This is a genomic window from Pseudomonas sp. CFBP13528 (assembly GCF_005233615.1).
GTDB lineage: Bacteria > Pseudomonadota > Gammaproteobacteria > Pseudomonadales > Pseudomonadaceae > Aquipseudomonas > Aquipseudomonas fluorescens_AM.
This window is the reverse complement of record NZ_QGAJ01000002.1, coordinates 111794-169343: the sequence shown is the minus strand read 5'-3', so window position 1 is coordinate 169343 and position 57550 is coordinate 111794. Positions and strand designations below refer to the sequence as shown.

Annotated in this window: 49 protein-coding genes, 1 tRNA gene and 2 pseudogenes (2 of these 52 cut by a window edge); 26 read left to right on the top strand and 26 right to left on the bottom strand. The window is 60.6% G+C overall.

Annotated elements, in window-relative coordinates; all coding sequences use genetic code 11:
- Positions 1-29, bottom strand: partial view of a 30S ribosomal protein S9 gene (rpsI, locus tag PspCFBP13528_RS04305; RefSeq protein WP_002555064.1) — the 5' portion only. 364 nt of this gene lie to the left of the window's left edge; the window shows 29 of its 393 coding nt (coding positions 1-29); the start codon lies at positions 27-29; its stop codon lies off the left edge, out of view.
- Between the two features lie 14 nt (positions 30-43).
- Positions 44-472, bottom strand: a complete 429-nt coding sequence (rplM, locus tag PspCFBP13528_RS04300; RefSeq protein ID WP_003171742.1) for a 50S ribosomal protein L13 — start codon at positions 470-472, stop codon at positions 44-46.
- A 249-nt stretch (positions 473-721) separates the two neighbouring features.
- Here rplM and PspCFBP13528_RS04295 point away from each other — a divergent pair, with 249 nt between their 5' ends.
- Positions 722-1762, top strand: a complete 1041-nt coding sequence (locus PspCFBP13528_RS04295) for an NADP(H)-dependent aldo-keto reductase (protein ID WP_137199700.1) — start codon at positions 722-724, stop codon at positions 1760-1762.
- 113 nt (positions 1763-1875) lie between these two features.
- On the opposite strand, the gene PspCFBP13528_RS04290 is transcribed toward PspCFBP13528_RS04295, so the two are convergent.
- Entirely contained in the window at positions 1876-3012 is a 1137-nt protein-coding gene (locus tag PspCFBP13528_RS04290) for an acyl-CoA dehydrogenase family protein (protein WP_137199699.1), read from the bottom strand.
- 220 nt (positions 3013-3232) lie between these two features.
- On the opposite strand from PspCFBP13528_RS04290, the gene PspCFBP13528_RS04285 reads away from it, so the two are divergent.
- Both PspCFBP13528_RS04285 and PspCFBP13528_RS04280 read left to right on the top strand, forming a co-directional pair.
- Positions 3233-4153, top strand: a complete 921-nt coding sequence (locus PspCFBP13528_RS04285) for a GlxA family transcriptional regulator (RefSeq protein WP_178084419.1) — start codon at positions 3233-3235, stop codon at positions 4151-4153.
- A 259-nt stretch (positions 4154-4412) separates the two neighbouring features.
- Entirely contained in the window at positions 4413-4622 is a 210-nt protein-coding gene (locus tag PspCFBP13528_RS04280; RefSeq protein WP_065951588.1) for a hypothetical protein, read from the top strand.
- Positions 4623-4688: 66 nt separating this feature from the next.
- Here the strand turns inward: PspCFBP13528_RS04280 and zapE are convergent, their stop codons facing one another.
- The 3 genes from zapE to PspCFBP13528_RS04265 form a co-directional block, all read right to left on the bottom strand.
- A complete protein-coding gene (gene zapE / locus PspCFBP13528_RS04275) occupies positions 4689-5783 on the bottom strand; it encodes a cell division protein ZapE (RefSeq protein WP_101218223.1) in 1095 nt (364 codons plus the stop codon).
- Between the two features lie 79 nt (positions 5784-5862).
- A complete protein-coding gene (locus tag PspCFBP13528_RS04270; protein WP_137199697.1) occupies positions 5863-7218 on the bottom strand; it encodes a tryptophan--tRNA ligase in 1356 nt (451 codons plus the stop codon).
- Between the two features lie 16 nt (positions 7219-7234).
- A complete protein-coding gene (locus PspCFBP13528_RS04265; RefSeq protein WP_065951585.1) occupies positions 7235-7864 on the bottom strand; it encodes an alpha/beta fold hydrolase in 630 nt (209 codons plus the stop codon).
- A gap of 146 nt (positions 7865-8010) precedes the next feature.
- On the opposite strand from PspCFBP13528_RS04265, the gene PspCFBP13528_RS04260 reads away from it, so the two are divergent.
- Positions 8011-8448 (top strand): DUF1043 family protein, encoded by a 438-nt coding sequence (locus PspCFBP13528_RS04260; protein WP_057724532.1) that lies wholly within the window; start codon positions 8011-8013, stop codon positions 8446-8448.
- 193 nt (positions 8449-8641) lie between these two features.
- Here PspCFBP13528_RS04260 and PspCFBP13528_RS04255 read toward each other — a convergent pair whose 3' ends face one another.
- From PspCFBP13528_RS04255 to PspCFBP13528_RS04245, 3 genes are all read right to left on the bottom strand, one after another.
- The gene (locus tag PspCFBP13528_RS04255; RefSeq protein ID WP_137199696.1) at positions 8642-10366 is read right to left on the bottom strand and encodes an ABC transporter ATP-binding protein/permease; all 1725 of its coding nucleotides are present in this window, start codon (positions 10364-10366) and stop codon (positions 8642-8644) included.
- A 99-nt stretch (positions 10367-10465) separates the two neighbouring features.
- A complete protein-coding gene (locus PspCFBP13528_RS04250) occupies positions 10466-11026 on the bottom strand; it encodes a response regulator transcription factor (protein ID WP_010213178.1) in 561 nt (186 codons plus the stop codon).
- A complete protein-coding gene (locus tag PspCFBP13528_RS04245) occupies positions 11019-12281 on the bottom strand; it encodes an ATP-binding protein (protein ID WP_065893639.1) in 1263 nt (420 codons plus the stop codon). Before PspCFBP13528_RS04245 ends, PspCFBP13528_RS04250 begins: the two co-directional genes overlap by 8 nt.
- Before the next feature lie 280 nt (positions 12282-12561).
- Between PspCFBP13528_RS04245 and PspCFBP13528_RS04240 the strand changes: the two genes are divergently transcribed.
- The 10 genes from PspCFBP13528_RS04240 to PspCFBP13528_RS04195 all read left to right on the top strand — a co-directional run bounded on the left by PspCFBP13528_RS04240 (position 12562) and on the right by PspCFBP13528_RS04195 (position 25963).
- Positions 12562-13275 (top strand): SIMPL domain-containing protein, encoded by a 714-nt coding sequence (locus tag PspCFBP13528_RS04240; protein WP_065951583.1) that lies wholly within the window; start codon positions 12562-12564, stop codon positions 13273-13275.
- Between the two features lie 91 nt (positions 13276-13366).
- On the top strand, positions 13367-14968 hold the full coding sequence (locus PspCFBP13528_RS04235; protein WP_101218219.1) for an ABC transporter substrate-binding protein: 1602 nt from the start codon (positions 13367-13369) through the stop codon (positions 14966-14968).
- A gap of 257 nt (positions 14969-15225) precedes the next feature.
- Entirely contained in the window at positions 15226-16854 is a 1629-nt protein-coding gene (locus tag PspCFBP13528_RS04230; RefSeq protein ID WP_065951581.1) for an ABC transporter substrate-binding protein, read from the top strand.
- A gap of 303 nt (positions 16855-17157) precedes the next feature.
- Positions 17158-18762 carry an ABC transporter substrate-binding protein gene (locus PspCFBP13528_RS04225; protein WP_065951580.1) on the top strand — a complete coding sequence of 535 codons (1605 nt, stop codon included), beginning with the start codon at positions 17158-17160 and terminating at the stop codon, positions 18760-18762.
- Between the two features lie 171 nt (positions 18763-18933).
- Complete coding sequence (locus PspCFBP13528_RS04220) at positions 18934-20328, top strand: OprD family outer membrane porin (protein WP_065951579.1); 1395 nt, start codon at positions 18934-18936, stop codon at positions 20326-20328.
- Between the two features lie 80 nt (positions 20329-20408).
- Entirely contained in the window at positions 20409-22004 is a 1596-nt protein-coding gene (locus PspCFBP13528_RS04215) for an ABC transporter substrate-binding protein (RefSeq protein ID WP_065951578.1), read from the top strand.
- A gap of 76 nt (positions 22005-22080) precedes the next feature.
- On the top strand, positions 22081-23091 hold the full coding sequence (locus tag PspCFBP13528_RS04210) for an ABC transporter permease subunit (RefSeq protein ID WP_003171721.1): 1011 nt from the start codon (positions 22081-22083) through the stop codon (positions 23089-23091).
- Positions 23092-23101: 10 nt separating this feature from the next.
- On the top strand, positions 23102-24013 hold the full coding sequence (locus PspCFBP13528_RS04205) for an ABC transporter permease subunit (protein ID WP_005784738.1): 912 nt from the start codon (positions 23102-23104) through the stop codon (positions 24011-24013).
- Positions 24014-24023: 10 nt separating this feature from the next.
- The gene (locus PspCFBP13528_RS04200) at positions 24024-24992 is read left to right on the top strand and encodes an ABC transporter ATP-binding protein (RefSeq protein ID WP_065951577.1); all 969 of its coding nucleotides are present in this window, start codon (positions 24024-24026) and stop codon (positions 24990-24992) included.
- Entirely contained in the window at positions 24992-25963 is a 972-nt protein-coding gene (locus tag PspCFBP13528_RS04195) for a peptide ABC transporter ATP-binding protein (RefSeq protein ID WP_057724522.1), read from the top strand. Before PspCFBP13528_RS04200 ends, PspCFBP13528_RS04195 begins: the two co-directional genes overlap by 1 nt.
- Before the next feature lie 200 nt (positions 25964-26163).
- Here the strand turns inward: PspCFBP13528_RS04195 and PspCFBP13528_RS04190 are convergent, their stop codons facing one another.
- The 3 genes from PspCFBP13528_RS04190 to PspCFBP13528_RS04180 form a co-directional block, all read right to left on the bottom strand.
- On the bottom strand, positions 26164-26409 hold the full coding sequence (locus PspCFBP13528_RS04190; protein ID WP_137199695.1) for a hypothetical protein: 246 nt from the start codon (positions 26407-26409) through the stop codon (positions 26164-26166).
- 313 nt (positions 26410-26722) lie between these two features.
- Positions 26723-27142 carry a hypothetical protein gene (locus PspCFBP13528_RS04185; RefSeq protein ID WP_137199694.1) on the bottom strand — a complete coding sequence of 140 codons (420 nt, stop codon included), beginning with the start codon at positions 27140-27142 and terminating at the stop codon, positions 26723-26725.
- Positions 27143-27437: 295 nt separating this feature from the next.
- Positions 27438-29021, bottom strand: coding sequence for a peptide chain release factor 3 (locus PspCFBP13528_RS04180; RefSeq protein WP_065883636.1), 1584 nt, complete (start codon positions 29019-29021; stop codon positions 27438-27440).
- A 359-nt stretch (positions 29022-29380) separates the two neighbouring features.
- On the opposite strand from PspCFBP13528_RS04180, the gene PspCFBP13528_RS04175 reads away from it, so the two are divergent.
- The 5 genes from PspCFBP13528_RS04175 (at position 29381) to PspCFBP13528_RS04155 (ending at position 34459) form a co-directional block, all read left to right on the top strand.
- On the top strand, positions 29381-30070 hold the full coding sequence (locus tag PspCFBP13528_RS04175; protein WP_170827556.1) for an ABC transporter permease: 690 nt from the start codon (positions 29381-29383) through the stop codon (positions 30068-30070).
- Positions 30071-30107: 37 nt separating this feature from the next.
- Complete coding sequence (locus tag PspCFBP13528_RS04170) at positions 30108-31001, top strand: glycine betaine ABC transporter substrate-binding protein (RefSeq protein WP_137199693.1); 894 nt, start codon at positions 30108-30110, stop codon at positions 30999-31001.
- A 12-nt stretch (positions 31002-31013) separates the two neighbouring features.
- Positions 31014-31667: an ABC transporter permease gene (locus tag PspCFBP13528_RS04165; protein ID WP_057726112.1), complete on the top strand. Its 654-nt coding sequence runs from the start codon at positions 31014-31016 to the stop codon at positions 31665-31667.
- Positions 31664-32821, top strand: coding sequence for an ABC transporter ATP-binding protein (locus PspCFBP13528_RS04160; protein WP_005784718.1), 1158 nt, complete (start codon positions 31664-31666; stop codon positions 32819-32821). The genes PspCFBP13528_RS04165 and PspCFBP13528_RS04160 overlap by 4 nt, the downstream gene beginning before the upstream one ends.
- Before the next feature lie 474 nt (positions 32822-33295).
- Positions 33296-34459: a type III PLP-dependent enzyme gene (locus PspCFBP13528_RS04155; protein WP_003188470.1), complete on the top strand. Its 1164-nt coding sequence runs from the start codon at positions 33296-33298 to the stop codon at positions 34457-34459.
- A 65-nt stretch (positions 34460-34524) separates the two neighbouring features.
- Here PspCFBP13528_RS04155 and PspCFBP13528_RS04150 read toward each other — a convergent pair.
- Together PspCFBP13528_RS04150 and PspCFBP13528_RS27690 are read right to left on the bottom strand one after the other, a co-directional pair.
- A pseudogene (locus tag PspCFBP13528_RS04150) lies at positions 34525-34638 on the bottom strand (type II toxin-antitoxin system RelE/ParE family toxin); the annotation flags it as partial.
- Positions 34638-34724: pseudogene (locus PspCFBP13528_RS27690) on the bottom strand (CopG family transcriptional regulator); the annotation flags it as partial. The pseudogenes PspCFBP13528_RS27690 and PspCFBP13528_RS04150, both read right to left, overlap by 1 nt.
- A gap of 61 nt (positions 34725-34785) precedes the next feature.
- On the opposite strand from PspCFBP13528_RS27690, the gene PspCFBP13528_RS04140 reads away from it, so the two are divergent.
- The gene (locus tag PspCFBP13528_RS04140) at positions 34786-37323 is read left to right on the top strand and encodes a sulfite reductase flavoprotein subunit alpha (RefSeq protein WP_137199692.1); all 2538 of its coding nucleotides are present in this window, start codon (positions 34786-34788) and stop codon (positions 37321-37323) included.
- A gap of 132 nt (positions 37324-37455) precedes the next feature.
- Here PspCFBP13528_RS04140 and PspCFBP13528_RS04135 read toward each other — a convergent pair whose 3' ends face one another.
- From PspCFBP13528_RS04135 to ptsP, 4 genes are all read right to left on the bottom strand, one after another.
- Positions 37456-38997, bottom strand: a complete 1542-nt coding sequence (locus PspCFBP13528_RS04135; RefSeq protein ID WP_065951572.1) for an alkaline phosphatase D family protein — start codon at positions 38995-38997, stop codon at positions 37456-37458.
- A 192-nt stretch (positions 38998-39189) separates the two neighbouring features.
- Positions 39190-40893, bottom strand: coding sequence for a PTS fructose-like transporter subunit IIB (locus PspCFBP13528_RS04130; protein WP_065951571.1), 1704 nt, complete (start codon positions 40891-40893; stop codon positions 39190-39192).
- A gap of 11 nt (positions 40894-40904) precedes the next feature.
- Positions 40905-41825, bottom strand: coding sequence for a 1-phosphofructokinase (pfkB, locus tag PspCFBP13528_RS04125; protein WP_137199691.1), 921 nt, complete (start codon positions 41823-41825; stop codon positions 40905-40907).
- On the bottom strand, positions 41826-44684 hold the full coding sequence (gene ptsP / locus PspCFBP13528_RS04120) for a phosphoenolpyruvate--protein phosphotransferase (protein WP_137199690.1): 2859 nt from the start codon (positions 44682-44684) through the stop codon (positions 41826-41828).
- A gap of 293 nt (positions 44685-44977) precedes the next feature.
- Between ptsP and cra the strand changes: the two genes are divergently transcribed.
- Complete coding sequence (gene cra / locus PspCFBP13528_RS04115) at positions 44978-45973, top strand: catabolite repressor/activator (RefSeq protein ID WP_065950664.1); 996 nt, start codon at positions 44978-44980, stop codon at positions 45971-45973.
- Positions 45974-45975: 2 nt separating this feature from the next.
- Positions 45976-46752, top strand: a complete 777-nt coding sequence (locus PspCFBP13528_RS04110) for a TatD family hydrolase (RefSeq protein WP_065950663.1) — start codon at positions 45976-45978, stop codon at positions 46750-46752.
- On the opposite strand, the gene PspCFBP13528_RS04105 is transcribed toward PspCFBP13528_RS04110, so the two are convergent.
- The 5 genes from PspCFBP13528_RS04105 to PspCFBP13528_RS04085 form a co-directional block, all read right to left on the bottom strand.
- Positions 46699-47127 carry a hypothetical protein gene (locus PspCFBP13528_RS04105; protein ID WP_065950662.1) on the bottom strand — a complete coding sequence of 143 codons (429 nt, stop codon included), beginning with the start codon at positions 47125-47127 and terminating at the stop codon, positions 46699-46701. The two genes, PspCFBP13528_RS04110 and PspCFBP13528_RS04105, sit on opposite strands and share 54 nt — an antisense overlap.
- A gap of 125 nt (positions 47128-47252) precedes the next feature.
- A complete protein-coding gene (locus PspCFBP13528_RS04100; protein ID WP_137199689.1) occupies positions 47253-49283 on the bottom strand; it encodes a methyl-accepting chemotaxis protein in 2031 nt (676 codons plus the stop codon).
- A 143-nt stretch (positions 49284-49426) separates the two neighbouring features.
- Positions 49427-50263, bottom strand: a complete 837-nt coding sequence (ampE, locus tag PspCFBP13528_RS04095) for a regulatory signaling modulator protein AmpE (RefSeq protein WP_137199688.1) — start codon at positions 50261-50263, stop codon at positions 49427-49429.
- Positions 50260-50823, bottom strand: a complete 564-nt coding sequence (gene ampD / locus PspCFBP13528_RS04090) for a 1,6-anhydro-N-acetylmuramyl-L-alanine amidase AmpD (RefSeq protein WP_065950659.1) — start codon at positions 50821-50823, stop codon at positions 50260-50262. Before ampD ends, ampE begins: the two co-directional genes overlap by 4 nt.
- A 61-nt stretch (positions 50824-50884) precedes the next feature.
- Positions 50885-53041 (bottom strand): DUF1631 domain-containing protein, encoded by a 2157-nt coding sequence (locus tag PspCFBP13528_RS04085; protein ID WP_137199687.1) that lies wholly within the window; start codon positions 53039-53041, stop codon positions 50885-50887.
- Between the two features lie 243 nt (positions 53042-53284).
- Here PspCFBP13528_RS04085 and nadC point away from each other — a divergent pair, with 243 nt between their 5' ends.
- Positions 53285-54133, top strand: a complete 849-nt coding sequence (gene nadC, locus PspCFBP13528_RS04080) for a carboxylating nicotinate-nucleotide diphosphorylase (protein WP_065950657.1) — start codon at positions 53285-53287, stop codon at positions 54131-54133.
- 108 nt (positions 54134-54241) lie between these two features.
- Here nadC and PspCFBP13528_RS04075 read toward each other — a convergent pair whose 3' ends face one another.
- The 3 genes from PspCFBP13528_RS04075 to PspCFBP13528_RS04065 form a co-directional block, all read right to left on the bottom strand.
- Positions 54242-54547, bottom strand: a complete 306-nt coding sequence (locus PspCFBP13528_RS04075; RefSeq protein WP_065950656.1) for a DUF6388 family protein — start codon at positions 54545-54547, stop codon at positions 54242-54244.
- Positions 54548-54707: 160 nt separating this feature from the next.
- Positions 54708-54783, bottom strand: a tRNA-Thr gene (locus PspCFBP13528_RS04070).
- A gap of 64 nt (positions 54784-54847) precedes the next feature.
- Positions 54848-55261, bottom strand: coding sequence for a pilin (locus PspCFBP13528_RS04065; RefSeq protein ID WP_065950655.1), 414 nt, complete (start codon positions 55259-55261; stop codon positions 54848-54850).
- A 198-nt stretch (positions 55262-55459) separates the two neighbouring features.
- On the opposite strand from PspCFBP13528_RS04065, the gene PspCFBP13528_RS04060 reads away from it, so the two are divergent.
- The 3 genes in view from PspCFBP13528_RS04060 to coaE are tightly spaced (each overlapping or abutting the next) and all read left to right on the top strand, a layout consistent with a single transcriptional unit that may run on beyond the window.
- A complete protein-coding gene (locus PspCFBP13528_RS04060; RefSeq protein ID WP_137199686.1) occupies positions 55460-56668 on the top strand; it encodes a type II secretion system F family protein in 1209 nt (402 codons plus the stop codon).
- Positions 56665-57531, top strand: a complete 867-nt coding sequence (locus tag PspCFBP13528_RS04055; RefSeq protein ID WP_137199685.1) for an A24 family peptidase — start codon at positions 56665-56667, stop codon at positions 57529-57531. The genes PspCFBP13528_RS04060 and PspCFBP13528_RS04055 overlap by 4 nt, the downstream gene beginning before the upstream one ends.
- Positions 57528-57550, top strand: the start of a protein-coding gene (coaE, locus tag PspCFBP13528_RS04050; RefSeq protein ID WP_137199684.1) for a dephospho-CoA kinase. 601 nt of this gene lie beyond the right edge of the window; the window shows 23 of its 624 coding nt (coding positions 1-23); it begins with the start codon at positions 57528-57530; its stop codon lies beyond the right edge, outside the window. The genes PspCFBP13528_RS04055 and coaE overlap by 4 nt, the downstream gene beginning before the upstream one ends.

Genomic DNA, 57550 nt, shown 5'->3' with positions numbered 1-57550 from the left:
CCAGTGCCGTAATTTTGAGTCGCCGACATAATGAACTATTCCGTTAAAACTTCAGTTCTTGGGGCTGCTGAGCAGCATGAGGGTGTACAGCGCCCGCATAGACTTTCAGCTTGCGAAACATATCGCGACCCAGTGGGCCCTTAGGCAGCATGCCTTTGACCGCGATTTCGATCGGGGCTTCAGGCTTCTTGGAGATCAGGCCTTCAAAGTTGGAAGACTTGATACCGCCTGGGAAACCGGAGTGACGGTAGTACATTTTGTCTTGCGCTTTGTTGCCGGTAACACGTACCTGCTCAGCGTTGATGATGACAATGTAGTCACCGGTATCAACGTGCGGGGTGTATTCAGGCTTGTGCTTGCCACGCAGACGGCTGGCGACTTCAGTGGCCAGACGACCCAGGGTCTGACCAGCGGCGTCGACGACAAACCAGTCGCGCTGAACTGTTTCCGGTTTTGCAGTAAAAGTTGTCATTCTTTAATAGCCTCAGGGGCCGCCCTGTAAATTAGACGGCGGATCTTACTGAATAGTGCGTACTTTGACAAGGTCAAAGGCAGCCGGATACAGACGCTATCGGGGGCTCGGGTCAGCGCGTCCGTTCAACGGCAAGATTCTTCGGCAGGCGGCGCATCACTTCCACTGCAGAAAGAGGTGGGCAATTATGCAGATTGCGAAAAAAAATTCAACCTGCTTTTATGATTGTTTTCCCTGAAGGAGTACCCGATGGATTATCGACAGCTGGGCCGGACCGATCTGAACGTAAGCGCGATCGCCCTGGGCACCATGACCTGGGGTGAGCAGAACAGCGAGGCAGAGGCCTTCGCCCAGATCGAACGGGCCAAGGCCGCGGGCATCAACTTCCTCGATACGGCGGAAATGTACCCGGTACCGCCCAAGGCCGACACCTATGCCACGACCGAGCGGTATATCGGCAATTACTTCAAGAGCCGTGGTGACCGCGCCGACTGGATCCTCGCCAGCAAGATCGCCGGCCCCGGCAACACCATCGATTACATCCGCGACGGCCACCTGCGTCACAACCGCAAGCACATCATCGAGGCACTGGATGCCAGTCTCAAACGCTTGCAAACCGACTGGATCGACCTTTACCAGCTGCACTGGCCGGAGCGCAGCACCAATTTCTTCGGCCAACTGAGCTACACGCACAAGGACGAAAACGACCTCACGCCACTGGAAGAAACCCTCGAAGCGCTGGATGAGCAGGTCAAGGCCGGCAAGATCCGCCACATCGGCCTGTCCAACGAAACGCCGTGGGGCACCATGAAATTCCTGGCCCTGGCCCAAGCCCGTGGCTGGACCCGCGCGGTGTCGATCCAGAACCCCTACAACCTGCTCAACCGCAGCTTTGAAGTGGGCCTGGCGGAGATCGCGATTCGCGAACAATGCGGCTTGCTGGCCTACTCGCCGCTGGCGTTCGGCATGCTCAGCGGCAAGTACGAGGGCGGCGCGCGCCCGGCCAAGGCGCGCCTGACGGAGTACAGCCGCTTCAGTCGCTACTTCAATCCGCAGTCGGAAGCGGCGTGCAGCCGTTATGTGGCACTGGCGCGGGAACATGGCCTGGACCCGGCGCAGATGGCATTGGCGTTTGTGACGCAACAGCCGTTTGTGACCAGCAATATCATCGGCGCAACCAGCCTGGAGCAACTGGACAGCAACATTGCCAGTGCCGAGCTGAAACTGTCGAAAGAAGTGCTGGAAGGGATTGAGGCGATTCAGAAGGATCATCCGAATCCGGCGCCCTGATTGACCTTCAGGCCGCCATCGGGGGCAAGCCCCCTCCCACATTTTGATCTGTGAACACGGTCAAGTGTGGGAGGGGGCTTGCCCCCGATGAGGCCATCAGCCACACCACAAGATCAAAGCGCCCGCGCAATGATCTCCTTCATGATCTCATTGGTCCCCGCATAAATGCGCTGCACCCGCGCATCCGCCCATGCCCGGGCAATCGGGTATTCCCACATGAAGCCGTAGCCGCCGTGCAGTTGCACGCACTCATCGAGCACCTTGCATTGCAGGTCCGTCGCCCAATATTTGGCCATTGCCGCCGTGGGCACATCCAGCTTGCCTTCCAGGTGCAGTGCCAGGCATTTATCCACGAACACGCGGCCGATCTGAATCTCGGTGGCCATCTCCGCCAGCTTGAACCGGGTGTTCTGAAAGTCGGCAATCGCCTTGCCGAACGCCTTGCGTTCGCGGGTGTATTCCAGCGTCCACTGCAAAGCGGCCTCAGCAGATGACAAGGCACCAATCGCCACGGTCAATCGCTCCTGAGGCAACTCCTGCATCAGGTACGCAAAGCCCATGCCCGCCTGGCCCAGCAGGTTTTCCCTGGGCACTCGCACATCCTGGAAGAACAGCTCAGAGGTGTCCTGGGCCTTCATGCCGACTTTCTCCAGGCGCTTGCCCTTGGCGAAGCCCGGCGTGTCGGCTTCCACCAGGAACAGGCTGGTGCCCTTGGCACCGGCCTTGGGGTCGGTCTTGGCCACCACGATGACCAAGTCGGCCAGGTAGCCATTGGTGATAAACGTCTTGGAGCCGTTGATCACATAGTCATCACCGTCCAGCACCGCCGTGGTCTTCACCCCTTGCAGGTCGGAACCCGCCCCCGGTTCGGTCATGGCAATGGCCGTGACCATCTCGCCGGAGATCAATTTCGGCAGGTATTTGTGCTTCAGCGCCTCACTGCCGTAATGCAGGATGTACGGCGCCACAATGTCCGAGTGCAGGGAAAAACCGATACCGGTGAGACCCAGCCGGCTGATCTCCTCGATCACCACCGCGCTGTACAAAAAGTCCGCGCCCAGCCCGCCGTATTCCTCCGGCAGATGAGAACACAGCATCCCTGCCTCCCCCGCCTTGTTCCAGAGACTGCGGTCGATATAGCCCTGTTTCTCCCATTGCCCATGGAATGGCGCCGCGTCCTTTTCAAGAAAGGTGCGCACGCTCTCGCGAAAGAGTTCGTGCTCCGGGCTGAACAAGGTTCTGGCTATCATGGGTCACCTGCGTGGATTGTCGGACAAAAACGCTGCCACAGAGCCTATGCCGCGAAGGCATCACGGGACACTGGACACATGCGACAAAAAATAAGACGATCCAGCCGTCTGGTGACCACTTTCCCCTATAAGAATAAATGAAATTATGTCTAACCAAATCTCCACGCCGTTGCGGCGCGTCAGCATTTTGGCCATTGATCGGGTATTTGCTTCAACCCTCATGCAAGCCAAGGATTTCTTCCATCTCGCCAGCCTGCGTTACGGCAAGCAGCTCGGCCAGGGCCTGACCCCTGGGTTTGAGACACGCCTGGTCAGCCCCGACGGGCAATCAGTGCGAAGCTTCAGCGATGTGATCATGCCGGTGGACGGTGGCCTGGAAGACGCCGAAATCATCGTGCTGCCGGCCTTCTGGGACGACTTCGACGCCATGTGCACCCGCTACCCCCAGGTGCTGCCGTGGTTGCGCGAACAACACGCACGCGGCGCCGTGCTGTGCGGCGAAGCCACCGGGGTATTCTGGCTGGCCGAAGCCGGCCTGCTCGATGGCAAGGAAGCGACCACTTACTGGCGCTTCTTCACTGTATTCAGCGAACGCTTCCCCCAGGTGCAGCTCAACCAGGACAAGCACCTGACCGACGCCGACAACCTGTACTGCGCCGGCGGCACCACCTCAGCCTGCGACCTCTACATTTATCTGATCGAACGCTTCTGCGGCGCCAACATCGCCCAGGCCGTGGCCCGCGACATTCTGTATGAAGTGCAACGCAGCTATTCGCCAGGGCGCATCGGTTTTGGCGGGCAGAAGCTGCACCAGGATGTGATCATCCTGCAGATCCAGCATTGGCTCGAAGAACACTTTGCCGACAAGTTCCGCTTCGAAGACGTCGCCAGGGAGCACGGCATGAGCATCCGCAACTTCATGCGGCGCTTCCAGGCCGCCACCGGCGACAAGCCACTGCATTATCTGCAACGGTTGCGCATCGAGACCGCCAAGGGCCTGCTGTCGGCCAGTCGCAAAAGCATCAAGACCATCAGCTACGAGGTGGGTTACGACGATGCGAGCTTCTTTGCGCGGTTGTTCAGGCAGCACACCGAGTTGTCGCCGAATCAATATCGACAACAGTTCCAGCAAGCGGCGTAGCCACGCCCCACAGGAGTGCGCGAAAGACCCTGCGAACCCGCAATGGCGTGGGGTCCTGCAAAAATCGCTACGATCGCATTCCCTAATTCAGACACAAGATAGTTCGCAGCTCTTACGGCAGAACAGGAAAAAAACGAATCCACTCCAGGCTGTGAGCGTGCACGCTATCCGTTGAAGCGCCCTTAGCCAAGGGCTGCTCTTCCATAATCGCAAAGGCTCTTACAGGCCATTCAGCTCATATTTACACTGGAGCCTCACTATGCTTCCCGTCACAGGCAATAAACCCTACATGCCCATAGAAATGGACCAAACGGCCATGGGTAAAGAAGACAAAATGAAGGAAGAAAACAAGCATGAGGAAAAAAAGGACAAAGGTGAGATTAGGGTTGGCGGCGATGGTGCAACCTATCAGCTCATTAAGGGTAAATGGCAACAGATAGCTCCCCCACCCAAAAAACAATATGATTAGTTTCTGATCAGGACTACCCCACGAAAAAGCCTGCAAATCCGCAGGCTTTTTCACTTACTCACCAGCCTAAGGTTTGTGACCGCGCGACAGAAACTCGTGGGACTGCATCTCAAGCAAACGACTCAGCGTGCGCTGGAATTCAAAGTTCAAACGCCCGCCGGTATACAGGTCCTTGAGTTCGACTTCCGCCGAGATGATCAGCTTCACGTTACGGTCGTAGAACTCATCGACCATGTTGATAAAGCGCCGCGCGATGTCGTCGGTGGTCACGCCCATCTGCTCTACACCGCTCAAGATCACCGCATGGAAAATCTTGCCCAACTCGATGTAGTCATTCTGGCTACGCGGGCCGTCGCAGAGTTGGCGGAATTCGAACCAGGCCACGTCATCGCAGGTACGCAAGGCGATGATTTCGCGGTTCTCGATCATCAGCTTGTCGTTTTCCACCGCCTGGGTGCATTCCGGCGTGAGGGCGCGGAAGCTCTTTCTCAGGCTTTCGTGGGCCGCTTCGTTCAGCGGGAAGTGGAACAGCTCCGCTTGCTCGAGGTGACGCAAACGATAGTCGACGCCGCTGTCGACATTGACGATATCGGTGTTCTGCTTGATCAAGGCAATGGCCGGCAGGAAGCGTGCGCGCTGCAGGCCGTCCTTGTAGAGGCCATCGGGCACGATGTTCGAGGTGGCGACCAGGGTCACGCCGTTCTTGAACAACTCTTCCATCAAGGTGCCGAGGATCATGGCATCAGTGATATCGGAAACGAAGAACTCATCGAAGCAGATCACCCGCGCTTCGTCGGAGAAACGCTTGGCAATGATCGTCAGCGGGTTCTTTTCCCCCGGCAGGGTCTTCATCTCTTCGTGCACACGCTTCATGAAGCGGTGGAAGTGAGTCCGCACCTTTTCCTTGAACGGCAGCGCTTCGAAGAAGGTGTCCACCAGGTAAGTCTTGCCCCGGCCGACGCCACCCCAGAAGTACAGGCCCTTGACCGGCGTGTGGTCTTTTTTGCCAAACAGCTTGCTGAACATCCCCGGCTTGGTTTGCGAGGCCGCGACCAGGTCGTCATACAGGCGCTGCAAATGACGCACCGCATTTTCCTGGGCCGCGTCATGGAAGAAGTCAGGGCGTTTCAGATCAGCTTGATATCGTTCTAGGGGCGTCATAATTTCGTTAGCAAGGCAACAAAAACGGGCCGTCACTGTAACGACGGCCCTGGATAATGGCAATCAACCCTTGGTCGGGTTAATCCTCGGAAGGGGCCAACGCGACGCGCAACGCGGCGATGGCGGCATCGCGGGAGGCGCTGTCGGCGAACTCGGCGCTGTCGGCCACAGCGGCGTCGTCCAGCCATACGCTGAAGCGCTGGGCCTCGGTGCGTACGTCCAGCGCATCGCCGCTTTGCAGTTGCTTGGTCACCGCGCCCGCCGCTTTGCCGTCGGCGAAGTTGCGCGACAGCAGCAGTTGCTCGCCATCGGCCGCCAACAGGCGGAAGCGGAAGCTGCCGTCGTCTTCACGAAAGCTCACGAAGCGCGCAGCCTTCGCTGTTTTCTTCTTGGTTGCGACCGGCGCCGCCGCCTGGTTGACGAACGAGCGCAGGCCCACCGCTTCGCGCAGCTCAGCCAGGAACGGCGCCGCCACGGCTCGGGCTTTTTTCGCGCCGATCAGCAGCAGGTCTTCCATGTCCGAGGGGCGCGACATCAGTTGGTGGTAGCGCTCGCGCGCTTCACCCAGTTGACCGTCCAGCAGCTGGAACAGACGATTCTTCGCCTCACCCCAGCCCAGGCCTTGCAGCAGGTCGCCACGGAATTCTTCCTCCTGGGCCTTGCTCGCAAACGCCTGGTACAGGGTGAACAAGTGGGAATTGTCCGGGTCCTTCGCCTCGCCGGGCGCGCGCGAATCGGTGACGATCCGCGAGATCGCATCCTTCATGTCCTTGGCGCTGGTGAACAACGGGATGGTGTTGTCATAGCTCTTGGACATCTTGCGGCCATCCAGGCCCGGCAAGGTGGCGACGCTTTCTTCGATCAACGCTTCAGGCATGGTGAAGAATTCTTTACCGTTGCCGAACAGGTGGTTGAAACGCTGGCCGATGTCGCGGGCCATTTCCACGTGCTGGATCTGGTCGCGACCGACCGGCACCTTGTGCGCGTTGAACATCAGGATGTCCGCCGCCATCAGCACCGGGTAGCTGTACAGGCCCATGCTGATGCCCGCGTCCGGGTCTTCGCCGCTCTCCACGTTTTTGTCCACCGACGCTTTGTAGGCGTGGGCGCGGTTGAGCAGGCCCTTGGCGGCCACACAGGTCAGCAGCCAGGTCAGTTCGGGGATCTCTGGGATGTCGGACTGGCGATAGAACGTCACTCGGTTCACATCCAGGCCACCGGCCAGCCAGGTCGCGGCGATTTCCATACGCGAGCGCTGGATGCGCTGCGGGTCATCGCATTTGATCAGGGCGTGGTAGTCGGCCAGGAAGTAGAAGGAGTCGGCATTGGCGTCCTGGCTGGCAAGGATCGCCGGGCGGATCGCACCGGCGTAGTTGCCCAGGTGCGGCGTGCCGGTGGTGGTAATGCCGGTGAGGATGCGGGTACGGGTCGTCATGGGTGATCGCTTGTCGTCAATTCGAAAGGCGTGGCAGCACCAGATCCTTGAGATCGGTCAGCTTGCCATGAAAAAAGTGTCCGCATTCTGCCACTTTCAGCAGCTCATGGGGGCGATTCAAGGCGGCGGACCAGTCGTAGACGATTTGCGGGTCGACCACTTCATCGGTTTCCGGCTGGATCAGGGTCAACGGGCAACCTTGTGGCAGCACATCGGTCTCGCGCAGACGCATCACGGCAGCGGCGACCATAAACAGGTGCGCAAGCTTTTCACCCTTGGCTTCCAGGCGGCCACCCAGGCTTGCGGCCACATAGCCACCGAAGGAAAACCCCAGCAGGGTCAGCGGCAACTGCGGGTGTTTTTCCCGCAACCAGGTGGCGGCCGCTTCGGCATCGTCGACTTCACCGCTGGCCATATCGTGGGAACCGGCGCTGGCGCCGACGCCACGATAATTGAAACGCAACGTAATCAAACCGGCATCGCGCGCGGTGCGCTGCAGGGTCGACACCACTTTATTGAGCATGGTCCCGCCCTGCACCGGGTTGGGGTGGCAGATCAGCGCCAGGCCACGTGGTTCGGGGTGATCCAGATACAGGGCTTCCAGTTGACCCACCGGGCCATCGATCAAAACGGGGGTTTCACGCATGAGCAAGGATGAACTCCGTGACCTCTCAAGGGGTCGACTCGTCTAGCTAAAAGTCTGTGCATGGCATCATTGCGAGCTTAATCGCGGTATACAGCGCAGGTTTGAGCCGTTAACGTAAAGCAAAGCCGTTTATAGAGGAAGGACTCGTGGAACACTCGCTCTTAGTTTGGTTGTTGCCGACTCTTGCCCTGGTTGCCGGTGTCGCCATTGGATTCCTGGTTGCTCGCCTGCTGCCGAATGCCGCGCCTAACCGCACGCAACGTCAGCTGGATGACATTCAGGAACGTTTTGACAGTTATCAGAACGAGGTTGTTACCCACTTCAACAGCACCGCGACCCTGGTCAAGAAGCTCACCCAGAGCTACCAGGAAGTACAGGATCATCTCGCCGATGGCGCAAACCGCCTGGCCCTCGACGACATCACCCGCCAGCGCCTGCTGGCCGCGCTGCATTCCGATGCACCGCAAACCCCGCGGGAACGCCTGACCCCGCCCCGGGAAAACCAGGAACCGCCGCGGGACTACGCGCCAAAAACGCCGGACGCTCCAGGTATGCTGGATGAGCATTACGGCTTGAAGAAGTAATACATCTTCAAACCATTGAAAAGCCCGGCTGATCGCTGATCAGCCGGGCTTTTTGTTGGGGCTCGGTTTTCCTGACACTGGAGATTCAATGTGGGAGGGGCTTGCTCCCGATTGCAGTGTGTCAGACCCGAATCAGGTGACTGACAGACCGCCATCGGGGGCAAGCTCCCTCCCACACTGACCGAGTTTGTCCTCAGGCCGGTTGCTGCTCCTGCAACCGCCCACCCTCGATCCGCACATGCCGCCCGTGGAAGCGCTTGAGGCTGCTGCGATGACCGACGCTGACGATGCTCAGCCCCGGCAGCTCATCGATCAGCGCCTGATACAACCTTGCCTCATCCTCTTCATCCATGGCCGAGGTGGCTTCGTCCATGTACAGCCATTGCGGCGCGAACAACAAGGCGCGGGCAAAGGCCAGGCGCTGCTGTTCGCCCGGCGAGAGCATGCGCTGCCAGTGATTGGCTTCATCAAGGCGACCAACCAGATGCGGCAAGCGGCAGGTTTCCAGCACCTGTGCATAACGTTGCGCCGGGTAAGCGTTGTCGTCCTGTGGATAACTCAACACCGCTTTCAACGTGCCAATCGGTAAATACGGCTTCTGCGGCAGAAACAGATAGCGCGTCGCCGGTAGACGAATGCTGCCATGGCCTGCCGGCCACAAGTCGCCCATTGCGCGCAGCAGCGTACTTTTACCGCTGCCGGAACGCCCGCTGAGCATCACGCGCTGGCCGGGTTCCACAGTCATGTCGGCATCGGTGAGCAAGTGACGGCCATCAGCCAGGTCCATGCCCAGATCCCTGATCACCAGACGCTCGCCTTCAGGGCGCACATCAATGGCCGGGGCCCGTTGCTCGTTGTCGCTCATCGCCTGCTGGAAGCTCAACAGACGATCGCTGGTGGCGCGCCAGGTTGCCAGTTCCGAATAGGCGTTGATAAACCAGCTGAAGTTCTCCTGCACGTTGCCGAACGCCGAATTGATTTGCATCAGCTCGCCCAGCTCGATCTTGCCGGTGAAGTAGCGCGGCGCGGCGACGATAAACGGGAAGATGATCGCAATCTGGCTGTAGCCGGAGGTGAAAAAGGTCAGGCGCTTGGACACTTTCATGATGTCCCAGAAGTTGTGCCAGACCTGGCCGAAACGCGTGCTCAGGCGTTGCCTCTCGTTCGGTTCACCGTTGTACAGGGCGATACTCTCGGCATTCTCACGTACCCGCACCATGGAAAAGCGCAAGTCCGCTTCGAAGCGCTGTTGCTGGTTGCTCAGGCCGATCAAGCGGCGGCCGATCAAATGCGTCAGCCAACTGCCCACGGCGGCATACAGCAGCGCGCACCAGAACATGTAGCCGGGAATGGTGAGGCCGAACACCTCGATGCTGCCCGACACGCCCCACAGGATGATCGAGAACGACACCACGCTGACCACGTTGCGCAACAGCCCCAGGCCCAGGCTCAAGGTGCTGGAGGTGAACGTATTGAGGTCTTCGGAAATCCGCTGGTCCGGGTTATCGGTGTAGCCGCCCTGCTCCAGCTGGTAGTAGTTCTTGTGGGCGAGCCAGCGTGCGAAGTGCTGTTCGGTCAGCCAGGCACGCCAGCGGATGGTGAGCATCTGGGTCAGGTACAAGCGGTACACCGCGCCCAGGATCGCCACGGCCGCGATGCCGCCGAAGTAACCGATCAATTGCCAGAAAGCCGCCGTGTCCTTCTTCTCCAGCGCGTTGTAGAAATCCTTGTACCAGTGGTTGATCCACACCGAGATCGCCACGCTGAACAGCGACAACCCAATCACGGCGGCCAGCAGCAACCAGGCCCTGCCCTTCTCTTCACTGCGCCAATACGGCGTGATCATCGCCCAGGTTCGGCGGAAGAATTGCCCGCGCACCGCATCATTGACCGCGGAGTACTCAGCGTTCTGATTCATCGTTCAGGCTCGGTAGGGAAATATGACAGGCGTTTGAACCGATCAGAGGCGATCGGTTCAGGGCTCCGTGCGGCCTGAAGCAGCTTGTTCAGTGTTCGTTCAGCGCCGTACCGGGCGCTTCTGCAATTTACGTTGCAAGGTACGGCGGTGCATGCCCAACGCGCGAGCAGTGGCGGAGATGTTGCCTTCGTGCTCGGTCAGCACGCGCTGGATGTGTTCCCATTGCAGGCGGTCCACCGACATGGGGTTTTCCGGCACCAGGGTATCGAGGTCGGCGTGCTCGGACAGCAGCGCGGCGAGCACGTCATCGGCATCGGCCGGCTTGCACAGATAGTTGCAGGCGCCACGCTTGATGGCTTCGACGGCAGTGGCGATGCTGGAATAGCCGGTGAGGATCACCACGCGCATTTCCGGGTCAAGTTCGAGCAGCTTGGGCAACAGCACCAGGCCCGAGTCGCCGTCCATTTTCAGGTCGAGCGCGGCGTAGTCCGGCAGGTCGGCCTGGGCGATGGTAAAGCCCTCTTCGGCTGAGCCTGCGGTGCTGACGCGAAAGCCGCGACGGCTCATGGCGCGCGCCATCACGCGGGTAAAGGTGGCGTCATCATCTACCAGCAACAGGTGCGGCAGTTCTTCGCCTTCGACTTGGATCTCGTCACTCATCGATATCTCCTCGTGCGACACGGGGCAGGCGCAGCTCGGTGAGCGTGCCGCCTTCCTCATGACTATAGAGCTTCACTGAGCCGCCCGCGCGGGTCACGCTGGCCTTGCTCAAAAACAGGCCGAGGCCGAAACCTTTGCCCTTGGTGGTAAAGAAGGGTTTGCCGATCTGCTCGGCGATGGCCAGCGGCACGCCCGCGCCGTGGTCACGAATGCTGATGGTGACGTTTTCCGCGTCCCAGTCCAGCTGCACGCCGAGGCCTTCAGGGCAGGCATCGGCGGCATTGTTCAACAGGTTGAGCAAGGCCTGGGTGAGATCCGGCGGCGGCGCCATGCGCGGCACACTGCCCTGGCCCAACAGGCTGAAACGGTAACTGGCTTCGGGGCGCATCAAGTGCCAGCGGTTCAGGGCTTCGTCAAGCCACTGGGTGACATCCTGCATCTCTACCGCCAGACGCCGATTGGCTTCGGCGGCGCGTACCAGTTGCTGCAGGGTCAACTTGCACTGCTTGACCTGTTCCTGCAGCACGCTCAGGTCATCCTGCAACGCCGGGTCGTGATGGTCCTGGGTCATTTCCTTGAGCAGCACGCTCATGGTCGCCAGCGGCGTGCCCAGCTCATGGGCGGCACCTGCTGCCTGCGTGGCGACCGCCAGCAATTGCTGGTCGCGCAGGCCTTCTTCGCGGCGAATCGCGCGCAGCTCTTCCTGACGGCGCAACTCTTCGGCCATGCGCGCGGCAAAAAACGTGATGACGGCGGCAGACAAGGCAAAGCTGAGCCACATCCCGTAGATCTGCAGATTTTCCCGAGCGATCGGAAAGGTTTGCAAGGGATAGAATTGCGCCAGCAGCAGCGTGTACAGCGTCAGCGCAATGCCCGACAGCACCACCGAATAGCGCCAAGGCAAGGTCACGGCGGCAATGGTCAGTGGCACCAGGTAATAAGACACAAACGGGTTGGTGGAACCGCCGGAGAAGTACAGCAACACACTGTGGATAAACAGGTCGCAGGCCAATTGCAGCGCGTATTCCAACTCGGTGACCGGCCAGGTGGTACGCAAGCGGATGGCGGTAAACGCACACAGCACGCTGGAGAAGCCGAGGGTCACGGCCAGTTGCAGCCAGGGCAGCGGTAGCAGGTCGAACCAATAGGCAAGCCCGACGGAACCGGCTTGTGCGGCCAATACCAGGGTGCGAATGAACGTCAGGCGCCAGAGGTTCTGGCGGGTGGCGGAAGTCAGTTTTACGGCGGCGAGCATGAGCTCTCCCGATGAGCGCTGCAGGCGGATCGGCACGAGTATAAACGAAGCAGCGCCCCGGCATTGGGTGTGTGGCTCTTTGACGCAGTGGGCGCTGCAGCTATAAGACAGAAGCTGCAAGCTGCAAGCTACAAGCTGCAAGCTGCAAGCTGCAAGTCAACTTCGCTTTCACTTGTAGCTTGTAGCTTGCAGCTTGAAACTTTTTACAAATCCCTAAACCCGAAGAACCCGATCCCACCGTCTACAGTCATACCGAACACGACAATCTCAAGGAGCTTTCATGTCCCGTTTCATTCGCAGTGCCGCTGTCCTCACCCTCGGCGCCAGCGCCCTGGCCAGCCTGCCGGCCATGGCCGCCGATGAACTGCATTACAACCAGATCTCCCTGCGGGCCGAAGTCAGCCAGGAAGTGGCGCGCGACAAGATGATCGTGACCCTCTACACCGAATCGCAGAACGCGGACCCGGCCAAGCTCGCCGCCGAAATCACCACCAGCATCAACACTGCCCTGGGCCAGGCCCGCGAAGTCAAGGCCGTGACCCTGCGCCAAGGCAGCCGCAACAGCTACCCGATCTACGACAGCAAGAACCAGAAAATCACCGGCTGGCGTGAACGCGCCGAACTGCGCCTGGAAAGCGCGGACTTCCCGGCGCTGTCCAAACTCACCGGCGAGCTGTTGAACACTCTGAAAATGGACAGCATGGACTTCGCCATCGCTGACAGCACGCGCAAGGCCAGCGAAGATGCGATGCTCAAAGACGCGGTCGCAGCGTTCAAGGCCCGTGCGCAACTGGCAACCGATGCACTCGGCGGCAAGGGTTACAAAATCGTCAACCTGAATTTCAACACCAACGGCTATCCGATGCCCTACGCACGCGGCGCCATGATGATGAAAGCGGCGATGGCCGATTCAGCGCCCACGCCTGAAGTGGAGGCCGGCACCAGCCAGGTCAACATGAGTGCAGACGGCGTGATTGAAGTGCAGATGCAGTGACCCCTACCTGACAACCCTGAACGGCGGTAACCTCGGTGACCGCCGTTTTCATTTGCGCAGCTTTTACAGGGTTGCGATTTCAGGGGTCTCCATGGACAGAATTGCCTTCAAACCGCTCCTCCTTGCCGCAGGCCTGCTGGCCTTTATGCCGCTGGCTAACGCCTCCACCACCCTGGTGTACTGCTCCGAAGCCAGCCCCGCCGGCTTCGACCCCAGCCAATACACCAGCGGCACCGACTTTGACGCCTCCGCCGAAACCGTGTTCAACCGCCTCACCCAGTTCAAGCGTGGCGGCACCGAAGTCGAGCCCGGCCTCGCCACCCGCTGGGATGTGTCCGAAGACGGCCTCACCTACACCTTCCACTTGCGCGATGGCGTCAAGTTTCACACCACCGACTTCTTCACCCCGACCCGCGACTTCAACGCCGATGATGTGGTGTTTACCTTCACCCGCCTGCTGGATGCCGAGAGCCCGTTTCGCAAGGCCTACCCCTCCGAATCGCCCTACTTCACCGACATGGGCCTGAACACCACGATCAAAAGCGTCGACAAACTCGACGACCACACCGTGCGCTTCAACCTGAACAACGTCGATGCCTCGTTCGTGCAGAACCTGGCCATGAGTTTCGCCTCGGTGCAATCGGCCGAGTACGCCGCCCAGCTCCTCAAGCAAGGCAAGGCCGAGGACATCAATCAGAAACCGGTGGGCACCGGACCGTTCGTGTTCAAGCGCTACCAGAAAGACTCGCAGATCCGCTACGCCGCCAATAAACAGTATTGGAAACCCGAGGATGTGAAACTCGACAACCTGGTATTCGCCATTACCCCGGACGCCGCCGCGCGCCTGCAGAAACTCAAGGCCGGTGAATGCCAGGTCAGCGGCTACCCGCGCCCCGCCGACATCGAGGTGATGAAGCAGGACCCTGACTTGCGAGTGCTCCAGCAGGCTGGATTCAACCTGGGTTTCCTGGCGTACAACGTCACCCATGCGCCGCTGGATCAGCTCAAAGTGCGCCAGGCCCTGGATATGGCCATCGACAAGCCTGCGATCATCAAGGCGGTTTACCAGGGCGCCGGACAATTGGCGCAGAACGCACTGCCACCGGCGCAGTGGTCTTATGACCCGGCCATCAAGGATGCGCCGTACGATCCGACCAAGGCCCGGGCGCTACTAAAAGAAGCAGGGGTTGCACCAGGTACCACCATCAATCTCTGGGCGATGACCGTGCAACGCGCCTCCAACCCGAATGCGCGCATGTCGGCACAAATGATCCAACAGGATTGGGCCAAGGTCGGCATCAAGGCCAATATCGTCAGCTATGAGTGGGGCGAATACATCAAGCGCGCCAAAAATGGTGAACATGACGCGATGATTTATGGCTGGACCGGCGACAACGGCGACCCCGATAACTGGCTCGGCGTGCTCTACAGTTGTGCCGCGGTCAAGGGCAGCAACTACGCCAAGTGGTGTAACCCGGCGTATGACAAGCTGGTGCAGCAGGCCAAGGTCAGCAACGATCGCGAACAGCGCATCAAGTGGTATCAACAGGCGCAAAAAATCCTTAAGGAACAAGTACCTATAACGCCTATTGCGAACTCGACGGTTTTCCAGCCAATGCGCAAGCACGTGCGCGACTTCAAGATCAGCCCGTTCGGGCTGACACCGTTCTATGGTGTGAGTCTAGATAAGTAACAACAACGCCCCAATCGAGTGCACTAGACGCCTCGATTGGGCTTTTCCGGTGCGCCCGACGCACCGAAAAAACCCGTCAAACAGACAAATTATGTCGAAACTTTCATAAATGCGACATTCTTGTACGCCCGTCCCACTGTTTGGCGCTTGCAACCGTTCAACATCTTGCAATGGGTATGGCGCCTGCATAAGTATCCGCAGGCCGACTCACGAGGTCGCCCTCACCACCAAAAATGACAACAAATCATGAGGCCAACATGCTTAAACACGCAGTCCTTCCGTTATTAGTGAGCGCTGGCCTTATGGCCGCAGCCCCATTTGCCCAAGCGGCAACTAACCTGGTGTTCTGCTCCGAAGGGAGCCCGGCCGGTTTTGACCCAGGCCAGTACACCACCGGAACAGACTTCGATGCCTCGGCCGAAACCATGTTCAACCGCCTGAGCCAGTTCGAACGCGGCGGCACCGCCGTGGTGCCTGGCCTTGCCACCAGCTGGGACGTGTCCCCTGACGGCCTGACGTATACCTTCCACCTGCGCGAAGGCGTCAAGTTCCACACCACACCGTACTTCAAGCCGACTCGTGAATTTTCGGCCGACGACGTACTGTTCACGTTTAACCGGATGATCAATAAAGACGATCCATTCCGTAAGGCCTACCCTACCGAGTTCCCGTATTTCACGGACATGGGGATGGACACCAACATCAAGAACATCGAGAAAATCGATGACCACACCGTCAAGTTCACCCTTGGCACCGTGGACGCCGCGTTCATTCAGAACATGGCAATGAGCTTCGCCTCGATCCAATCCGCCGAATACGCCGCGCAATTGTTGAAGGAAGGCAAACCCGCCGACATCAACCAGAAGCCGGTCGGTACGGGTCCGTTCGTGTTCAAGAGCTACCAGAAAGACTCGAACATTCGCTATACCGGCAACAAGGACTACTGGAAACCTGATGACGTGAAGATCGATAACCTGATCTTCGCCATCACCACTGATCCGTCGGTGCGTATCCAGAAGCTCAAGAAAAACGAATGCCAGGTCACCCTGTTCCCACGTCCGGCCGACCTCAAGGCGCTGGGTGAAGACAAAGACCTGAAACTGCCGCACCAGGCCGGTTTCAACCTGGGCTACGTGGCCTACAACGTGATGGACAAGGTCAAGGGCAGCGATCAGCCAAACCCGCTGGCGGACCTGCGCGTACGTCAGGCGCTGGACATGTCGGTGAACAAGCAGCAGATCATCGACTCGGTGTACCAGGGTGCCGGTCAATTGGCCGTCAACGCCATGCCGCCGACCCAATGGTCCTACGACACCACCATCAAGGACGCCGCCTACAATCCTGAAAAAGCCAAGGCGCTGCTCAAGGAAGCCGGCATCAAGGAAGGCACCGAGATCGTGCTGTGGGCCATGCCGGTTCAGCGTCCGTACAACCCGAACGCCAAACTGATGGCCGAGATGCTGCAGAACGACTGGTCCAAGATCGGCTTGAAGGTCAAGATCACCAGCTACGAGTGGGGCGAATACATCAAGCGCTCCAAGGGCGGCGAGAACCAGGCCATGATCATTGGCTGGAGCGGCGACAATGGTGACCCGGACAACTGGCTGAACGTGCTGTTCGGCTGCGACTCGCTGTCGGGCAACAACTTCTCCAAGTGGTGCGACAAGAAATTCGACGGCATCGTGAAAGAAGCCAAGAAAACCTCGGATGTCGCCAAACGCACCGAGCTGTACAAGCAGGCGCAACATGTTCTGAAAGACGCAGTTCCGATGACACCTATCGCGCACTCGACGGTGTATCAACCCATGCGCAACACCGTGCAGGACTTCAAGATCAGCCCGTTTGGCTTGAACTCCTTCTACGGCGTCAGCGTAAGCGGCAAGTAAGGATCAATAACGGCGACGTGTCACAACGTCGCCGTTATTTCATCCGCCTGGACCGTAGGAAACAGACCACATTTTAAGCGCTGCTGTCCTACAGTAATGAACTGCGCTTCATGTCTCCGTTACCTACAAGGTCAATCCGATTTGGCGTATTTACTGTGAAGTCCGCGACCCATAACGTCGTAGGACAGCAGAGGCCCAAATTTGAGAAAGGAACTCGCTGTGTGTGGGATCAGTGATGTCTCCCTGGCTGTGGCCAGTGGGATCGCTCGCTGTTGATAACTACAAACAAGGATCGGGATCGTCATGCGCCATACCACCGTTCTATCCGCACTGTTTGCCACCAGCCTTCTGGCCGTGGCCACCATGGCTCAAGCCGCCGACAAGAAGAGCCTGGTGTTCTGCTCCGAGGGCAGCCCGGCAGGCTTTGACACCGCGCAATACACCACCGCCACCGACAACGATGCCGCAGAGCCGTTGTACAACCGCCTGGTCGAGTTCGAAAAAGGCGCAACTGACGTAGTGCCTGGGCTGGCAACCAAATGGGATATTTCCGAAGACGGGCTGACCTACACGTTTCACCTGCGTGAAGGGGTGAAGTTCCACAGCAACAAGGAATTCAAGCCGACGCGCGACTTCAACGCCGACGACGTGCTGTTCACCTTCAACCGCATGCTTGACCCCGACCATCCGTTTCGCAAGGCCTACCCTACCGAGTTCCCCTACTTCAACGGGATGAGCCTGAACAAGAACATCGCCAAGGTCGAAAAAACCGATCCGCACACCGTGGTGATCACCTTGAACACGGTCGACGCCGCGTTCGTGCAAAACATCGCCATGAGCTTCGCCGCGATCCTCTCCGCCGAGTATGCCGAGCAGTTGCTCAAGGAAGGCAAACCCAGCGATATCAACCAGAAGCCGATCGGCACCGGCCCGTTTGTGTTCCAGCGTTACCAGAAAGACTCGCAGATTCGCTACGTGGCGAACAAACAGTACTGGGACCCGAGCAGGGTCAAGCTCGACCAACTGATCTTCGCCATCAACACCGACGCTTCGGTGCGTGTGCAGAAGCTCAAGGCCGGCGAGTGCCAGGTCACCCTGCACCCGCGCCCTGCCGATGTCGACGCGCTCAAGGCCGACCCGAACCTGCAACTGCTGACCAAGCCGGGCTTCAACCTCGGCTACATCGCCTACAACGTGCGCCACAAGCCATTCGACCAGCTTGAAGTGCGCCAGGCGCTGGACATGGCGGTGAACAAGCAGAGCATCCTCAACGCCGTGTACCAGGGTGCGGGGCAACTGGCAGTGAACGCCATGCCGCCGACCCAGTGGTCCTACGACGACAGCATCAAGGACGCCGCCTACAATCCGGAAAAAGCCAAGGAACTGCTCAAGGCCGCCGGCGTGAAGGAAGGCACCGAGATCACCCTCTGGGCGATGCCGGTACAACGTCCGTACAACCCCAACGCCAAGCTGATGGCTGAAATGCTGCAGAACGATTGGGCCAAGATCGGCCTGAAAGTGAAGATCGTCAGCTACGAATGGGGCGAATACATCAAGCGCACCAAGAACGGTGAGCACGATGTCAGCCTGATCGGCTGGACCGGCGACAACGGTGACCCGGACAACTGGCTGGGCACCCTCTACAGCTGCGACGCCATCGGCGGGAACAACTACTCCATGTGGTGTGACCCGGCGTACGACAAGCTGATCAAGCAAGCCAAGGTCGTCACCGACCGCGAACAAAGGACTGTTCTGTACAAACAGGCGCAGCAACTGCTCAAGCAGCAGGTGCCGATCACGCCAGTCGCCCATTCGACGGTCAACCAGCCGTTGAGCGCCAAAGTCGAAGGTTTCAAAGTGAGCCCCTTCGGCCGCAACGTGTTCTCGGGCGTCAGTATCACCCCATAAAAAAAATAACCGGATTGCGCAGGGCGACGTAGGCCCTGCGGCAAACGTGCAGCCTTTTGTTGGGATTTTTCCTACGGCAAACGTTTGCAATAGCTTGAACGAGTTACACACCCAATAGCCGGTTCACCTAAAAAGACCGGCATAAAAAAGAGAACCAAAGGAGCTTCACCCATGAAACTGAGCAGCAAAGCGCTTCTGGCCCTGGCCATCAGCAGCATCACGGCCACCGCCTACGCTGAAACGCAGAGCCAGGACTTCGTTCCTACCACTCTGGCCGGCACCAGCGCCCAAAGCGAGGCCAAGGGCTTCATCGAAGATTTCAGCCTGGGCGGCACCACGCGTAACTGGTACTCCCATGAAAGCAAATACCGTGGGGGCACCTTCGCTTACCAGAAGCATGGCCAAACCCTGACCGACCGCAACCGTACCAACTGGGTGCAGGGCACCATCCTCAACGCCAGCTCGGGTTTCACCCAGGGCACTGTTGGCGTCAAGACTGAAGTGGCGGTGTACAACGCGCTGGTCCTGGACCGCAGCAAGCGTGATATCAAGGGCGGCTCCAACCGCACCCTGGCCGATTCCAACGGTGACGCCGTCGACCAGTGGAGCAAACTGGGCCTGGCCAACGTGCAGTTCCGCGTGTCCAACACCACACTGACCGCCGGTCGCCAGAATTTCAGCAGCGGCATCGTCGACACCATCGGCAACCGTGCGCTGCCTTCAAGCTTCCAGGGTGTGAGCTTCAACAGCGAAGAGTTCAGCAACCTGTCGTTCCAGGGCGGCGTGTTTGACCGCGTTTCCCCGCGTAGCGAACAGAGCCTGTCGAAATTCCGCAGCGAATACGGCAACGGCGCAGAAACCGACAAAGTCTCTACCCTGGGTGTGAACTACCAGCCGCTGAAAAGCCTGAAGACCAGCTTCTTCGCCGCCAACGTGAAGGACTTCTGGAACCAGTACTACTTCGGCGCCACCCACGAATTGGGCGACGCTCAACAACTGGGCCTGACCACCGGCTTCAACTACTACAAGACGGTCGATGAAGGCAAAAAAGAGATGGGGGAAATCGACAACGATACCTTCTCCCTGTCCCTGGGCCTGACTCACCAGGCCCACAGCCTGACCTTCGGCTACCAGCAAGTGAACGGTAACGAGTACTTCGACTACCTGCACGAAACCAACGGCATCTACCTGGCCAACTCCCTGACGTCTGACTTCAACGGCCCGAACGAGAAATCGCTGCAGATCGCCTATGCCATCAACATGGCCGAATACGGCGTGCCAGGCCTGAAGTTCAACGCCTACTCGGCCCGCGGCTGGGGCATCGACGGTACTCACTACACCGGCAACAACGGTCGCGCCAAGTTCGCCTACGACGGCATTCAGTCCCAGGACGGCGAGAAACACCAGGAATACGGTGTAGGCGCCTCTTACGCCCTGCAAAGCGGCCCACTCAAAGCCACTACCGTGCGCGCAACGTATGTTGAGCACCGTGGCAGCGAGTTCCAGTCCGACGGCAGCATCAAAGAGTTCCGTCTGGTCACCACCATCCCGTTCAACATTCTTTAATTAGCGCCAGGTAAGCGGCGGGCTCAGGACGAGCCCGCCGTCTTCGCGTTTCTGGCTCCATCGATTGCAGAGGGCTCTGAATGAAAATGCTCCCGTTACAAGCTGCCATGGCCGCTGCGCTGCTGAGCGTGGCGATCGGCGTTTCGGCCAAACCGCTGGTGGTCTGCACCGAAGCCAGCCCGGAAGGTTTCGACCCGGTCCTGTACACCACCGCCGTGACCGCTGACGCCGCTGCCGAAACCATGTTCAACCGCCTGGTGGACTTCAAGCCCGGCACCACCGAAGTGGTTCCAGCGCTCGCCAAGTCCTGGGACATCAGTGATGACGGCCTGACCTATACGTTCCACCTGCGCGACGACGTCAAGTTCCACACTACCGATTACTTCAAGCCCACGCGCAACTTGAATGCCGACGATGTGCTGTGGAGCTTCCAGCGCCAGTTGGACCCGAAACACCCGTGGCATAACAAGTCCACCACCGGTTTCCCTTATTTTGAAAGCATGGGTTTCAAGGAACTGCTCAAGAGTGTCGAGAAGGTCGACGACCACACCGTGGTCTTCACCCTGACGCGCCCTGAAGCACCGTTCCTGGCCGATGTCGCAATGCCGTTCACCGCTATCCACTCCGCCGAATACGCCGACAAGCTGCTCGCCGCCGGCAAGACCGACGAACTCAACAGCAAGCCGATCGGCACCGGCCCGTTCATCTTCATCCGCTATCAGAAAGACGCTCAGGTGCGCTTCAAGGCCAACCCGGAATACTTCCGTGGCAAGCCGCCGGCCGACCCGTTGATCCTGGCCATTGCGGTCGACAACAATGTGCGCCTGCAAAAGCTCAAGGCCAACGAATGCCAAATCGCGCTTTATCCCAAGCCGGATGATCTGCCGAGTATCAAGAAAGATCCGAACCTGAAAGTGGATGAGCTGGCGGCCATGACCACCAGCTACACCGCCCTGAACACTACCCACAAGTACATGAGCGACCCACGGGTACGTCACGCGATCAACATTGCCTTCGACAAGGCCGGCTACACCGACGCCTTGTACGGCAAAGGCAACGCAGTCGTCGGCACCGGCCCGTATCCACCGACCTTGCTGGGCTTCAATGACAAGCTCAAGAACCCGCCCCGCGACCTCGACAAAGCCCGCGCCCTGCTCAAGGAAGCCGGCGTACCGGAAGGCACCGAGTTCACGCTGTTCACCCGTAACGGCGGTGGCCCGACCAATCCCAACCCGATGCTCGGCGCGCAGCGCATGCAGGCGGATCTGGCGCAGATTGGCCTGAAGGTCAATATCAAGGTCATGGAATGGGGCGAGATGCTCAAGCGCGCCAAAGCCGGCGAACACGACATGGTTTCCGCCGGCTGGGCCGGGGATAACGGGGACCCGGACAACTTCCTCACCCCAAACCTGAGTTGCGATGCGGCGAAAAACGGCGAAAACTACGCCCGCTGGTGTAACAAAGAATTTCAAGGCTTGATCGACAAGGCCCGCGCCATCGCTGAACCCGCTGAGCGCGCCGCACTCTATGAACAAGCCCTGGATGTGTTTGAAAAGGATCAGCCATGGATTCCAATGGCTTACCCGAAAATGTTTACCGCCATGCGCAAGAACGTCGAGGGTTATACCCAAAGCCCTCTGACGAACAATAACTTCGCCACCACCCAGGTGAAGTAAATAAGAAAAACGCTCGGCGCCGTCGCTATTGACGGCGCCGAACCTGCCTAACCGGCTGATTGAGGTATACACCAAGATGTTTAGTTTTATTGCCCGCCGACTGGGGTTATTGATCCCCACGTTCTTCGGCATCACGTTGCTGACCTTTGCGTTGATTCGCATGATTCCAGGCGACCCCGTAGAAGTCATGATGGGCGAGCGGCGGGTTGACCCCGAAATGCATGCCCAGGCAATGGAACGCCTTGGCTTGAACAAGCCGTTGTATGCGCAATACCTGGACTATGTGGGCAAACTTGCCCAGGGCGACCTCGGCGAATCCCTGCGCACCCGCACCAGCGTGTGGACCGAGTTCACCGCACTCTTTCCGGCGACCCTGGAACTGTCCATGGCCGCCCTGTTGTTCGCCGGTATCCTGGGCCTGCTGGCCGGGGTGATCGCGGCACTCAAGCGAGGGTCCCTGTTCGACCACGGGGTGATGGGCATCTCCCTGGCGGGCTATTCGATGCCGATCTTCTGGTGGGGCCTGATCCTGATCATGTTCTTCTCGGTGAGCCTGGGCTGGACCCCGGTTTCCGGGCGTATCGACCTGCTCTACGACATCGAGCCACGCACCGGTTTCATGCTGATCGACACGTTGCTGGCCGATGAGCCGGACGCGTTCTGGGACGCCTTGCACCACTTGATTCTGCCGGCCATCGTGCTGGGCACCATCCCGCTGGCGGTGATCGCGCGGATGACCCGTTCGTCGATGCTCGAAGTACTGCGTGAGGACTACATACGCACCGCCAAGGCCAAGGGCCTGTCGCCGGCGCGCGTGGTGTTCGTGCACGGCCTGCGCAACGCGCTGATCCCGGTGCTGACCGTGGTCGGCCTGCAAGTCGGCACGCTGCTGGCCGGCGCCGTACTGACCGAAACCATCTTCTCGTGGCCCGGCATCGGCAAATGGCTGATCGAAGCCATTGGCGCGCGGGACTACCCGGTGGTGCAGAACGGCATTCTGTTGATCGCCTGCCTGGTGATCCTGGTGAACTTCGTGGTGGACATCCTCTACGGCTTCGCCAACCCACGCATCCGTCACCAGCGCTGAGATCATGACCATGACTACCTCTACTCCAGTGTCAGCAGTCGATCAGAGCCTGCTGTACCCGTCCCCGTACAAAGAATTCTGGCAAGCCTTCTCCAAGAACAAAGGCGCGGTTGCCGGCCTGCTGTTCATGCTGCTGATCGTGTTCTGCGCAATCTTCGCACCGTGGGTTGCACCGCATAACCCGAGCGAGCAATACCGCGATTTCCTGCTCACCCCGCCCGCGTGGCTGGAAGGCGGGCAGATGCAGTTCCTGCTCGGCACCGACGAACTGGGCCGCGACCTGCTCTCGCGCCTGATCCAGGGTTCGCGCCTGTCGCTGCTGATCGGCTTGTCGTCGGTGGTGATGTCGCTGATTCCGGGCATTCTCCTTGGCCTGTTCGCCGGGTTCTTCCCGCGGCTGCTCGGCCCGACCATCATGCGTTTGATGGACATCATGCTGGCCCTGCCATCGCTGCTGCTGGCTGTGGCGATTGTCGCGATCCTCGGCCCTGGCCTGATCAACACCGTAATTGCTATCGCCATCGTGTCGCTGCCGTCCTACGTGCGCCTGACCCGCGCTGCGGTAATGGGCGAGTTGAACCGCGACTACGTGACTGCCGCGCGCCTGGCCGGTGCCGGCCTGCCACGCCTGATGTTCATCACCGTGCTGCCCAACTGCATGGCACCGCTGATCGTACAAGCGACCCTGAGCTTTTCCTCGGCGATTCTCGATGCCGCGGCCCTGGGCTTCCTTGGCCTTGGCGTCCAACCGCCAACGCCTGAGTGGGGCACCATGCTGGCCTCGGCCCGTGACTACATTGAACGCGCCTGGTGGGTCGTGAGCCTGCCGGGTCTGACCATTTTGCTCAGCGTGCTGGCAATCAACTTGATGGGTGACGGCCTGCGCGACGCGCTGGACCCGAAACTCAAGAACGCCGCCTGAGGAGATTCCCATGTCACTGTTAGAAATCAAGAATCTCAATGTGCGCTTCGGCGACAAGACCGCCGTGCCGGTGGTCGATGGCCTCGACATTTCGGTCGACAAAGGCGAAGTCCTGGCAATCGTTGGCGAGTCGGGCTCGGGTAAATCCGTGACCATGATGGCGCTGATGGGCCTGATCGAGCATCCCGGCATCGTGACGGCCGATGCGCTGAATTTCGACGGCAAGGACATGCTCAAGCTGAGCAACCGCCAGCGCCGCCAGATCGTCGGCAAAGACCTGGCGATGGTGTTCCAGGACCCGATGACCGCGCTGAACCCCAGCTACACCGTGGGTTTCCAGATTGAAGAAGTGCTGCGCCTGCACCTGAAAATGTCTGGCCGGCAAGCGCGCAAACGGGCCATCGAACTGCTGGAAAAAGTTGAAATCCCGGGCGCCGCCAGCCGTATGGATGCCTACCCGCATCAACTCTCCGGCGGTATGAGCCAGCGCGTAGCCATCGCCATGGCGATTGCCGGCGAGCCGAAACTGCTGATCGCCGACGAACCGACCACCGCCCTGGACGTGACCATCCAGGCGCAGATCATGGACCTGCTGCTGGCCCTGCAGAAAGAACAGAACATGGGCCTGGTGCTGATCACCCATGACCTCGCGGTAGTGGCTGAAACCGCCCAGCGCGTATGCGTAATGTATGCGGGCCAGGCCGTGGAAGTTGGCCAGGTGCCGCAACTGTTCGACATCCCGGCGCACCCGTACAGCGAAGCGCTGCTCAAGGCGATTCCGGAACACAGCCTGGGCGCCACGCGGCTGGCCACCCTGCCGGGCATCGTGCCGGGCCGCTATGACCGTCCGCAGGGTTGCCTGCTGTCGCCGCGTTGCCCGTACGTGCAGGAAAACTGCCGCACCCAGCGCCCAAGCCTTGATCCGAAAACCAACAGCCTTGCGCGCTGCTTCTACCCCTTGAACCAGGAGGTGGCGTAATGGCCGTCGTTCTTACCGCCCGCGACCTGACCCGTCACTACGAAGTGTCCCGTGGCCTGTTCAAGGGCCACGCCACGGTGCGTGCCCTTAATGGTGTGTCCTTCGAACTCGAAGCCGGCAAGACCCTCGCCGTAGTGGGCGAATCGGGTTGCGGCAAGTCCACCCTGGCCCGCGCCCTCACGCTGATCGAAGAACCGTCTTCGGGCTCGCTTAAAATCGCTGGCCAGGAAGTCGCCGGTGCCGACAAGGCCCAGCGCAAGCAATTGCGCAAAGACGTGCAGATGGTGTTCCAGAGCCCCTACGCCTCGTTGAACCCACGCCAGAAGGTCGGTGATCAGCTCGGCGAGCCGCTGCTGATCAACACCAACCTGTCCGCCGCCGAACGCCGCGAAAAAGTGCAGGCGATGATGAAGCAAGTGGGCCTGCGCCCCGAGCATTATCAGCGCTACCCGCACATGTTCTCCGGTGGCCAGCGCCAGCGTATCGCCCTGGCCCGGGCGATGATGCTGCAACCCAAGGTGCTGGTGGCGGACGAACCGACCTCGGCGCTGGACGTGTCGATCCAGGCCCAGGTGCTCAACCTGTTCATGGATTTGCAGCAGGAATTCAACACCGCCTACGTGTTCATTTCCCACAACCTGGCGGTGGTGCAGCACGTCGCCGACGACGTGATGGTGATGTACCTCGGCCGCCCGGTGGAAGTGGGCCCCAAGGAAGACATCTACGCCCGTCCCCTGCACCCTTACACCCAGGCGCTGCTGTCGGCCACCCCGACCATTCACCCGGACCCGAACAAGCCGAAGATCAAGATCGTCGGCGAATTGCCCAACCCGCTGAATCCGCCACCTGGCTGCGCGTTCCACAAGCGCTGCCCGTATGCGACGGCGCGCTGCAGCACCGAGGAGCCGCTGTTGCGGCCGTTGGATAATCGGCAGGTGGCTTGCCACTATGCAGAGCAGTTCGTGGCCTGAATCATGTAGGAGCGAGCTTGCTCGCGAAAAACGTCAACAATTACGCGGGCATCTGGTTAATCACAGTGCCCTTGCGTTCTTCGCGAGCAAGCTCGCTCCTACAGGGGTGATGCGGCGTCAGTGAGTTCTACAGCCCTTTCCGTCAGGTTGCGCATCAGCCTGGCGGGAGGGGCTTCTTTTTTTCGGGTTAGCGCGGCGTCTCAGGTTTCGCCGTCGTCGAAGGTCACACTGTCTTCCCCTTCGTTGATCGGGTTTTCCGGATCTTTAACGTCTGTGGGCTGGGGCTGCGGTTTCCAACTGCCGGAATTGACCTCGTTGGCCTTTCTCTTGGTGACAGGGCCGGTGTCCTTCCATTGGGGCGTGCCATCGCCGGCCAGTGCCGGGACGGTTGTCAGCAGTGGGCCTGCCAATAGCATCAGACAAATAACGTATCGAACCTTTCGCACGGTGGACTCCTTCGCAGTCAGTGTGTGAACGCTAGACCCGATGCAGGGTTCTCGCCAATTCCCAGCCTTACAGAGATCAGAATGTGGGAGGGGGCTTGCCCCCGATAGCAGTGGGCCAGGCCGTTACATGTCACTGATACACCGCCATCGGGGGCAAGCCCCCTCCCACAGTTGATTGCATTTCAAATGCCGAAAAAAGGGCGAAGCCATTACAGCTTCGCCCTTCTCTCAACCGCCAAGATCTTAATGGTGCTCACCTTCCATCATCACCTGATTGCCCAATGCTGGAACCAGGCGAGAGAACCTTTCGAGACTATAATACAGTAACGTTCTGCTTCAATATAAAGAACCCTTCGACGCGTGTTGGCGAGCCCTGAACATCCACATGGAGATCAAACTTAAAAAATCCGGATTTCTCTGAGGAATTTATCATTCCAGTCACAGAACCGGACGTAACTTCAGTACGCCCCCCTACTACATAATGATCCACACGGAATCCCTGACCGACAGGAATATCGACACCCCAAAAGTCATACGAGTCGAATGTAAAGGTAAAGCCCGTTTCACGAATACCGTTCTCAGTATCCCGACCTTTGAATATCGGTAGAATCGGTTGCGGCCCCTCTGCAAGATATACGTACTTATACGGCGGGATTACCAGCCCCCCGTTTTCAAAACGATATTCAAAGTATCCAGTGGCATTCTGTATCTGTTCTTCCTCATGACTGACCATGATCCAATCTCCATGCCAGGTAACTGATAGAAAGATCTGTACGTTCAAATCCCAAACCAAAAACATGCTGTTGAACGTCTACTTATAAGCACTGACGGAAGGCCACACGACCTTGCCTGTTCAAGAAGCAGAACCGTTCTTACATTCTTCTCCTGGTCTATCTAACGGCTGAACACGATAAGAATCTACTGTCAAACTTCACAGTTGACTTATAGGCGCTTACGAAGTCAAAAAAAAACCCTAAAGGTAAAATCTTTAGGGTTTTTAATTAGTTGCTCAAGATGAGAGCCCTGAATCAATGGTGCTCGCGGGTCGCGCGGAATTTCACATCCGGCCAACGCTCTTCCATCAGCGCCAGGTTGACCCGCGTCGGGGCCAGGTAGGTCAGGTGACCACCGCCATCCACCGCCAGGTTTTCCACGGCCTTGTTGGAAAACTCTTCCAGTTTTTTCTTATCGCTGCACTCGATCCAGCGCGCCGAATACACGGTAATAGGCTCGTAGGAGCATTCCACCTTGTATTCCTCTTTCAAGCGGCTGGCGACCACATCGAACTGCAGCACACCGACGGCGCCGAGGATGATGTCGTTGCTGCGCTCGGGGAAGAACACCTGGGTGGCGCCCTCTTCCGCCAACTGCTGCAAGCCTTGGCGCAGTTGCTTGGATTTGAGCGGGTCGCGCAGGCGTACGCGGCGGAACAGTTCCGGGGCGAAGTGCGGGATACCGGTGAAGCCCAGCGCTTCGCCTTCGGTGAAGGTGTCGCCGATCTGGATGGTGCCGTGGTTGTGCAAACCGATGATGTCGCCGGCGTAGGCTTCTTCGAGCTGTTCACGCTCGGAGGAGAAGAACGTCAGGGCGTCGCCGATGCGTACGTCCTTGCCGGTGCGCACGTGGCGCATCTTCATGCCCTTTTCGTAGCGGCCGGAGCAGATACGCATGAAGGCGATACGGTCGCGGTGCTTGGGGTCCATGTTCGCCTGGATCTTGAACACGAAGCCGGTGAATTTCTCTTCGACCGGTTCCACGGTGCGCTCGTTGGCGACACGGGCCAAGGGCTTCGGTGCCCAATTCACCACGGCGTCGAGCACGTGGTCGACGCCGAAGTTGCCCAGGGCGGTGCCGAAGAACACCGGAGTCAACTGACCGTCGAGGAATTCCTGCTGGTTGAATTCATGGCAGGCGCCCTGCACCAGTTCCAGCTGGTCGACGAAGCGGTCGTACTCGTCGCCCAGGTGGGCGCGGGCTTCGTCGGAGTCGAGCTTTTCGATGATTTTCACATCGGTGCGCTCATGCCCGTGGCCGGCGGTGTAGACGATGATGTAGTCATCGGCCAGGTGATACACGCCCTTGAAGTCGCGGTAGCAACCAATCGGCCAGGTGATCGGCGCGGCCTTGATCTTCAGGACGGCTTCGATTTCATCCAGCAGCTCGATGGGATCGCGGATATCGCGGTCGAGTTTGTTGATGAAGCTGACAATCGGTGTGTCGCGCAACCGGCACACGTCCATCAACGCGATGGTGCGTGGCTCGACGCCTTTACCGCCGTCGAGCACCATCAGCGCCGAGTCCACTGCCGTCAGGGTGCGGTAGGTGTCTTCGGAGAAATCTTCGTGGCCCGGGGTATCAAGCAGGTTGACCATGTGGTCGCGATACGGAAACTGCATGACCGAGGTGGTAATGGAAATACCCCGTTGCTTTTCCATTTCCATCCAGTCGGATGTCGCATGGCGGTCGGATTTACGCGATTTCACCGTGCCGGCCACCGCAATTGCCTTGCCCATCAGCAACAGCTTTTCGGTGATGGTGGTTTTACCGGCATCGGGGTGGGAAATAATGGCGAAAGTGCGGCGTTTCGCGACTTCGGCGGCCTGGTGGGTCATGGGAAATCGCCTGGCAGGTGAGTCAAAAAAGGGCGGCGAGTATAGCGCAAACGCGAGGGCACGGACCACCGTTGAGCCCATTGGGGGTGGCTAAATGCTCCCAAGTGTGGAACCTTTTAAAAGGTAGAGACGTCCACTCCCCTGCTTACGCACTCGGAACAGGGGCTGGAAAATCAGCAAGTTAGCCTGACGAGGCTGCGCTTATGGCTCGAACTCATGCCGCTTTTGGCGGCATTGGCGAGCTGCATTTCGCGATCACATTTCGCTGACAGCCAGCAATGGCGTGCCACGCGTGAATGTGTTCGTCGACAGAAGAAAAAAGGAGTCCGCCTGTGGCTATTCGCTATGGCAAAGGGCTTATGGGAGCAGCGGTTGTCGTCGCGCTCCTGGCCCTGCTGGTCCACTGGATCGGCATCAACACGATCGAATTGTACCGCGACGATTTATTGTTTTACCTGCAAGCTCATTTGATTCTCGTCCTGGTCTCCATGCTGGCCGCCCTGATTGTGGGGATCCCCGCCGGTATCCTGCTCAGTCGACCGAACATGGTCGGGCGCGCAGAACGCTTCATGCAGATTTTCAACATCGGCAACACCGTCCCTCCCCTGGCCGTACTGGCCATCGCCCTCGGCGTCCTCGGCATCGGCAGCGGCCCGGCCATCTTCGCGTTGTTTCTCGCCTCTCTCCTGCCCATCGTGCGTAACACCTACGAAGGCCTGAAAAATGTGCAGGGCTCACTCAAGGAAGCCGCCACCGGCATCGGCATGACCCCGCGCCAGGTGCTGTTTCGCGTGGAATTGCCCAATGCCGTGCCGATCATCATCGGTGGTGTACGGGTGGCCCTGGCGATCAACGTCGGTACCGCGCCGCTGGCGTTCCTGATCGGTGCCAACAGCCTGGGCAGCCTGATCTTCCCCGGCATTGCCCTGAACAACCAGCCGCAACTGCTGCTCGGCGCCGCCTGCACCGCGCTGCTCGCATTGCTGCTTGATGGTCTGGTGACCATGGCCAGCCGCCTCTGGCTGGAACGCGGGTTACGTCCGTCTTGAGGCTTGGCCACGTTTTAGGCCTGAAACAGGAACTCACATGAAAACACTAAGCTTGATATTAGGCTGCGTCCTGCTGTTTGCAGGTACTGCGCACGCCGCTGAAAAACCGGTGATTCGCATCGGCGCCCGGGTATTCACCGAACAGACCCTGCTAGCCGAAATCACCTCCCAATACCTGCGCACCAAGGGCTACGACGCCCGCGTGACCGGCGGCCTGGGCAGCAACCTGGCGCGCAGCGCCCAGGAAAGCGGGCAACTGGATCTGATCTGGGAATACACCGGCGTGTCGCTGGTGGCTTACAACCACATCGACGAGAAGCTCGACAGCGAACAGTCCTACGCACGGGTCAAGGAACTCGACGCGAAAAAGGGCCTGGTCTGGTTGTCGCCATCGCGCTTCAGCAACACCTACGCCCTGGCGTTGCCGGAGAAGGTTGCTCAGGAACACCCCGAGATCAACAGCATCAGCGATCTCACCAAAGCCATGGCCGAAGACGCCAAGGATCACCGCCTGGTCGCCCTGGACACCGAGTTCGCCAACCGCTCCGACGGTCTGGCGGGCATGGTCAAGCTCTACGACATGAACCTGACGCGCAAGAACACCCGGCAGATGGACGCGGGCCTGGTCTACACCGCGTTGCGTAATGGCCAGGTGTTTGCCGGCCTGGTCTACACCACCGACGGTCGCCTGAACGCGTTCAAGTTGAAGCTGCTCGAAGACGACAAACACTACTTCCCGGACTACACCGCTGCCCCGGTGATCCGCCAGGAATACCTCGACCAGCACCCGCAACTGGCCGCCGAGCTCAAGCCTTTGGCCACGCTGTTCGACGACGAAACCATGCGCCAGCTCAACGCACGGGTCGACGTCGACCATGAAAGCCCGTCCGCCGTTGCCGCCGATTTCCTGCGCCAACATCCAATCAACTAACGAGGAGAAGACATGGAATTTTTGAACGCCTTTTCCCATCTTGATTGGGCCCAGGTCCTGCACCTGACCTGGCAGCACATCACCCTGGTCGGTATCGCTGTGATCCTCGCGATTGTCGTCGGTGTGCCCCTGGGCGTGCTGATGACCCGCTACCCGACACTCGCCGGCCCCTTGCAAGCCAGCGCCACGGTATTGCTCACAGTGCCCTCCATCGCCCTGTTCGGCCTGCTGCTGCCGTTCTATTCCAAGTTCGGCCAGGGCCTGGGGCCGATGCCGGCGATTACCGCCGTGTTCCTCTACTCCCTGCTGCCGATCATGCGTAATACCTACCTGGCGCTCACCGGTGTCGAGCCGGGCATTCGCGAGGCCGCCAAAGGTATCGGCATGACCTTCGGCCAGCGCCTGCGCATGGTCGAACTGCCGATTGCCGTACCGGTGATCCTCGCCGGCGTGCGCACCGCCGTGGTGATGAACATCGGTGTGATGACCATCGCCGCCACCATCGGCGCCGGTGGCCTGGGTGTACTTATTCTGGCTTCCATCAGCCGCAGCGACATGTCGATGCTGATTGTCGGCGCCGTGCTGGTCAGTCTCCTGGCCATCTTCGCCGACCTGCTTCTGCAATGGCTGCAACGCTCGCTGACTCCAAAAGGATTGCTCAAATGATCGAACTTCAAAACCTGTCCAAGACTTTTCAAAGCAACGGCAAGACTGTCACCGCCGTCAACGATGTAAGCCTGACCGTCAACGAAGGCGAAATTTGCGTATTCCTCGGTCCTTCGGGCTGCGGCAAGAGTACGACGCTGAAGATGATCAACCGTCTGATCAAGCCCTCCTCGGGCAAGATCCTGATCAACGGCGAAGACACCACCGACCTGGATGAAGTGACCCTGCGTCGCAATATCGGCTATGTGATCCAGCAGATTGGCCTGTTCCCGAACATGACCATCGAAGAAAACATCGTGGTGGTGCCCAAGCTGCTCGGCTGGGACAAGCAGAAATGCCACGACCGCGCCCGCGAACTGATGAGCATGATCAAGCTCGAACCCAAGCAGTACCTGCACCGCTACCCGCGTGAGTTGTCGGGTGGCCAGCAACAGCGCATCGGTGTGATTCGCGCCCTGGCGGCCGACGCACCGTTGCTGCTGATGGATGAACCGTTCGGCGCGGTCGACCCGATCAACCGCGAGATGATCCAGAACGAGTTCTTCGAAATGCAGCGGGCGCTGAACAAGACCGTGATCATGGTCAGCCACGACATCGACGAGGCCATCAAGCTGGGCGACAAGATTGCGATCTTCCGCGCCGGCAAGCTGCTGCAGATCGACCATCCCGATACGCTGCTGGCGCACCCGGCGGACGAGTTTGTCAGCAACTTCGTCGGCCAGGACAGTACCCTCAAGCGCCTGTTGCTGGTGAAGGCCGAAGACGCGGCGGACAACGCGCCGTCGGTGAGCCCGGAAACCCCTGTGGCCGATGCGCTGGAGCTGATGGATGAGCACGACCGCCGCTATGTGGTGGTCACCTGCGCCGAGAACAAGGCGCTGGGCTATGTACGCCGTCGCGACCTGCACCGTCAGACCGGTACCTGCGGCCAGTACCTGCGCGAGTTCAACGCCACGGCCGCGTATGACGAGCACTTGCGCATCCTGCTGTCGCGCATGTACGAGTTCAACCGTTCATGGTTGCCGGTGATGGATGCCGAGCGGGTGTTCCTGGGTGAGGTGACCCAGGAGTCGATTGCCGAGTACCTGAGTTCCGGCAAGTCCCGTGGCGGCAAGACCAGCATCGTCTCCCCGGCCGAGACCGCCCTGGCCTGACCTGACGCGACACAGGTCAAAATGTGGGAGGGGGCTTGCCCCCGATGAGGGAGGGTCAGTTGATAACTATTTGACTGACCCACCGCCATCGGGGGCAAGCCCCCTCCCACATTTGCCCCACGGTGAGTCAGGGAAATGTCCTCAATTCCCACTCAGCGGGGAACATCAATCCGTCACACCGGTCGGTTACATAAGTAGCTGAACGGGGTCGCGCGACGAACGCGTGCAAAAACGCGACATTTTTAGTTGATCCCACGCCCGTCAAGCCCTAAAGTTCGCGCCGAACGTCCATGCTGGAAACGATCCATCCGGCTCAAGTACTGACGACGAGACAGCAAGGCCAAGGGACGCGTATCCCATGGCCTTTTTGCTTTCGGCGACATGCCTTGGGAAGTAGGCGAACCAAAGTGGGGATACGGAGGACGTTCATTTGCGCCCATTGATTAATACAGTTTGCCCTTAGGAGTTCCCAGCATGTCGATCAACGTCGAAGATTATTTCGCGCGCGCCACCTTTGACAAAATGAAGGCGTTCGCCGACAAACAGGAAACCCCGTTCGTGGTGATCGACACCGCGATGATCAGCCAGGCCTACGATGACCTGCGCGCCGGTTTCGAATTCGCCAAGGTGTATTACGCGGTCAAGGCCAACCCGGCCGTCGAGATCATCGACCTGTTGAAAGACAAGGGTTCGAGCTTCGACATCGCCTCGATCTACGAGCTGGACAAGGTCATGGACCGTGGCGTCAGCGCCGACCGTATCAGCTACGGCAACACCATCAAGAAATCCAAAGACATCCGCTACTTCTATGAGAAGGGCGTGCGCCTGTTCTCCACCGACTCCGAAGCCGACCTGCGCAACATCGCCAAGGCCGCGCCGGGCTCGAAAGTCTATGTGCGCATCCTCACCGAAGGCTCGACCACGGCCGACTGGCCTTTGTCGCGCAAGTTCGGCTGCCAGACCGACATGGCCATGGACCTGCTGATCCTCGCCCGTGACCTGGGCCTGGTGCCGTACGGCATCTCGTTCCACGTCGGTTCCCAGCAGCGCGATATCAGCGTGTGGGACGCGGCGATCGCCAAGGTCAAAGTGATCTTCGAGCGCCTGAAAGAAGAAGACGGCATCGAGTTGAAGCTGATCAACATGGGCGGTGGCTTCCCGGCCAACTACATCACCCGCACCAACAGCCTGGAAACCTACGCTGAAGAAATCATCCGCTTCCTCAAGGAAGACTTCGGTGACGACCTGCCGGAAATCATCCTGGAGCCGGGCCGTTCGTTGATCGCCAACGCCGGTATCCTGGTCAGCGAAGTGGTGCTGGTAGCGCGTAAGTCGCGTACCGCCGTCGAGCGTTGGGTATACACGGATGTGGGCAAGTTCTCCGGCCTGATCGAAACCATGGACGAAGCCATCAAGTTCCCGATCTGGACCGAGAAGAAAGGCGAGATGGAAGAAGTGGTCATCGCCGGCCCCACCTGCGACAGCGCCGACATCATGTACGAGAACTACAAGTACGGCCTGCCGCTGAACCTGGCGATTGGCGATCGCTTGTACTGGCTGTCGACCGGTGCCTACACCACCAGCTACAGCGCGGTTGAGTTCAATGGGTTTCCGCCGTTGAAATCGTTCTACGTGTAAGACGGCTGCAACTAAAAAGCCCATGACGTTTCATGGGCTTTTTTGTGCGTGCTCCGCAGTTTCAGCGCCCGGGACAGTGCCTGCACGGTGCGCGCGGCAGCTTGGCGGTTCACCACAGAGAGGAAGTCGTACAATCGAGCCAAGTCGGATAAGGCTTTACTTGTCCACTTCAGCGCCATCAGCGCGGAACCGGTAGCGGCGAGTCCATGCCCAGGCTATCGGCCCAGGCCTGCACTGCCTGGTGATCAATCACACGCCCCCCATCGGCAACTCACGGCATAATGCGCGCCGTGATACCTCTATCCAGCTAAGCGAGGCGCTTTGACGTGTTGAAGAAAACCCTGTTCCAGTTGCATTGGTTCTTCGGCATCACGGCCGGGCTGGTGCTGGCCTTGATGGGGATCACCGGGGCTGCGTACTCGTTCCAGGATGAAATCCTGCGCGCGCTCAACCCCACGGTACTGAACGTACAGAAACGCGAAGCCGGCGTGCTGCCGCCCGCCGAGCTGGTGCGCAAGCTGGAAGCCGCCGAAGGCAAGCGCGTGGCCATGCTGTGGGTGGAAGACCACAGCGGCAAAGCCGCCCGCGTGTCCTTTACCCCGCCGCCAGGCGAGCAGCGTGGCCCGTTGCGTTACTTCGATCCGTATACCGGCGACTACCTGGGTGACGCCGTCGGCCAGGACGTATTCGGCTTCATCCTGCAGCTGCACCGCTTCCTCGCCATCGGCGAAACAGGCCGTAACATCACCGGCGCCTGCACCCTGATCCTGCTGTTTTTCTGCCTTTCCGGCCTGTACCTGCGCTGGCCGCGCCAGGTCAGGAACTGGCGTGTGTGGCTGACCCTGGACTGGCGTAAAAAGGGCCGCAGCTTCAATTGGGATTTGCACTCGGTGTTCGGCACCTGGTGCCTGCTGTTTTATCTGCTGGCAGCGCTGACCGGGCTGTTTTGGTCCTACGACTGGTACAGCCGTGGCGTGACCCAACTGCTGTCCGATGCGCCGCAGAACGAGCGCCTGCGCAAGCGCGGCCCGCCGCCCGCAGGCCCTGCGCCGGTGGCCAACTACGAGACCAACTACGAGGCCATCTGGAGCAGCATCTACAGCAACGCCGGCCCTGGCTTGAGCGCCTACAACATCCGCCTGCCAGCCGTCGCCGGGCAACCGGCCACCGTGTATTACCTGCTCGACAGCTCGCCCCATGACCGTGCGCTGAACCAGATCAACCTCGACCCGGTCACCGGCGAGATCACGTCCCATGAGCGTTACGCCAGCAAGAGCCTCAAGGCGCAGTTGCTGACCAGTGTCTATGCGCTGCACACCGGCAGTTATTTCGGGCTGGTCGGGCGAATTGTGCTCACGGTGAGCGCGCTGCTCATGCCCTTGTTCTTTATCACCGGCTGGCTGCTGTACCTGGACCGTCGCCGCAAAAAACGCCAGGTGCGTGACGCGCGCAAAGGCCTGGTGGACAGCCACAGCGACGCGCCGGCCTGGTTGATCGGCTTTGCCAGCCAGAGCGGCTTTGCCGAACAGTTGGCCTGGCAGACCGCCGGGCAATTGCAGGCCGCAGGGCTTGGGGTGAAGGTGCAACCCCTGGGCAGCGTCAGCCGCGATGACCTCAGCCGGGCGCAACAGGCGTTGTTCGTGGTCAGCACGTTCGGCGACGGCGAAGCGCCCGACAGCGCTCGTGGCTTTGAGCGCAGCGTGCTCGGCCAGGATCTGTCCCTCAAAGGCTTGAACTACTCGGTGCTGGCCCTGGGCGACCGCCAGTACGCGCACTTTTGCGGCTTTGCCCGACGCCTGAATTTCTGGCTGACCCATCAGGGCGGTAACCCGCTGTTTGCGCCGGTGGAAGTCGACAGCGGCGACACAGAGGCCTTGCTGACCTGGCAACAACAGCTCGGCCAGCTTACCGGACACGCGCCGGCGGCGGCCTGGCAGACGGCCCAGTTTGAACACTGGACCTTGAGTCACCGCACCCTGCTCAACCCTGACAGCGTCGGTGCCCCCGTGTACCTGCTGGGCCTCACGCCGCCCTCGCCCAGCGGTTGGCTGGCCGGTGACCTGGTGGAAATCCTGCCGCGCAATTGCCCGTGGGCCATCGCACATTTCCTTGACGGCTTGGGGTTGATCGGCAGTGACGGTGTGGTGATCGACGGCGTAGCGCATACCCTTGATCAAGCCCTGGCCACGCGCCAGTTGCCGCACAACCGCACCCACCTGGTCGGCCTGCATGCCCAGGCACTGGTGGATGCGCTGGTGCCGCTGGGCATGCGCGAATACTCGATCGCCTCGATTGCCAGTGATGGCGTGCTGGAGCTGATCGTGCGCCAGGAGCGTCATCCGGACGGCAGCCTGGGCCTGGGCTCCGGTTGGCTGACTGAACACGCCGTCATCGGCTCGGGCATCAGCCTGCGCCTGCGCTGCAACAGCGGCTTCCATCTGCCCGATGCGCCAGTGCCGCTGATCCTGCTGGGCAACGGCACCGGGCTCGCCGGCCTGCGCAGCCTGCTCAAGGCGCGCATTGCCGACGGCCGGCAGCGTAACTGGCTGCTGTTCGGCGAACGCCATATCGCCCACGACTACCTGTGCCGGGAAGAACTGCAAGGCTGGCTGGCCAGTGGTGACCTGGCCCTGCTGGACCTGGCGTTCTCGCGGGATCAGGCGGAAAAAATCTACGTGCAGGATCGCCTGCGTGAGTCCGCCGATGTGCTGCGCAAATGGCTGGCCGATGGCGCGGCAATTTATGTATGCGGCAGTTTGCAGGGCATGGCCACGGGTGTGGACCAGGCGTTGGTGGACATCCTCGGCAGTGAAGCAGTGGAGCGCCTGATCGAACAAGGCCGCTATCGCCGGGATGTGTACTGATCCCTTACCGACACTGAAGACCAACTGTGGGAGGGGGCTTGCCCCCGATAGCGGTCTGACAGTCATTGATCAATGACTGACCCACCGCCATCGGGGGCAAGCCCCCTCCCACAGTTTTAACCGCGTTCCAGGTCAAGCGGGCTGCAGTTTTTGCTCGAACACAGAGATGCCATCCAGATCGCGCAAAATAACAGTCAACTCCGCCGTCTGTCCGTCAATCTGCACCTCGCCGAAAAACTGAAACCCGGCAAACGGCGAGGTGTTCTGCGCCGGCGGTGCCTTCTCGAACACCACCTCGGGTCCGAAGGTCTTGTCCAACGGATTGGGCCCGAAGCTCCCCGCATTCAACGGCCCCGCGACGAACTCCCAGAACGGTTCGAAATCCTGGAACGCCGCCCGGTCCGGGTGATAGTGATGCGCCGCGCAGTAGTGCACGTCAGCGGTCAGCCATACGTGGTTGCGCACCTTGTGTGCGCGCAGGAACCCCAGCAGTTCGGCAATTTCCAGCTCACGCCCCTGGGCCGGGCCGGGATCGCCGTTGGCAATCGCTTCCCAGCGTGGCACGCCGGGGCTGACTTCACCGTCGGGCACGCCCAGGCCGATAGGCATGTCGGCTGCGACCACTTTCCACTGCGCCCGGGATGCCTTGAGTTCGCGCTTGAGCCAGTCCAGTTGCTCGCGGCCGAGGAAAGGCTTTTCGCCGCCCAGGTTGTCGTCGTTCGGGCCGCGATAACTGCGCATGTCCAGCACAAACACGTCCAGCAGCGGACCATAACCGAGCTTGCGATAAATCCGCCCGCCCGCGTCGGCGCTTTGCCGGCGCATCGGTGAATATTCCAGCCAGGCCTGGCGCGCACGGCCGACCAGGGTATTGATGTCGCGAGTCTGGTAGCGCTCATCCAACTGTTTACTCGACGACCAGTTGTTGATCACTTCGTGGTCGTCCCACTGCCAGATCTGCGGCACCTCGGCATTGAAGCGGCGCACGTTTTCATCCAACAGGTTGTAGCGGTAATTGCCGCGGTATTCATCCAGGGTTTCGGCGACTTTGCTCTTGGCTTCGGTGGTGATGTTGCGCCAGATGCGTCCACCTTCGGTGGCCAGTTGCGCCGGTACCGGGCCGTCGGCGTAGATGGTGTCGCCACTGTGGATAAAAAAGTCCGGCAGGCGCAGGCGCATGGCTTCATAGATGCGCATGCCGCCGATGTCCGGGTTGATACCGAAGCCTTGCCCGACGGTGTCGCCACTCCACACAAAACGGATGTCGCGCCGCTGTTGCGGCACGCTGCGCAGGTGGCCGAACCACGGCTCGCTGGCGATGCCGGTCTGGGCGTCTTCGAAATGCACGCGGTAGAAAATCGCCTGGTCGGCGGGCAACCCGGTGAGTTCGACGCGGGCGGTAAAATCGCTGCGGTTATCGGCCAGCGGCGAGACGAGTCGGCGTGGGTTGCTGAACACACTGCGGGTGTCCCACTCCACCACCATCCGCGCCGGGCGGTCGCTGCGGCTCCAGATCATTGCGCGGTCACCGAGCACATCGCCTGATTGCACACCGTCGGTGAGCAGCGGGCGGTCCTTGACCGACGCAATCACCGCCGGCGCCAGGCCCGGCAGCAGCAGGCCGGCACCGACAGCTTGCATCACGCGGCGACGGCCGAGATCGAAGTGGCTCATGCGAGTGCCCTCTTGAGTATCAAAAGGGCCACTTAAGCATGGCCGGATGAAGCAGATATGACACCGCCCTCACAGACACTGAAGATCAAATGTGGGAGGGGCTTGCCCCCGATGGCAGTGTGTCAGGCACCAGATGTACTGGCTGACACACCGCTATCGGGGGCAAGCCCCCTCCCACATTTTTTTACCGCATCAGGCAGTGACGGCCAACTCCGCCGCTTCCGGCCGCTTGATCAGCGCATACACCACACCGGTCAGCACACTGCCGGCTACAATCGCCAGCAGATACAGCAGCGCATGATTCATCGCATTCGGAATCACCAGCACAAACAACCCGCCGTGAGGCGCGGCCAGTTTGCAGCCGAAGTACATCGACAGTGCCCCCGTCAGCGCACCACCGGCAATGCTGGCCGGGATGACCCGCAGCGGGTCCTTGGCCGCAAACGGAATGGCGCCTTCGGAGATAAAGCACAGGCCGAGAATCATCGCGGCCTTGCCGGCTTCGCGTTCAGTCTGGGCGAACTTGCGCCGGGCCAGGAACGTCGCGATGCCCATGCCAATCGGCGGCACCATGCCGGCGGCCATGGTCGCAGCCATCGGCGCCCCGCTTGACGCCGCCAGCAAGCCGACGGAAAACGCATACGCCGCCTTGTTGATCGGGCCGCCCAGGTCGACGCACATCATGCCGCCCAACAGGATGCCCAACAGCACCGCGTTGGTGGTGCCCATGGTGCTGAGGAAATCCGTCAGCCCGGTCAGCAAGCGGGCCACCGGTGGGCCGACCAGATAGATCATGGCAAGGCCGGTGAACAAACTGGCCAGCAACGGGATGATCAGGATCGGCTTGAGCGCCTCCAGGCTTTGCGGCAAGCGCACCGCCCGCGAGATCAGTTTGACGCTGTAGCCGGCCAGGAAACCGGCGAAGATCCCGCCAATGAATCCGGCGCCCAGCGTGCCCGCCAGCAGGCCGCCGATCATGCCCGGCGCGAGGCCGGGACGATCGGCAATCGAGTAGGCGATGTAGCCCGCGAGCAACGGCACCATCAGCATGAACGCCTGGTCGCCGACGGTTTTCAGCGCCGCCGCCAGGGTGCCTTTTTCCTCAAAGGCATGGATGCCGAACACAAAGGACAACGCGATCAACAAACCGCCCGCCACCACCATCGGCAACATGAACGACACCCCGGTGAGCAGGTGTTTGTACACGCCGGTTTTCTCCGACTTGGCCACTGCGCCGCTGCCGGCGCTTTCCACCGCGCCTTCGGCCAGCGCCTTGTTGAGGGTGGCTTCCGATTGCTTGAGGGCAATACCGGTGCCGCAGCGGTAGATCTTCTTGCCGGCGAAGCGCTCGGTGGCGACTTCGATATCCGCCGCCAGCAGCACCACGTCGGCATCGGCGATGGCCTGCGGACTCAGCGGCGTGCGCGCACCGACCGAGCCCTGGGTCTCGACCTGCAAGTCGTAGCCCAGGCGCTTGGCAGTCTGCTGCAAGGCCTCGGCAGCCATGAATGTATGGGCAACGCCGGTCGGGCAAGCGGTAATCGCGACTATGCGCGGGGCCTTCCCAGCCGGCGCCTCGGTCGCCACATACACCTGCGCCTCCTCGGCGCCCCGACGCAACACCGCGTCGACATCCGCCAGCGCCTGGGCCGGCGTGCTCTGGAACACCCGTTTGCCGACAAAACGGTGCATATCCACCGGCGTGCTGCTGACCAGCAACACCCATTCGGCGTCATCGAGGGTCGCCTGGGACAACTGGCTGTCCGGGCGTTGCACGTCCACCACTTCGACACTGGTGCTCCAGCCCTGGCGCTGTGCGGCGGCGTCCAGCAAGCGCGCGCACAGCACACTGGTGACCATGCCGTTCGGGCAGGCGGTAACAATGGCTAACTTCATCACAAACCCTCTTATTGTTCTGTCAGCGTGCGCACATCGACGCCGCTTTCGAGGCGCGCCAACTGCGCGTCATCGCTGATGCCGAAACCGATTTGCGTCACCGCCATCGCGGCAATTGCCGTGGCGCGGCGCAGGGTCTGCTCGGGCGCTTCGTCGCGCAGCAGGCCGTGGAGCATGCCCGCCAGCAGCGAGTCGCCGGCGCCTACGGTGCTGGCAACCGTCACCCTGGGCGGCGTGGCCTGCACGGTCGCACCCGAGCTGTACCAGCTCACGCCGGCAGCACCGTCCGAGACCACCACATGTTCCACACCCTGTTGATGCAACTGGCGGATGGCATCCGCGGCGTTATCCAAGGCCTGGGCAAGCTCTTCGGTATTGGGCTTGACCATCCAGGGGCCTGCCTTCAAGCCGGCGCGCAAGGCTTCGCCGCTGGTGTCCAGGGCCACTTTCAAACCGAGGTTTTTCAATTGCTCGATCAGGGCCTGAAACCATTGCGGGCTCACGCCACGCGGCAAGCTGCCGGCGACCACCACCGCATCGAATTCGGGGCCGAGGAGCGTGATCATCTTGAGCAGTTCTTCCTGCGCCTGCGCGCTCACCAACGGCCCCGGAGCATTGATGTCGGTGACCCGGCCATCCTGCTCGGCAATCTTGATATTGCTGCGGGTTTCGCCCGGCACGCGGATGAACGAATCGCCAAACCCACGGCTGGCGATCAGCGCCTCGAACGCCTGGGGGTTATCCGCGCCGAGAAAGCCGCCCACACTGACCTCGTGGCCGAGGTCCGCCAGCACCTGCGCCACGTTCACCCCCTTGCCGGCGGCATGGGTGATGAGCGTTTCGCTGCGGTTGACTGCACCGGGTTCCAGGCGCGCCAGGCGTACCGTGAGGTCCAACGCCGGATTCAGCGTCAGGGTCAAAATCCTTGCCATTTACACGGCCTCCACTAGAGCACGTACTTCGGCGGGCGAACCCACCGCGAGTGCCTGTTGCGCCAGGCCCTGGGCCTGGCTCAGGCTGAATTCACGCACCCGCGCCTTCACTTCGGGGATGCTGCGCGCCGACACGCTCAACTCGTCCACACCCAAGCCAATCAGCACCGGCACCGCCAGCGGGTCCGCCGCCAGCTCACCGCACACGCCGACCCATTTGCCATGGGCATGGGCGGCACGCACGGTGATGTCGATCAGTTGCAGCACGGCCGGGTGCAGGCCATCGGCCTGGGCCGACAGCGTCGGGTGCCCACGGTCGATGGCCAGGGTGTATTGGGTCAGGTCGTTGGTGCCGACGCTGAAAAAGTCGACTTCCCGGGCGAGTACCGGCGCCAGCAGCGCGGCCGAAGGCACTTCGATCATGATCCCCAGTTGCAGGTCGGCCACCGGGATTTCCAGGCGCAGACGCTCGGTCATGTCGCGGGCCGCGCGCCATTCATCCACGCTGCCGACCATGGGGAACATGATGCGCAACGGCCGGCTGTCTGCCGAACGCAACAGCGCGCGCAGTTGCGCTTCCATGATCTGCGGGCGTTGCAGGGTCAGGCGAATGCCGCGCACACCGAGGAACGGGTTTTCTTCCTCGGCAATCGGCCAGTACGGCAGCGGTTTATCGCCGCCCACGTCGAGGGTGCGCACCACCAGCGGGCGCCCGTCGAGGCCGTCGAGTACGCGCCGGTATTCGGCTTCCTGGGTGGCTTCGTCCGGGGCTTGGGGGTGGGCCATGAAAATCAGCTCGGTGCGTAACAGGCCGATACCCTCGGCGCCCTGCTCCACCGCCGCGGCCACTCCGGCGCTTTCGCCGATATTGGCGAACACTTCCACCGCGTGGCCGTCGCGGGTCAGCGCCGGTTCATGGCGTTGCGCAGAGGCGGCTTGCAGGCGTTGCTCGCGAGTGTCGCGCTCAACGGTCGCGCGTTGCAGGGTGGCGGCATCGGGGTCGACGTGCAGGCGGCCGCGCTGGCCATCGAGCAACAAGGGTGTACCGGCGCTCAACAGCAATACCGCCGCGCCGGCCCCGACCAGCGCGGGAATGCCAAGCGCGCGGGCGACGATGGCGCTGTGGGCCGTGGCGCCGCCCCGCGCCGTGAGGATGCCGGCGACACGGGCCGGGTCCAGGCGCGCGACGTCCGAAGGGCCGACTTCGTCCATCACCAGGATGTAGGGTTCATTGGGTTCCTGCGCGGTGTCGACGCCGCACAGTTGCGCCAGCACGCGGCGGCCGATGTCGCGCAGGTCGGCGGCGCGCTCGGCGAGCAAGGCATCCTGCAACGACTCCTGCTGCCTGGCGGCCGCTTCGATCACACTCATCCAGGCCGCTTCGGCGCTTTCGCCTTGCTTGAGGCGAGTATCGACTTCGTCGGTAAGCTCGGGGTCGTCGAGCATTTCCTGGTGGGTGATGAAGATCTCGCGAATCGCCTTGGACTGGCTGCGTTCGATCAGGCCCTCGATATCGCGACGAACATCACTCAGCGCAGCCTGCAGGCGTTGGCGCTCGACACCGCAGGACTCACCGCGCAGTGGATAGTCGAAGACCTGCTGCACCTGGATATGCGCAGGGCCGATGGCGATACCGGGCGCGGCGGCAATTGCCTGGATCTGGCTACCGGACAGCGGCGCGCTGATGACTGGCTCGATGTCGACGGTGGCGGGCTGGGCGCTGACGGTCGGCAACGGCTCGACGTCTTCGCCCAGGCCTTCTTCAATCGCGGTCAACAGGGCTGGCAGCGCATCGCCAGCGATCGCCGGCTCAGCGACGAATTCCAGCACCTGGCCACGCCGCGCGCCGAGGCTCAACAGCTTGCTCAGGCTTTTAACCGACACCGCACCGACCGGGCCATCGACAATGCGCACGCGAATATCGCCGTCGAAACTTTTCGCCAGTTGCGCGAGGATCTTCGCCGGGCGTGCATGCAGGCCGTGGGCGTTGGCCAGGGTGATGCGGGCACTGGGCCAGTCGGGCGGCAGTTCGCCACCCAGCACTTCAAGCACGGCACGGCTGCTGGTGGCGCGGCCCAATTCCTGGCCGCGCCCTTCGATCAGCAAGGCACACAGGCGCTCGAGCAACGCCTGATGCGCTTCGCCCAGGCTGGCCAGGCAGAACAGGCCATTGAGCGGCTGGCCCAGATAGCGCATGGGTTTGTCCGGCGTGACGAACGCCAGGCCCGGGCGCTTGACCGTCTGCTCGCTGTGCAACCACCACAGGCCATCGCCCAGGGGCAGTGCATCGACTTGCTGCAACACGGCGGCAAACCCGTTGCTCACGCAATCGGCCTGGCGTAACAGGCGCGCGCCTCGCCACACCAGTTCCTCGAAATCATCGGCCGACACGCCGAGGCTGATCATCTGTGCATCCAGTGCCAGTTCCTGCGGCGCGCCTTGCAGCAGTTTCAGCAACGCCTCGGCGGAACCGGCGCGGCGCAGCGCCTGGCCGAGGTCGGTCTCACCCAGGGCGCGGGTCAGCAATTGCAGCAGGCGCAAGTGTTCATCGGATTTGGCGGCAATCCCGATCGCCAGGTACACGACCTGGCCGTCGCCCCAGTCCACGCCCTCGGGAAACTGCAACAGACGCACGCCAGTGGAAAATACCTGGTCGCGGGTTTCCGGGGTGCCGTGAGGAATGGCAATGCCTTGGCCAAGAAAGGTCGAGCCTTGGGCTTCACGGGCTTGCAAGCCACTGAGATAACCCTCGGCAACCAGGCCATCGGCCACCAGTTTTTCAGCGAGCAGGTGCAAGGCCGCAGATTTATCCACTGCCACCTGGCCCATGGATATCTGCTCTACAGTGAGCTCGAGCATGCCGTTCTCCTAGTTAGTGCGAGGTGCGCACTAGGTATTGTTTTGAATAAATCAGCTTAGCGGTGTTCAAAATTAACTGACTGAGCGGTCAGTTGGCAGTAGCCACTCAGCGGCGAACATCGTAAAAATACCCTTGCTGAAACGTTTAATCTAGAATTTATGGCAGATTACGCGTTAATTGCGCAAGCTTGAAGGGCCACTCGGCGCCTGCTGTGGGACATTGGTCGTATGCTGGAATCGGTTACGATTGGACAAAATGTCGGGGCACGCTCAAAAAAACAAGGAAACCCGGTTTGAAACTCAGTGATATCGCACGTCTGGCCGGTGTGTCCGTGACCACCGCCAGCTATGTCATCAATGGCAAGGCCGAACAGCAACGTATCAGCAACGCGACGGTGGAGCGGGTGCGGGCCGTGGTCCAGGCCCACGGGTTTACGCCTAACCCCCAAGCGGCCGGATTGCGCAGCCGGCACACGCGCACCCTGGGCTTTATCCTGCCGGACCTGGAGAACCCCAGTTACGCACGCATTGCCAAGTTGCTCGAACAAGGCGCACGGGCGCGCGGCTATCAATTGCTGATCGCCAGCTCCGACGATGAAGCTGACAGCGAGCGCCAGTTGCTGCAACTGTTCCGCGCGCGGCGCTGCGATGCGCTGTTCGTTGCCAGCTGCCTGCCAGCCGAGGATGACAGCTATCGCGAACTGCAGGCCAAAGGCTTGCCGGTGATCGCTATCGACCGGGTCATGGAGTCCAGCCAGTTCTGCTCGGTGGTCAGCGACGACCGTCAAGCCTGTCACCAGCTTACCCGCAGCCTGCTGCAACCGTTGCCCAAGCAAATCGCGCTGATCGGCGCACATCCGGAGCTGAGCATCAGCCAGGAACGTGCCGCGGGTTTCCGTGAAGCCCTGCAAGGCTTTACCGGTGAGGTGATCATCGAACAGGGCGAAGCCTTCAGCCGCGACTGCGGGCGACAGCTGATGGAGCAATTACTGCAGCGCCTGGGGCATCTGCCTGACGCTCTGGTGACCACGTCCTACGTGCTGCTGCAAGGCGTGTTTGACGCCCTTCACGACTTCCCGCTCAAATCTCGGCCACTGCGCCTGGGCACCTTCGGCGATACGCAGTTGCTGGACTTCCTGCCGCTGCCGGTCAACGCCATGGCCCAGCAGCATCAACTGATCGCCGACACCGCCCTGCGCCTGGCCCTGGCGGCCATTGAAGAAGAACATTACCAGCCCGGTGTGCACGGCATCAGCCGGACCTTCAAGCAGCGTATTCACGAGGCCTGAGCGTGGAGCTGATCGACACCCACACCCACCTGGATTTCGCGGACTTCGACGATGATCGTCCGCAGGTCCTCGCCCACAGCCGTCAACTCGGTGTGCGGCGCATGGTGGTGCTCGGGGTTTATCAGCGCAATTGGCAGCGGTTGTGGGATCTGGTGGTGGAGGATGAAGGCTTGTTCGCCGCCTTCGGCCTGCACCCGGTGTATCTGGATGAGCATCGCCCTGCCGACCTGCTGGAATTGGGCGACTGGCTGGCGCGCCTGCAGGGCCACCGGCAACTGTGCGCCGTGGGTGAAATCGGCCTGGATTACTTTCTTGAACACCTGGACCGTGAGCGCCAGCAAGCGCTGTTCGAAGCCCAGTTGAAACTCGCGGTGGATTTCGCCCTGCCGGCCTTGCTCCACGTACGCCGCAGTCACGCGGCGGTGATCGCCACGCTCAAGCGCATTCACCTGCCGCGTGGCGGCATTATTCATGCGTTCGCCGGCAGCCGGGAAGAAGCCCGCGAGTACATCAAGCTCGGCTTCAAGCTGGGCCTGGGCGGTGCCGCCACCTGGCCGCAGGCCTTGCGCATGCACAAGGTGCTGGCTCAATTGCCGCTGGAAGCCGTGGTGCTGGAGACGGACGCGCCGGATATGGCCCCCGCCATGTATCCGGGCCGGCGCAACAGCCCACACCACTTGCCGGCTATCTGCAGCGCCCTGGCCGAGCGGATGGGCATCAGCGCTTCACGGCTGGCTGAGGCGAGCACACGCAACGCGTGCGAGCTGTTCAAGTGGTAACCGGCTGACGGCTTGCAGGTTCAAGGTCATCCTTCGCCGATGACGCACGTAGCGCAGCACCAGGAAGTGGATCAACAGCGTCGTCAACGAAATGTTGAATTGCCCGATCACACTGAGCAGTCCCAGCCACTCTGCAAACAGCGCCACCAGGAGGGTCGCGCACGTCAGCATGATCATGCCGGGCGGCACCAGCGCCCATTGGTCCAGGGCACGAAATCGACGCAGCTGTTTTCGACAACACAGCTGCAGGCACGCATGGCAATAGGTACAGACAAAGGGCTCGTCGATGGCAATGGCGTTCAGTTGCCAGGGTTTGAGTTCAAACGTCATGTCGCAGTGGGCGCAATGCCCTTTGATGCCGATGACAGCGGCCATCGCCGTGCCTCCTTGAGACCGTGACCAGATGATACAAATTCCACCTATTCACGGCGCATTGAAAGGCCATCAGCGAAATCAGGACAAGTGCCACGCCCTACCGAGTTAAATCCCACCGAGAGTTCCTACACGCGAAACGCGCCAATCAATAGCTTCAATTGAGTGACCTGCTGCGACAGCTGATGGCTGGCCGCTTCGGTCTGGTCGGCGCCCTGGGCGGCGTGCTCACCCGCACGATTGATCGCGACGATATTCTGATCAATCTCGTGGGCGACGGCCGTTTGCTGCTCCACGGCGGCGGCGATCTGCTGGTTCTGATCGACGATCATTCCTACCGCACCGAGAATATTCTCCAAGGCTTGCTGGACTTTCTCCGACTGCCCTACCGTGCCACTGGCCATGTCATGGCTGGCGCCCATGGCCTTGACCGCTGCGCCGACGCCACTGTGCAGGCGCCCGATCATCTGCTCGATTTCTTCGGTGGACTGCTGCGTACGCCGCGCCAGCGTACGCACCTCGTCGGCCACTACGGCAAAACCGCGCCCCTGCTCACCGGCGCGCGCGGCCTCGATCGCCGCGTTGAGTGCCAGCAAATTGGTTTGCCCGGCGATGCTTTTGATGACGTCCAACACGCTGCTGATGGACTGGCTGTCGACAGCCAACTGGTTGATCACCCGCACCGACTCATCGATCTCCGACGCCAGGCGCGCGATGCTGCCTTGCTGGGACTGCACCAGCGCGCGGCCGTTGACGGTTTCATCGTTGACACTGTGGGCGCTGCTGACAGCGGCTGCGGCGCTGCGCGCCACCTCTTGGGCGGTGGATGACATCTGGTTCATCGCTGTGGCCACTTGCTCGATCTGGCTGCGCTGGCCGGACACCGCCTGGTTGCTCTGTGCCGAGACCGCCTGGACTTGCCCGGCTTGCAGCTCGACCTGACCGACCGTGTGCCCGACGCGCTCGATCAGGTCGTGGATCTTGGCCACGGTGCCATTGAATACCTGGCCCAGATCCCCCAGTTCATCGCGACTTTCTGCAACGAAACTGACCGTCATATCGCCGGCCGCCACTTTATCCATCATCGCCCCAAGGCTGCGCAAGGTCGCGCGCGTGGAAGCATAGAAGCCTGCATACAAATAGAAAATCAGCGCAAATACCGCCACCAGCGCCGTGACCAACAGCATCATGTGCAGGCGCTTTTGCGCCAGGCGTTGTTCCAGTTGCTGCTTGAGGAATGCCAGGGAGGCGTCATCGAGTTGATAGGTTTTGGCCATCAGTCGACTGACGTCGTCATAAAAGCCCTGCCACGGTGTGTCCAGGGTTTCAGCCACCACCACCCGTTCTTCGAACAATTCAGCGCCCTGCTTGAGGCTGGCCCGGCTGGCTTGCGCTACGGTATCAAGCGCCGCCTGCGCGGCACTGCTGGCGCCGAGCGCATCCTGCAGCTTCAAGCCGTATTCGCCCTGGAGTTTTTCCAATTGCTGCAGCAGCTCGTCAAAGCGTGTGCTGGAAGATGAATTGATAAAGCCCTGGCCCAGGGAGTACGCGCCCATCGCACGCCCTTCCCCGAGCAACTGCGTGACGTGTGGGGTGACGGCGGTGATCAGTTCGCTGAGTTGGCGCAGATCGCTCTGCGAATCTCGGCTCAAGCCGGATTGACTGGCGATGATCTGGCTGAGTATCTGGGCCTGGTTGAGCAATTTGCCGATCAATGCAGTTTTGTTGAGCAGTGACGTTTCCTGTTGCTGAGCCTTGAACGCAGCGATCAGCTCATCACGCTTGGCATCGAAAGCTGCAACCTGTTCGGGCTGGGTCGCCATCGCGCTGAGTCCCTGCACACGGCCGAGCACACTCTGCTCCAGGGCGCCGATCCTGGCTTCAAGGTCGCCGGCCTTGCCGGACTGGCCGAGGGTCGCGTTGATCTGCACCTGGTTATTGAGTGCTTCCAGCTCGCGACGCACCACCAGGCTGCTGCCCAGCAGATCGAGGCTCTGCAGTTCAATACGGGTGCCCTGGAACTCAGCCCAGGCGTCACGCACCAGAAAATAGTTAGTCGCCAGCATCGGCAGCAGGAACAGCACGCTGATCAGACTGAACTTCAGGCCGAAACTCAGGCGATTCATCAACGCGACGGCGGGATAGAGCAAGCGCTTCACAGGTGATCTCCCTTACTTTTATTTTTATTGAGGCGCAGGGCGGCGGCAGATAGCCACTATTTGGCATTCTGTCTGTATAGCTCAATTTGAACGGGAGTTTTGTAACGTAAGGTTAACGGCAGGGGTTGCCCCTGCCGGCTGTCTCAGGGCAACACCGTCCAGATTGCAAAACCGGCATACCACAGCACCGCCGCACGCAGCAGCAATTCCCACAGCTGATCAAGACTGGTGATACCTTCGGCGCCCACCACCGGAGGCGGTATCTGCGCAGCGGCCAGGCCGACTTTTTCCATCAGCTGTGCAGCGCTGATATCCCAACTGAGCAATTCGTGGAGCATGACCCGGCTGACCCCGACGAAATTGCCCACCAGGGCAAAGCTCGCCGCCAGCAGGCGCACCGGCAGCCAGTCAAAGGCGTGGCGCATGTGCGTGGCGCGTTCGGCCACCAGTGGATTCTGGCTGTGCTCACTGGCCAGCGCCAGCAGGCGATAGGCCAGAGCGGCCACCGGGCCCAGCAGGAAATACCAGAAAATCACCGCGAAAAAGCTCTGGTACGCCTGCCACAGCAAATGGCCTTGAACCCGCTCGAGCAGTTGCTCGCCACTGTCGGCACCCAGGTTCAGGTCACGTTCGGCCACATGCTCGGCGGCTTGCAGATCACCCCGCCGCCAGGCATCACGAAACGGCCCCAACGCGGCCAACAGATCGCCACGGCCCAGGCTGTAGATCACCACCAGCACATGCACCGGCAACGCCAACAAACCATAGGCCACGGGCTCCAGCACCAGCAGCAACAAGCCCAGCAGCGCCACGGGCAGCACCACCAGCGCCAGCAGGATCAGCCAGGGCCGCTTGGCCATGCGCGGGCTCGATTCAAGCCTGGCCAGCTCGCGCAGCCAGCCGCCGTCGCACTGCAACCGCTGGCGCAAGGCCGAGAACTTCTCGATCCACACTGCCAGTACCAGCACCAGAAAACTCATAGTTTGTGTCCTCCATCCTGCAGCGCGCTACGAAAGCGCTTCCAATCAAAAGCCGGGCCCGGATCGGTTTTGCGGCCTGGGGCGATGTCGCTGTGACCGCAGATACGCTGGGGGGTAATCGCAGGGTAAGCTGGGAGCAACTGGCGCGTCAGCTCAATCAGCGCCTGGTACTGGGCGTCGGTGAACGGCAGATCGTCTGTGCCTTCCAGCTCGATTCCCAACGAAAAGTCGTTGCAGGTATCCCGGCCTTCAAAGCTGGAAACGCCCGCATGCCAGGCCCGGTCCTGGCACGCCACAAACTGCGTCACTGCACCGTCGCGTTCAATCAGAAAATGCGCAGAAACCCGTAGGTGGACGATCCCCTCAAAGTAGGCGTGTTCCGTTACATCCAGGCGATTCTGGAAAAACTCATGCACTTTACCGGTGGCAAACTGCGCCGGGGGCAAGCTGATGTTATGTATCACCAACAACGATACCTCGCCTGCCGGGCGCTCGTTGAAGTTGGGCGAAGGGCAATGACGAATGCCCTCGAACCAACCGCTGACGGGGTCCAACTGCATACAGGCTCCTTGACTGAGACAAAGTGTTACCAGTATGCCGCGTTCCGCCCTGCGGTTGCGATCACTTGCCGCGATTGAGTTGACGCAGGTTGCCAATCACCGCCGCCAGCGCGCGGTCGAACAGCAAACCCTCGTCCAGGCTGCGCAGGGCGCCGCGCTTGAAAGCCGCAGCCAATTGCCCGGGGGTTTGCTCCAGGACCTTGAGCCCCGTGCGACTGACGAAAATATAACGATGGTTCGGCGCCATGATCGCCGTGAGCTTGCACCGCAATATCGTGTCGTCGTCCTGCTGGAACTCCACCCAACCACCGACCCGTAATGGGCGAACCTTGAGCAGGTCCGGGTCATCATGCGGCCAGGCTTCGATGGCGTCCGACAGTTGGGTGCCGAGAACGAAGGGCTCGCGGACTTCAATCAGCCCGTCGTCGCCCTCGCCTTCGCATGTTTGAACATGTACGGTCTGCAAGCGTAAAAAAAATTCCCGAGTGCTGAAAGGATCGAACGCCGCACCGGCCAACCCGGCGCGCAACGACTTGAGCAACCCTGGCAATTGCTCCAGCAGATGCCGGCCCGCCTCGGTGTCTTCGTGCAGGCCGACGCTCCAGATCAATTCATCCATGGTGCGCAGCCCGGCCTGCCACTGCACCGAGTGTTCGCCGTGCTTGAGATTGGCCAGCAACAGCACCTGGCTCCAGGTGTGTTGCAGAAACTGCACCACGAACGGCGGCAGGACCTTGCCCGATAACCGCCGGTTCAGCGCTTGTGCCACGCGCTGGCGCGCGACCTCGGTACGCAGGCGCCCTTCCTCGACGTCACGGGTGTGCTGTTCGAGCAACGCACTGCGCTGCTGCTCTTCATTGATGAACCTGCTGAATGGCGCCAGTAACTGCGAAAAAATCGCCGGATCTTCGACGAACTCATTCAACAAGCGCTGGATGACCTGTTCGATACGCAGGTACAGGCTGTCGTTCTGATAGCCATTGTGCGGGCTGCAACCCATGGCGGCACTGGCGATCTGATTGAGCAAGCGGCGTGCCGGGTGTCCGGGGTAACTGAACAGGCTCTTGTCCAGCAGGGCGACTTTCAGTATCGGGATCTGCAAGCGAGCGATCAGGGCTTTGAAGGCGTGGGGCACACTGGCGTCATTGAGGATGAACTCAAAAAGCAGCGCGACAAGGTTGATCACATCCTCGTCAGCCGCCTCCACCACCCGCGACTTGCCGCTCTTGACGCTGACTCGGGTCAGCAACTGTTCGAGCTGGTTGCGCAGGTCGAAATCGTCCTCAGCCCCAGGCTCCGGTACGTATTGCTGCAAATGCGACAGCAGGCGCAGCAGGTCTCGGCTGGCGATGGGTTGCGGTTGCGCACTGGCTTCAAGGGTCGGCGCGACGCTGCCGCGCACCGCCACCAGCAAGGCTTGCAAGGCGGTAAAGGCTTGCTGGCCGCTTTCGTCACAAGGAGGGTCGGTGGCCGGCGGACGAGCCTGGTGCTGAAGCTCACGCGACGCGCGTCCACCCGCACGACGGGAGGGCACGCTCTTGAGTTCAGGCAGGACCCCGGTGGCAACCAGCAGTTGATTGGCTTCGCCATAGAGTTGGTCGGCATCGCTGAGCACGTATTTCTCGAAGAGCTTGAGCATGATCAGCTTGACCCGGATCTCCACCCCCAGGCTGCGGCCCGCCTGCAGAAAAAACTGGCAAAGCCGTGCAGGGCCCAGAGGGTTCTCATGGTCGGTCAAAGGCCTGCCCAACACTTCACTCAAGCGCGCGCTCAGTTGCCCGAGCGCCAGGCCATCACGGTGCCGTACCCGACCGAGCATTGCCTCCAGTGCCACGGCCTTTTCCCGGTCATCAGCCCGGGTAGCGCCGGCCATCTCATAGGACACCACAGGCACCGGATGCAACCCGCCGCTATCGGCCTGGCTCAGATTGGCGAAGGCGGCAAACAGTTGCTCCATGAGCACGCGCTCGAAGTTCTTGCGCTTGAGGCGCAGGTCGCGCATGGCCTGAAAGAAAATATGCTGGTCAACCGTGCTGCGGGCCTTGTCGGCCATTTCAAACAGGGTGTCGTCGGCGTTATCGAACAGTTCCTGCAATCCCTGTTGCAACTGCTGCGCCGCTTTGTCACGCACCTGCAGCACCACCACCGGTAGACGTGCGAGCGGCGATGGCGTGGCCTGTGCCTGTTTGATAGGCACCACCTTCCCGTCATTGTGCATCCTGGCCTCCTGAAACGGCGGGTGTTGAGATGGGCAAGGAACGGAAGCAGGCCTGCTGGGCGCTGCGAGTACCGGCCACCATCAGGACGTCAAAGCTATGACGCCAATCGCAAGGCGCGAGATTATCGGCAAATCAGGGCCGTTGCGCCAGTAAACTCTGCCCTGCGCGGTAAATGAGTGACGAGCCTGGGTTCCAGTCCACACAGCCCCTATAATCGCGGCACTTTGTCTGTGGAGACTGTTATGCCGAACCTGCGTCTTGCCGACCTCGCCGCTGAAATCGAAGCCAACGTGCGCCGCGCACTGCTGGAAGACGTCGGCAGTGGTGATATCACCGCACAGCTGATCCCGGCCGAACGGCTGGCCAAGGCCACGATCATTACCCGCGATGCGGCCGTTATTGCCGGGACCGCCTGGGTGGATACGGTCTTCCGCCAACTGGACCCCCGCGTCGCCGTGCATTGGCAAGTGGCCGATGGTGAACGTGTCAGCCCCAACCAGCCGCTGTTTCACCTTGAAGGGCCAGCACGTTCGCTGCTCACCGGTGAACGCAGTGCGCTGAATTTCCTGCAGATGCTGTCAGGCGTCGCCACCCGTGCCCGATACCTGGCGGATTTCGTCGCCAGCACCCAGGTCAAGCTGCTGGACACTCGCAAGACGTTGCCGGGCCTGCGCCTGGCGCAGAAATACGCAGTGACCTGCGGCGGTTGCCACAATCATCGCATCGGGCTGTATGACGCCTTCCTGATCAAGGAAAACCATATCGCCGCATGCGGGGGCATTGCCCAGGCCATCAGCGCAGCCCACAAAATCGCCCCGGGCAAGCCGGTGGAGGTCGAAGTGGAAAGCCTGCAGGAGTTGCGCGAAGCATTGGCGGCGGGCGCCGACATCATCATGCTCGATGAACTGAGCCTGGACGACATGCGCGAAGCCGTGCGGTTGAACGCGGGCAAGGCCAGGCTGGAAGCCAGCGGCGGGATCAATGAAAGTACCCTGCTGCCCATCGCCGAGACGGGCGTGGACTACATCTCCATTGGTGCGCTGACCAAGGATGTGAAGGCTGTGGATTTGTCGATGCGGTTGAGTATTTGAGCAGCTGCAAGCTGCAAGCTGCAAGCTGCAAGCTGCAAGCTGCAAGCTGCAAGAGGGTGTTGCGTCCCTTGCGGCTTGAAGCTTGAAGCTTGAAGCTTGAAGCTGATCTCAAACTACAAGATTATTCATCTCGCAGTACTCTTCCCATTCGACACCCAGCACTTCGGCGGCCTCCTTGTGCAAGACCAGGCGTGCGACTTCGAACTCTTCCGGGGTAGAGGTGTACTTGAGGGTCAGTTCCCAAGGCTGGAGGTTCTGGCTCTCCGCCTCGTCCTCGAATGCCCACTGAATCTGATCACGCTGGTCGTCAGCGCTCAGGTCCTTGATCTCTTCTTTAAGCTGCGGCATATCATCAAGATACTTCTTGAGCGCTTCTTCGTGCCGTGCTTCCTGGGTCATCTCAGTCGTGGTCATGTCGTTCTCTTAGATCGAGGAATGGGGATGCATCTGGGTCATCAAGGTTGCGCAGATACAAAGAGCAGGCGCGAATACCGGCTCGTCTGGCCTTCAGAACCATTCTGTGGATCATCTGAAAACAGTGCCTTTGAAACATGCCTTTGAAACAGTGTTGCCTTGGTGCCCGAGACAGGAATCGAACCTGCGACCTTCGCGTTACGAGTGCGCTGCTCTACCGGCTGAGCTACACGGGCAGTGGGCTAAAGCTAGCACCGCATTGGGCATGCGGCAACCGGCTCGCTCACCGCCCGGCAGCCGTCATGCGCCGTTGGCGCCACAACCCTTGGCGACGTATTGCGCCTCGGCCGTGGTGACACAGGTCCAGCCGCTGGTGGCGCTGCGCGTCAAGGTGATGGTCTTGCCCAGTACGGGCGCAGGTGCATCAAGGATTTCACAGCTGATGGAGCCGCTGCCCGTGGTGACATCTGCTGTCACATCGACCTTGCAATTGGCAGTGGGGCTCTTGCCGCCAATCAACGGCACCGTGGGCACAGCGCCCTGGTTAATGACATCTTCGTAGCCGGCCTTCAACGCGCTGATTTCGGCCAACCCCGCCGTGAACTTGGCCTTGGCCTGGTGCTTGGTGTACATGGGCAAGCCAATCGTGGCCAAAATGCCGATGATTGCCACGACGATCAACAACTCGATCAAGGTAAAGCCTTTCTGACGCATCACTTTCACTCTCCAGAATAGAACCATGACAAGGCGCATCCTGCGCCCCGTATTGTGCAGCGGCGCCAGTGTACTCATCCCTGCGCGGCCAATCGCATACCAGAAGCACAATCTGACATTTTATCGCCCAACACACGCCTGCCTGTATCCGCCCGCTGGCTAAGCTGTAAATTCTTAATCTGCATGTGCGAACGCGACATGAACGACACCTCGACGATCTATGCCTGGCAGGGCATCAACCGCAACGGCCGCAGGGTGTGCGGGAAAATCTCGGGGCATGACCCTGCATGGATCAAGGCACGACTGCGCCAGCAAGGAATCTGCCCCGAACATGTGCGCAAGCAATCGTCAGGCCTGCCAAGCCTGGCGGCGCCGATACTGCCGGCGGATATCGCGCTGTTCACCCGCCAGTTGGCGACGCTGTTGAAGGCCGGTATCCCGCTGCTGCAAGCCTTCGACATCATCAGCGAGGGCGTCGAAAACCGCCCACTGCGCGAGCTGGTCAAGGGGCTGAAGCAACACGTCGCCGCCGGTAACAGCCTGACCAGCACGCTGCGCCAATACCCCCGTTACTTCGATGACCTGTACTGCCACCTGATTGCCGCCGGTGAGCAGGCCGGAGCCCTGGAAACACTGCTGGAGCGCGTGGCCATTCAGCTGGAAAAAAGCCAACGCCTCAAAACCAGAATCAAAAAAGCCCTGACCTACCCTCTTGCAGTGCTGGTGGTGGCCGGCCTCGTCAGCGCAGTGTTGTTGATACAGGTGGTGCCGCAGTTCCAGCACCTGTTCGCCGGAGTCGACAGTCAATTGCCCGGTTTTACCCTGGGGGTCATCGCCCTCTCCGATTTTCTGCAACGGGCCTGGTGGATACTGGTGCTGGGCCTGGGCACGGCCATCGGCGGGCTGCGCCACGCCTACCGTGGTTCTGCGCAGTTTCGCTACCGGCTGCAGGCAGGTTTGTTGAAAGTACCCCTGGCAGGCAAACTAATGAACAAAGCTGCCGTCGCCCGCTACGCCCGCACGCTTTCAACCACCTTTGCAGCAGGTGTTCCCCTGGTGCAGGCGCTCGGCTCAGTGGCCGGCGCCGTCGGCAATGACCCTTTCAAACAGGCAATCGAACATATGCGCCACGATGTATCCACAGGCATGCAGTTGAATCAGTCCATGGCCGCCAGCGGCCTGTTTCCAGGCATGGCGATCCAGATGACGGCAATCGGCGAAGAGTCCGGCACCCTGGACCACATGCTGGAAAGAGTCGCGGACCATTACGAGGCCGACGTAGAGACCCTCGTCGATAACCTCACCAGCTTGATGGAACCGCTGATCATGGTAGTACTGGGGAGCATCGTCGGCGCGTTGGTGATTGCAATGTACCTGCCGGTGTTTCAACTCGGTTCGGCATTTTGAGCGCGTTGCTGGGCGAGCAGCCCTGGGCATTTGTCGGCATGGCGCTGGTGCTGGGCCTGATCGTTGGCAGTTTTCTCAATGTGCTGGTATGGCGCCTGCCCAAGATGCTCGAGCGCGAATGGCGCGCCCAGGCCCATGAGATCCTCGGCCTGCCTGCTGCGCCAGCGGGGCCGGTCTATAACCTGATGCGCCCGAATTCGTGCTGTCCACACTGCGACCAGCCGATTCGCCCCTGGGAGAATATCCCCCTGCTCAGCTACCTGATGCTCAAGGGACGTTGCACCCACTGCCGTGCAACCATCAGCGCGCGCTACCCCCTCACCGAACTGGCATGTGCGCTGATATCCGCCACCGTTGCCTGGCACTACGGCTTTGGCTGGCAGGCGGGTGCGGTGATGCTGCTGAGTTGGGGGCTGCTGGGCATGAGCCTGATCGATGTGGATCATCAACTGCTGCCGGATGCCATGGTGCTGCCGTTGCTATGGTTGGGGCTTGTCCTCAACAGCCTGGGCCTGCTCGTAACATTGCCCGATGCGTTATGGGGCGCGGTGCTGGGCTACATGAGCCTGTGGAGCGTGTTCTGGCTGTTCAAGCTGGTCACCGGCAAGGATGGCATGGGCCATGGCGACTTCAAGCTATTGGCGCTGTTAGGTGCCTGGGGCGGCTGGCAGATACTGCCGATGACGCTGCTGATGGCGTCACTGCTCGGCGTGTCTGCCGGGCTGCTGCTGATGCGCTGGCGCAAGACGCACGTGTCGGCACCCATCCCATTTGGACCCTGCCTGGCAATTGCCGGCTGGATTGCATTGCTCTGGGGTGGTCAAATAACCGACTTCTATTTGCAGTCTGTCGGTTTCACATGACCACTCCTGTTGCAACACC

Coding starts and splice junctions, on each gene's coding strand:
- rplM (WP_003171742.1), bottom strand. CDS start 472: ATGACAACTTTTACTGCAAAACCGGAAACAGTTCAGCGCGACTGGTTT.
- PspCFBP13528_RS04295 (WP_137199700.1), top strand. CDS start 722: ATGGATTATCGACAGCTGGGCCGGACCGATCTGAACGTAAGCGCGATC.
- PspCFBP13528_RS04290 (WP_137199699.1), bottom strand. CDS start 3,012: ATGATAGCCAGAACCTTGTTCAGCCCGGAGCACGAACTCTTTCGCGAG.
- PspCFBP13528_RS04285 (WP_178084419.1), top strand. CDS start 3,233: ATGCAAGCCAAGGATTTCTTCCATCTCGCCAGCCTGCGTTACGGCAAG.
- PspCFBP13528_RS04280 (WP_065951588.1), top strand. CDS start 4,413: ATGCTTCCCGTCACAGGCAATAAACCCTACATGCCCATAGAAATGGAC.
- zapE (WP_101218223.1), bottom strand. CDS start 5,783: ATGACGCCCCTAGAACGATATCAAGCTGATCTGAAACGCCCTGACTTC.
- PspCFBP13528_RS04270 (WP_137199697.1), bottom strand. CDS start 7,218: ATGACGACCCGTACCCGCATCCTCACCGGCATTACCACCACCGGCACG.
- PspCFBP13528_RS04265 (WP_065951585.1), bottom strand. CDS start 7,864: ATGCGTGAAACCCCCGTTTTGATCGATGGCCCGGTGGGTCAACTGGAA.
- PspCFBP13528_RS04255 (WP_137199696.1), bottom strand. CDS start 10,366: ATGAATCAGAACGCTGAGTACTCCGCGGTCAATGATGCGGTGCGCGGG.
- PspCFBP13528_RS04250 (WP_010213178.1), bottom strand. CDS start 11,026: ATGAGTGACGAGATCCAAGTCGAAGGCGAAGAACTGCCGCACCTGTTG.
- PspCFBP13528_RS04245 (WP_065893639.1), bottom strand. CDS start 12,281: ATGCTCGCCGCCGTAAAACTGACTTCCGCCACCCGCCAGAACCTCTGG.
- PspCFBP13528_RS04240 (WP_065951583.1), top strand. CDS start 12,562: ATGTCCCGTTTCATTCGCAGTGCCGCTGTCCTCACCCTCGGCGCCAGC.
- PspCFBP13528_RS04235 (WP_101218219.1), top strand. CDS start 13,367: ATGGACAGAATTGCCTTCAAACCGCTCCTCCTTGCCGCAGGCCTGCTG.
- PspCFBP13528_RS04230 (WP_065951581.1), top strand. CDS start 15,226: ATGCTTAAACACGCAGTCCTTCCGTTATTAGTGAGCGCTGGCCTTATG.
- PspCFBP13528_RS04225 (WP_065951580.1), top strand. CDS start 17,158: ATGCGCCATACCACCGTTCTATCCGCACTGTTTGCCACCAGCCTTCTG.
- PspCFBP13528_RS04220 (WP_065951579.1), top strand. CDS start 18,934: ATGAAACTGAGCAGCAAAGCGCTTCTGGCCCTGGCCATCAGCAGCATC.
- PspCFBP13528_RS04215 (WP_065951578.1), top strand. CDS start 20,409: ATGAAAATGCTCCCGTTACAAGCTGCCATGGCCGCTGCGCTGCTGAGC.
- PspCFBP13528_RS04210 (WP_003171721.1), top strand. CDS start 22,081: ATGTTTAGTTTTATTGCCCGCCGACTGGGGTTATTGATCCCCACGTTC.
- PspCFBP13528_RS04205 (WP_005784738.1), top strand. CDS start 23,102: ATGACTACCTCTACTCCAGTGTCAGCAGTCGATCAGAGCCTGCTGTAC.
- PspCFBP13528_RS04200 (WP_065951577.1), top strand. CDS start 24,024: ATGTCACTGTTAGAAATCAAGAATCTCAATGTGCGCTTCGGCGACAAG.
- PspCFBP13528_RS04195 (WP_057724522.1), top strand. CDS start 24,992: ATGGCCGTCGTTCTTACCGCCCGCGACCTGACCCGTCACTACGAAGTG.
- PspCFBP13528_RS04185 (WP_137199694.1), bottom strand. CDS start 27,142: ATGGTCAGTCATGAGGAAGAACAGATACAGAATGCCACTGGATACTTT.
- PspCFBP13528_RS04180 (WP_065883636.1), bottom strand. CDS start 29,021: ATGACCCACCAGGCCGCCGAAGTCGCGAAACGCCGCACTTTCGCCATT.
- PspCFBP13528_RS04175 (WP_170827556.1), top strand. CDS start 29,381: ATGGGAGCAGCGGTTGTCGTCGCGCTCCTGGCCCTGCTGGTCCACTGG.
- PspCFBP13528_RS04170 (WP_137199693.1), top strand. CDS start 30,108: ATGAAAACACTAAGCTTGATATTAGGCTGCGTCCTGCTGTTTGCAGGT.
- PspCFBP13528_RS04165 (WP_057726112.1), top strand. CDS start 31,014: ATGGAATTTTTGAACGCCTTTTCCCATCTTGATTGGGCCCAGGTCCTG.
- PspCFBP13528_RS04160 (WP_005784718.1), top strand. CDS start 31,664: ATGATCGAACTTCAAAACCTGTCCAAGACTTTTCAAAGCAACGGCAAG.
- PspCFBP13528_RS04155 (WP_003188470.1), top strand. CDS start 33,296: ATGTCGATCAACGTCGAAGATTATTTCGCGCGCGCCACCTTTGACAAA.
- PspCFBP13528_RS04135 (WP_065951572.1), bottom strand. CDS start 38,997: ATGAGCCACTTCGATCTCGGCCGTCGCCGCGTGATGCAAGCTGTCGGT.
- PspCFBP13528_RS04130 (WP_065951571.1), bottom strand. CDS start 40,893: ATGAAGTTAGCCATTGTTACCGCCTGCCCGAACGGCATGGTCACCAGT.
- pfkB (WP_137199691.1), bottom strand. CDS start 41,825: ATGGCAAGGATTTTGACCCTGACGCTGAATCCGGCGTTGGACCTCACG.
- ptsP (WP_137199690.1), bottom strand. CDS start 44,684: ATGCTCGAGCTCACTGTAGAGCAGATATCCATGGGCCAGGTGGCAGTG.
- PspCFBP13528_RS04105 (WP_065950662.1), bottom strand. CDS start 47,127: ATGGCCGCTGTCATCGGCATCAAAGGGCATTGCGCCCACTGCGACATG.
- ampE (WP_137199688.1), bottom strand. CDS start 50,263: ATGAGTTTTCTGGTGCTGGTACTGGCAGTGTGGATCGAGAAGTTCTCG.
- ampD (WP_065950659.1), bottom strand. CDS start 50,823: ATGCAGTTGGACCCCGTCAGCGGTTGGTTCGAGGGCATTCGTCATTGC.
- PspCFBP13528_RS04085 (WP_137199687.1), bottom strand. CDS start 53,041: ATGCACAATGACGGGAAGGTGGTGCCTATCAAACAGGCACAGGCCACG.
- nadC (WP_065950657.1), top strand. CDS start 53,285: ATGCCGAACCTGCGTCTTGCCGACCTCGCCGCTGAAATCGAAGCCAAC.
- PspCFBP13528_RS04075 (WP_065950656.1), bottom strand. CDS start 54,547: ATGACCACGACTGAGATGACCCAGGAAGCACGGCACGAAGAAGCGCTC.
- PspCFBP13528_RS04065 (WP_065950655.1), bottom strand. CDS start 55,261: ATGCGTCAGAAAGGCTTTACCTTGATCGAGTTGTTGATCGTCGTGGCA.
- PspCFBP13528_RS04060 (WP_137199686.1), top strand. CDS start 55,460: ATGAACGACACCTCGACGATCTATGCCTGGCAGGGCATCAACCGCAAC.